The organism is uncultured Algibacter sp. (genome assembly GCF_947495925.1).
GTDB lineage: Bacteria > Bacteroidota > Bacteroidia > Flavobacteriales > Flavobacteriaceae > Algibacter_E.
Map to the genome: position 1 here is coordinate 173014 of NZ_CANMAU010000003.1, position 57671 is coordinate 230684.

A 57671-nucleotide genomic window follows, 5' to 3' on the forward strand; every position below is an offset into this window, starting at 1 on the left:
AACTGGTTCTCCATTTTGATCATATTTTCCAATACGAGAACCTAGAACAATCGCCGCTGCTAGTGCAGCAAATCCTCCCATGGCGTGTACAGCTGCAGAACCAGCGAAATCATTAAAACCTCTCAAAGCAAGCCAGCCATTAGGGTTCCAGACCCAATTTGCGGCTAGAGGATACATTAATGCACAAAAAATAAACACGTAAATTGCGTAAGCCCAAACTTTCATTCTTTCAGCAACAGCGCCTGATACTATGGAAATAGCCGCAATCGCAAAGCCAAGTTGTATAAACCAAAAAAGCTTATTCGATATGGTTAAACCTAAGCCTAAGTCTCCGTTTTCGATACCCAAATCAAATGCAAACCATCCATTAGATGCGCCATAGGCAATTCCAAAGCCAACTGCGAAAAATGCAAGTCCGCCAAAAGTAATATCAATAATTACTTTTGCAATGATACTCATGGCGTTTTTTGAACGTACAAAGCCTGCTTCCAGAAGGGCGAAACCACCCTCCATTAAAAATATTATTGCGGCACAAATTGAAACCCAAACAGTATCAATTGCAGAAATAAGTTCTGCCTGCTCAGTAACTACTATTGCTACTTCTTCCATAAAATAAATTGCTTTAATGTTGGTTAGATTAGTTGTTGTTTTTCTAAAAAATGTGCAATATAAATAATTTGGACAGTGTTAAAATGCGAATATGTTAAAAATTGATATTAAATTTTGAATTATATGAATATTTTAAGAATTAGTTTATTTGGTTAAAAATTATTCAATAAAAAACCAGAACAGCTTTAATAAGTTGTTCTGGTTTTTTAAGTTTATACGAAATTTTACCTTAAGAGATTAAGTGCGCTTCAATTGTTTCTGAATCTTTTTAATAGCAGATTCTATTGATTTTTCTGGCTCAATAATATTATAGGCACCCCAAAATCTAGGATCAGAAAATCCAGAAGCCTTTTCACTTAAAATCGTTGTAGGTCTAATAAGTTGCGGGCTTCTTACTTTTGCTAATTTCTTATAATCTTGTACTTCCCAGTCTGTAATAGCCATCTCACTATTAAGTGTATAGGTGCTGTTAAAGAGTTTGCCTTTCCAATTAACTTTAAATGTAAGTCCTATATTGCTATAGGCATAGTGCCATTTCCCGTCTTTTGTTCTGTAATTAACTCTATAACTGGCTTCAGTAGGATATACATCAACTTTTCTTGGTTTTTTACGTACATACATTTGACTTGATAAGGCTTTGTTTGAAACGTCTAAGCTATAAACAGCGCTAGTTAATGCTTTTGTTTCCGCATCTATGTATAGTTTGCCATAGTATAAAGGAGTACCATAGTTTTGATTTTGTTTAAACGAAATAACATAAATAACTCTATCATTTATTCGAGTAGAACTATCAAAACTAAATTTATATTTTGGTAAATCATCTTCAGTAAAAATATATTCAGGGTACTTGATCATATCTGTATACAAGTTGCTGAACGGCCCTCCTTGCAATTTTAAGGCTACAGTATCAAGCTTTTTATAATCAGTATTTTTTCGGGCTTTTATAAGTTCAATATTATCATTTCTGTAGTTGTAGTATGGCTGCTTGTGAATTTTCACTACAGCTTCTGAAAGAGAGGCGTTTTTTCTTTTCTTCTTTATGGTTTCTCGGTAAAAGGCAGTCATTAAGGTGCCTTTATCTGTGTATATATCACTTTTCTTTGCTAAAGTTTCAAGCACTAATGCTTTTGCATCTATATTGTTTGAAGTAATACTTACTTCATCTAATTTAGTAATAGCAGATGACAGCGCTATTTTTTCATGATTCTTAAAGTTCGAGATTTTGATTTCTTTCTTCTCAAAACCCAAATGCGAAATGGTAATTGTTCCTTCTAAAAAAGTTTCTGGTATTTTTAAAATAAACTCACCTTCACTGTTTGTTACGGTACTTATATTTGAATCATTCACAGCAATATCAGCAAATATGAGCGGAGTCTTTGAGCTTACATCAATTATTTTACCTTGAATCTCTTTAAAAAGTTCATTTGATTGGGCATGGATAATGGTAGAACTTGATAATATGAGTGCGAACACACATAAAAAACTAAATAAGGTTTTTTTCTTCATGACAAAAAAATTTAATAGGAATCTTGAAATTACAAAAAAAAGGATTAATAAACTAATTTTCAGGTAGTTTGAAAAGTTAAAAAAAACTTAATATTTAGAATCTGTTAATGTTCTCATAAAAGCTATAATGGCATCGGTTTCTTTTTTTTCTAAGTTTAATGGATCTGATGGTAGAGTTTGATATGGGACATCAAGCCCCAAACCTTGACCTCCTCCTGAATTGTAAAATTCTAGTACTTCTTCTAAGGTTTCGAAGGCACCATTATGCATATACGGTGATGTTAATTCAATATTTCTAATTGTTGCGGTTTTAAAAAAATGGCGTCGTTCTTCTACCTCAAATGGATAATATAAGCCAGGGTCTTCGTCTAAAACTGGATAGTCAAAATCCACGGTTTTAGTAATGCCTATGTTTTCAAATTCGGTTTCGTCAAATTTTGGAGGAACGGTACCGTAAAAGGTTGGAGGGAAATGGCAAGTTGCGCATGCGGCCTTTCCCATAAATAGATTAAACCCCAATATCTCTTGATTAGATAGGGTTTTCTCTAGGTTTTGCATATTTCGATCAAACTTAGAGTTAAATGGGGTTAAACTACGAATATAGGTGGCAATGGCGTTTCGAACATTTAAATTATTAACCTTTCCGCTGTATAAAGAATCAAATAGACCTTGGTATTTTGGATTTTCTTTAATCCTTTTTTCGATAGTATTTAAATCAATATGAAATTCATTTTCATTCTTAGCAACATTAACGATTTGATCCTCCAGTCCACTTGCTCTACCATCGTAAAAAAAGGTTTTTTGATACATGGCATATGCTAGTGTTGGGGAATTACGTCGCAGCGGTGTTCCGTCTAATCCTATGGCTAACTTTTGGCCATCTGTAAAAGCTTTTTCCTTAATATGACAGGTTGCACAACTTATAGTTCCTGAAACTGATAAAGACTTATCGTTAAATAAAGTTTTGCCAAGATTTATGCGTTCTTCAGTTATTTTTGGAGTATGAGGCATTGAAAACATTTTTTTATTAAAAAATGTTTCTGAAAAAATATTTGTGCTTGTTGGGTTTAGAGGTCTTGATTGACTTAATTGGATGTTCCAATCTGTGGCAGTGTTATTAATTAATTCAAGTTGCTTGTTTGTATGGTTTTTTATAAATGTATAACGATCAAATTCATCAAAATCACTAGATTTTAGAACACTAATTGTATTGTTAATTTCTGATATCCAATGGGTAAATAGGCTATGGTTTTTAAAAGTGTTTTTGTAGATGTATATGATTTTTTTGATGGTTTCATAATTGTACATAGCGTCAGTTAATGAGTTCGCAAGTATTGGAGAGTCAAAACCAGTTATGCCTTTCGTCGCAATATTAACTATGCCATCTCTTATCATTTTTAAATGATGCCTATCTCGTTGTTTTATTATGATATGATTCTTGCGTACAAAAGGTATTCTAACCTGCAGATAATAATAAACTCTATATAACTCCCTATTTGAAATTGTTCCATCTCCAAACAAATATTCTTCAAGGACTTGATAACTTTTAGGCTTTATTTTTTTTATTTCAGTTACGTCCTCCATTTCAACTTTTAAGAGGTTCGGTGCATTCATAGATAAATAATTCTCATAATCGTAGGCAATTAGGAGAGGTTCAGCATACTTATACCATTTTCTGCTTTCTAAAAAGTTACTCCTATTTTCTTCAATAGATTTTAGGGTGTCTATTCTTTTCATGTAAAGGGCAGCACTATCCAAAGTTTGAAAATAGTATTGCCTTATTTCATCATTAAACATAGAATCGTTATTTGCAGAAACGATTTTATTGGACTGTTTTATTTCTTTTTTACATGATGAAAAGAGTATTAAAATAAAAGAAATTTTGAATAGAACTTTGATGATTTTCATTTTCGTGGCAATATTTTAAAGAGTTGGTTTTTAGCAAAAAAAGTTCCCGAGGAACGGGAACTTTTAATAATTGTAATTTGTTTTTTATCTTGGAAGACCAGTGATTTTGAATAGAACTGAGCCTTCGTAGGCACCACCTGTACCATTTTGAGAATAGTCTATTGCAGTAGGATCGCTAAATAAGTGTCCATCAGCTCTTTTTGCAGTTTCAGGGTTGTTTTCAGGTCTCCAGCCATGTACTTGTGCACCTCCTATAAAAGTGGACTCTGTGGCTCCAATAATATCTGTAACATCAATTAAACCTGTTATTTCCCACATGCTATCAGTATTACCAATATCCATGTTAGAAGCCGCTACTTGTGCACACTCCATTACTTCTGTAAATGATTTGTTTGCTATATTGTATTGCCAAAGTTTAGCATAGCCCTGAATGTTTGGGTTTTGGTCGGCATATCCATTAGGGTCTTCTTGAATGTATGCATAGTTTTCGGTTACTAAGATATTGTCAGGAGAGTGCATTCCATCACCAATGCCTCCTTCTTTATCTCCATCAACTACACAAGTAATTGTTGCTTTTAAATAGTTGGCAGATTCACTATCTAACATATCTTCAGGTAATTCTACCTTGTAAACTCTACCAAAAGTGGTTCCTCTATTCGCTAAATCGGGATTGTCGGATCTGTATCTTCCAGTCGCATTAAAGAAAACGGTTCTATTGTTTTCTTCAGAACCTTTTTGCCAGTCGATGTCTTCAATTCTTTGGAAACCAATGGCCAATAGGTCAATAGCTTCTTGGTTTAATTCAGAAATAGTACGTTCATTAACTTTTACCCATTCTGCTTCATATGCGATGCCCTCTGCCATACCCATTTCAAACAATTGACCACCAGCACCTGGAGCCGTCTCAATAGGATTCATACCTTTTAAAACATAAAGATCACCACTGTTTAGATCTCCTAAACCTCCAGCATACATTGCAAAATGAGCTTCAGGGTAGGCGTTATTGCTATCATCATCACCCATGAAAACAACGGTTTTGCCAGGGAACGCATTTTTACCTATTACTACGGCATTTTCCGTTGACCATTCTCCTAAGGCAGGAAGTCTATCAACTTCAACTCTGTCATATGTCGAGCGGAAAGGATTTACTTTGTAAACACCTTTAGCATTTCCGCCCCATTCACCTCCAGAAAGATATAAAGGACCAAAACCATGCTCTTCTACTGTAATTGAAGAACCGGAACATTGTGCAGTAAAAGCTGTAGCAGTCGAGTTTACAATATAACTCCCTTCTAATGGTTGTAATTCAGAGTTTAAACGAATTCTAGCTATGGAATAATCTCTTTCTAAATTGTTTATAAATGCATATGTGCCACTACCATCGTTGTAAGGGTAGAGTGCTGCACCATCCATATAAGATCCATATACGAAGGTTGAATCTGTAGGTAAAATATCTGCAGAAGACATCATCATAGTTAAGTCTGCAGAACCCGTAAAGGCACCTTTCAGTTCAAACAAAGTGTTAGGAGTTATAGAACTTGTTAGCGGTTTCATTTCTTTAACTGTTAAGTCTTCACCATCAACTCCGTCCTCGCCATCAGCGCCATCCTCGCCATCAGCTCCATCTTTGCCATTAGTTCCATCAATCCCGTTAATGCCATCTTTTCCGTCTTCACAACTTACAAGAGTTGTTCCACTTGTTATTACTGTTATCAGTAATAAGATTTTAAGTAAATTTTTCATAATCTAAATAGAATATTGTTTTGGTTATTATTCGCCCAAAATTATAACTAGAAACTATGAATTTTGTTAAGCCATCAATGTGGTTCTATTAATTTAGGGTTAGATAAAAGTTAATAAGGTTACGCTAGAATTAAGTGAGGTATGCGAGATAATCCTCTATATTATCTTAGCATTACTTTACTGTTATTTGAGTCATGAAAGTCTTAACTTATTTTTTGGATTTCCAAAAATAGAATAGCTGTATATTTACATGATTTTAATAAGAAATATGCACATAAACGACATTCCATTTAATAAGACAGGCTTTTTTTCTTCATTGATTTGTGATTATTTAGATCAAAAATCAGAATTGAGTTCTCTGTATAATCGTTTTCCCGAAATAGAAAATTTTAAAGCTCAGATTGATGAAAAAAAAGAATCTTTCAAAGTATCGTCGCGAACTACATTAGTTTCAATTTTGAATAGGCAATACGAAAAGATTGAAACATCAAGTTTAACATTAAAGAATATTGATAGTTTAAAATCTGAAAATACCTTTACTATAACAACAGGACATCAACTTAATTTATTTACTGGGCCGCTTTATTTTTTATATAAGATAATTTCGGCAATAAACTTATCAAAAGAATTAAAAATTAAGTATCCAGAAAACAATTTTGTTCCTATATACTGGATGGCAACTGAAGATCATGATTTTGAAGAAATAAACTTTTTTAACTTTAGAGGTAAGAAGGTAAAGTGGAATAAAGCATCTAGTGGAGCGGTTGGAGAATTGTTGACAGATGGTTTAAAAGATGTCTTTGATGTATTTTCTGAAGAGTTAGGAGCAAGTAAAAATGCTAATTTGTTAAAGGATTTATTTCAGAATGCATATTTAAATCATCGTAATTTGGCTGATGCTGCACGTTTTTTAGCCAATGCTTTATTTAAAGAGTACGGACTCGTTATTGTAGATGCTAATAATCACGATTTAAAAAAGGAATTTATTCCTTATATGGAAAGTGAATTGTTTAGTAATACGTCTCATAATGAGGTTTCTAAATCGAATAATAGCATTTCAAAATTATCAGAATATTATAAAATTCAGGTTAATCCTCGAGAAATTAATTTGTTCTATTTGGTGAAGAATATACGAGAACGTATTGTTTTCGAAGATGGTGTTTATAAAGTTTTGAATACTGATATTTTATGGACAACAAGTGAGATAAAAAGAGAACTTTTGGAGTATCCCGAACGATTTTCTCCTAATGTGATTATGCGTCCGCTATATCAAGAGGTAATTCTGCCTAATTTATGCTACATAGGAGGAGGTGGTGAATTGGCTTATTGGTTTCAGTTAAAGTCTTTTTTTGACAAGGTAAATGTGCCTTTTCCAATATTATTATTGCGTAATTCGGTTTTAATCAAGTCTGAAAGTCAGGATAAAAAACTCAAAAAATTAAATATCAATGATGAGGATATTTTTTTAAATCGACATTCTCTTATTAATAAGAAAGTGAGAGAAATATCTAATATAGAGATTGATTTTTCAGAACAAAAAGAACAATTACAAAAGCAGTTTCAAGGACTTTACAAACTATCTGAACAAACAGATAGGTCTTTCATCGGTGCTGTTAAAGCTCAAGAGGTAAAACAAATGAAGGGGCTTGATGCTCTTGAAAAACGTTTATTGCAAGCTCAGAAAAAGAAATTATCAGATCAGGTAATGAGAATGACGGAACTTCAAAATCAATTATTTCCTGCTCAAAGTTTGCAAGAAAGAAAAGCCAATTTTTCTGAGTTTTACTTAGAATATGGAAAAGATTTAATTCCTAAACTTATAGAAAACCTTGAGCCTTTAAAAAGCGGTTTTTTAGTGTTAACAATTTAAATAAAAAAGTAGTAATGGTAATTCGTCAATAAAAAATCAATTCCTATTTTTGCGCATGCAACATGACAAGGTATTAATTTTAGACTTCGGATCGCAATACACACAACTTATTGCCCGTAGAGTTAGGGAACTCAACATTTATTCCGAAATACATCCATTTAACAAAATTCCAACAAGCTTAGAAAGTTACAAAGCTGTAATTCTTTCAGGAAGTCCAAATTCAGTAAGGGGAGAAGATGCTTTGCACCCAGATTTGTCTGAAATTAGAGGCATCAAACCTATACTAGCAGTATGTTATGGGGCTCAATATTTGGCACATTTTTCTGGAGGTGAAGTAGCACCTTCCAATACGCGAGAGTATGGACGTGCTAATTTATCGTTTATAAAAGGAAATGAACCATTTTTTGCTCATATACATACAGGAAGCCAGGTTTGGATGAGCCATAGTGATACTATTAAAAAATTACCTAATGGAGGTGTTTTAATTGCAAGTACTCACGATGTGGAAAATGCAGCATATAGAATAGATGGAGAAGAAACTTATGCTATTCAATTTCATCCAGAAGTATATCATTCGACTGATGGAAAGCAATTACTAGAAAATTTTTTAGTGAATATTGCGGGAATCCATCAAGATTGGACACCAGATTCGTTTGTTGAAGAAACTGTTGAGGCGATTCAAGAAAAGGTGGGTAATGGTAAGGTGGTGCTTGGTCTTTCTGGAGGTGTAGATTCAACCGTGGCAGCTGTTTTATTAAATAAGGCTATTGGTAAGAACTTATATTGCATTTTTGTTAATAATGGTTTGCTTAGAAAGAATGAATTTGAAAGTGTGCTTAATCAGTACAAGGGTATGGGGCTTAACGTTAAAGGTGTTGACGCTTCAGGAAGATTTTTAAATGCTTTAAAGGGTATTGAAGACCCTGAGAAAAAAAGAAAAGCGATAGGTAATGCTTTTATTGAAGTATTTGATGATGAGGCTAATAAGTTGGAAGATGTAAAATGGTTGGCGCAAGGTACTATTTATCCAGATGTTATTGAAAGTGTTTCTGCTACTGGAGGGCCTTCAGCTACTATTAAAAGCCATCATAACGTAGGAGGATTACCAGATTTCATGAAACTTAAAATCGTGGAACCCCTTCGTGCAATTTTTAAAGATGAAGTTAGACGAGTAGGAGCTACTTTAGGTATAGACCCAGAACTTTTAGGTCGTCATCCTTTTCCAGGTCCGGGACTAGGAATTCGTATTTTGGGGGATATTACAGCTGAAAAAGTGAGAATCTTGCAGGATGTTGATGCCATTTTTATTAACGGTCTTAAAGAATGGGGATTATATGATAAGGTATGGCAGGCAGGGGCAATGTTACTTCCTGTAAATAGTGTGGGCGTTATGGGAGATGAACGTACTTACGAGAAATGTGTGGCGTTAAGAGCTGTTGAAAGTACAGATGGTATGACCGCAGATTGGGTTAATTTACCTTATGAATTCCTTCAAAAAACATCTAATGATATAATAAATAAGGTAAAAGGCGTTAATAGAGTGGTTTATGATATTAGTTCAAAACCGCCAGCAACTATAGAGTGGGAATAATACGGTTTTGTAGTTAAATTACAATTCAATAAACTTAGAATTATTGCGTTTTGGCATACTATATGATATCTATGATACGACTCAAGTTGTCCTGAAAAGAAAAAAGACACGTATATAAATTTAGTTAATTGCGTTTTATTATTTTTATATCTAGTAGATAATAACATTATATGAATAGATTTTTATTAGTATTAGCCTTAATTCTTGTATTTAGTTTTAATACTATACAAGCACAGAATTTTAGTTCGCACCAAGTAAAACAAGGAGAAACTATTGAAGGTATTTCTAAGCTTTATTATTTAACACCTTTGGATATTTATGAATACAATCCGGATACAAAAAACGGATTGAAGCCTAATACGGTGTTGATTATTCCAATTTTGAAGGCAAATAAACCTAAAGTTACAGTAACTAAAGAGTTAAAGGGGTTTAAACCGCATAAAACAAAAAAGAGGCAAACCCTTTATAGTTTATCAAAACTCTATAATGTTTCTGAAGAAGATATAAAAAAGTACAATAAATTTCTATATTCTAATCCTTTGCGAAAAGGCGATAAGCTTCAAATTCCAATATTTGAAATAATTGAGGTCGTTGAGGAAGTTAAATCTACCACCGAATATACGGTACAACCAAAAGAGGGAAAATGGCGAATTGCATATAAATATGGTATAACTGTTCAAGAACTTGAGTTTTTAAATCCTGAAATGGCCGATGTTCTTAAAGAAGGTGAGGTGATTAATGTTCCAAATCTTGAAGCTGAAAATCAAAACAAGTTTGATGAAAAATACAGTTATTATAAAGTTTTACCTAAGGAAGGGTTTTATAGATTAAAACTAAAACTAGGATTAGAACAATCAGAATTAGAAACCCTAAATCCAGATTTAAAGGAAACCGGATTAAAATCTGGAATGATTTTGAAAATCCCTTTTTCTGAAGAGATTGCTGGATTATCGGAAGAAAATTTGAAATCTGTAAATTTAATCGATAGTATTTCTTTGGACAATAGTAAGCATATTGCAGTAATGTTACCTTTCAGATTAAACCGTGTGGATTTTGATTCTATTTCTGATGCAAAACGAAGTATTAAAAATGACCCTTATTTAAATGCATCTTTAGATTTTTATTCAGGTGTATTGGTGGCAATTGATTCTTTAAAAAAGTTAGGTATTTCTTTGAAAGTTGATGTATATGATACCAGATATCAAGTGAGTGAAGTTTCGGATATTTTGAATACTAATAGTTTTGAGGAAGTTGATGCTGTAATAGGTCCGTTAACAACATCATGTTTTGATAAAGTGGCTTCAGAATTGCGTATGAAAAATGTACCTGTAGTTTCCCCAATAGGTACGAAGTTAGAGCTTCACGAAAATGTATTTCAATCAAGACCGTCAAATGATTTGTTAAAAGAAAAAATTGTAAATTTTGTAAAAGCTGATTCTATTAGCAATATTCTTATTGTTTCTGATACTGAAAATGTGAAAGTTTCCGATGAGATTAAAAAAGAGTTTAATCTGGCTAGTCAAGTTAAATCTCGTAAAAATAAAGATGGGGAGGATGAGTTTTTTGTAACAAAAGACGATATAGAAAAGGTTTTGAAACCAGGTAAAAACGTAGTGTTTCTTGAAACTCAAGATGCAGGTTTTGTTTCAAATGTAACTAGTATTTTGGCTTCTTTAATACGGGAAGAAGACAAAGAATTAAAACAAGAAGCTATTGAAATTACATTGGTCACTACACAAATAAACGGGGCATTTCAAGGAGATCAAATAAATAATACGCATTTATCAATACTTAATTTTCACTTTCCAGCTGTATCAAAAGAATATAGTGAGCTTGATAATAATAGTTTTGTTAAAAAATACACCAAACTTTATAATATTACACCTAACAAAAGAGCCGTTAAAGGGTTCGATTTGACAATGGATACTGTTTTGCGCTTGGTGTCTTCAAATGGCATTTATATGTCGGTTAATAATGCCCCACTTACAGAGTACGTGGAGAATAAGTTTGCATATAAAAAAAACTTAGCTGGCGGATATTATAATAATACCGTTTACTTATTAAAGTATGAAGATTTATCTATTGTTGAGGTAAAACAATAAGCTTAATAGTAGATCGTTTTTATATTATTAATGAATTTTTGTGATAAGATTTTTAATTATTGTTTGCTGTTTTTTTAGTCTTCAACAAGATGAACCTACCTTGTCTTGGAATGAATCCAATAAGTTATCATGGAAGGATTTTTTAGCTAAGCCAAACCTTCATGAAAGTGCTGTGGCTATAACGGCATCTGGAATAACGTTTGAATTTTCAATTAGTCAGACAGAAGATAAACAAGTTGTGAGTTATACTTCAAATGTTCAAGCCCTTTTTTACCCCGATAAATCTTGGTATAAACCAAATTTGGCTGATGCTCATGTTTTAAGTCATGAACAATTGCATTTTGATATTACCGAATTGTTTGCACGAAAATTTAGAAAGCGCATTAGTAAGTTAAGCATATCAAACCATATTGGCAAGGATCTAAAAAAAATACACTTGAATATACTGAAAGAGTTAAAGGCTTTTCAAAAAGCCTATGATAATGAAACCAATTTCTCGATAAATAGTGAGTCTCAAGTAAAATGGAAAATATCGGTAGAGGAGGAACTTAACAACCTTTCAGAATTTAAATCTGTTAATTAACATATGGTTCAGCCTGATAAGAAGTTTTTAATTGATTTGGCGCATACTAAAATGCCTTTTGGAAAATATAAAGATCGATACCTTATAGACTTGCCCGAGTATTATGTGGTTTGGTATCATAGCAAAGGATTTCCTAAAGGAAAACTAGGTGATATGCTAGAGCAGGTTTATGAGTTGAAAATTAATGGTTTAGAGGAGTTGATTAGAAACATTAAAACGCAATACCCTAAAAAACATTAAGGTTTTTTGAAAACTAGTCTTCTAAAACATCACAAGTAAAACCAAAAGCTTTTACTTGTTTTATAATAACAATCTCGCTTAAACTCTTTGTGGTTTCTATTTTTAATACATTATCCACATCTTCAATGTCTATGTTCCATTTAATAATATCTACATGATTGTCTAAAAATGGTTTCAATACATTTACTTTGTCCGCATCACAAATATTTGTTTTTAAAATAAACAATTTCGAACGGAGTTTGTAATGAGAATAAAAAGGGCTAATCATTATTACTGTTTTGGTTATTTAGTTGTTCAATATATTCTTCGTATGCTTTATTGCCTTGTTCTTTCCAGAATTGATCATAGTGTTTCCATTTCGAAAAATCTCCTTTACCACTACTTTTGCAGTCACTTCTTTTAGATGAATTTTTGCTGCCGCTAAAGCCTCCACAACCACCTACTAAAATTTTAAGTAAAATAAACAGACCAACGGCTTGCCAATAATTAAGAGAGGTTAAACCAAATATTTCTGGCATTAACCAGTTCCAAAGCCACATAATAACGAAGCCAAAAAGAATGACTAGACCAGTAATAAAAATACCCCCAAATATGACCATACCAATTATTTCTCCAATTGATTTTCCTCGCATTTTATGTTTAAAGTAATTTGACATGTTTTTTTGTATTAATTAATAATTTCTTTTTTTGTTTTCAATTTTTTAAAGAGCTGCGAAATAGCTCTATGTCTTCTAGACATTAATGTGCCTACAGGTATACCAGTTTCAAAAGCTATTTCTTTGTACGTGTAACCTTCAAAATCTATAGCTATAATAATGTCTTTATAGTCAGGTTTAAGGTTTATAATAGCTTTTTTTAATTCCATCTTCATTTGTTCGGTATAATCATCATCTGAGTTGCTATGAACCAATTGAGCAAATTCTGTCAGTTTTATTTCATTTTGATTTTCATGAGAAATGGGCTGTTTTTTACTCACCCTCATAACATCAATAATTTTATTTTTTAAAGCATGATAAACAAATCCCGCAACATTATTTATTGGTGAATATCTATCAGCCCCAGTAAAAAGTTTTAAAGCTACATCTTGAATAATATCTTCAGCGTCACGGTTAATGCTTTCTTTCAATTTTGAGCCAACATATCCTTTCAGCGAATAATATTCCTTATCAAAAAAATCTTTTAATTTTTTATTATTATCTGATTTCGAATTCATTTAAAAAGCTTATTTGACTAGCCCTTCATTTATAAAGACGGACATTTTCAAATCCATTGCATTTTTTTTCAATTATTTTATATTAATCAGACGAATGGGAATGGAATTCGTATCAAACCAACTCAAAAAATTTAATAGAACTAGTGTTTTAGAGGTGGTTTAAAGTAGAAATTTTAACTTAATTATTGGCGCCTGGAAAAAAGAGAAGAAACTTAAATACTAAATAACCATGTTAATGCAAACTTAGTTATTGAATTGGTGGGCCAATATATAATTAGAGAAACTATAATAAATTAAGGGGCGTAGACCTGTCCTCTATGCGGCTTTAAAGCGTCTCTAACCGGTTTCATGTCTTTTTCATCAATTACCAAAAAAGCGATAGAATGCATGTCGCTTAAATCGTGATACCCCGTAAGGGTGATATCTAAATTCTCTAGTTGAATATATTCTTTCAAATGAATTTCATGGTGTTCTGCAATCTTGCTGGAGTTCGGCCCATGGAAATCCCAAATAAGTTTTAATTTGCACATACGTTTAGGGTAATATTCTAATAGAAACTATGTTATTTATATATATTCAAATATAATTGAAAAGAGGTAATATTTAGTTTTTTTAATCGTTTGTAAAACGGCTTGCAATATAGGTTTATATTTCTATTTTTGTAACTATTCAAAAATTTAAGACTCCATGAAATTGAAATACTTATTTACTTTATTTTTTGCTTTGTTTGTGTTTATTTTAAATGCGCAATCTACTGAAGAGGAAGTCCTTTTTACTGTCGCAGATGAACCTGTCTATGCTTCCGAATTTATTAGAGTTTATAATAAGAATCTCGATTTGGTGCAAGATGATTCTCAAAAGAATGTGGACGAGTATTTAAAGCTATTTACGAGTTATAAACTAAAGCTGAAAGAAGCAAGAAGTCTTGGTTTAAATGAAAAAGCGTCTTATTTAAAAGAATTGGAAGATTACAAAAAGCAATTGGCAAAGAATTATATGTCCGACTCGCAAGTTACCGATGCTTTAGTAGAGGAAGCTTATGAAAGAATTTCTTATGAGGTAAGAGCCAATCATATTTTAGTAAAAATTTCTGAAACAGCTACTCCAGAAGATACACTTGTTGCATATAATGATATCATTAAGTTAAGAGAGAGAGCCCTGAAAGAAGGGTTTGATAAAGTTAGAGAAGAGGTACATAATGGAACCACTATTTTTGGTGAAAAGCTAGGCTATTTTAATGGGTTTAAAATGGTATATCGCTTTGAAACTGTAGCTTATAATACTGAGGTTGGTGAAATTTCAATGCCATTTAGAACACGTTTTGGGTATCATATTTTAAAAGTTTTAGATAGAAGAAAATCTGAAGGACAGGTTGATGTAGCCCATATTATGGCAATGAAGAAAGAAAAGGATACACTTTCTGAAAAACCAGAAATAAGAATTCAAGATATTTATAAGAAACTAAATCAAGGAGAAAATTTTGAAGCTTTAGCAAAACAATTTTCTGATGATAAAAACTCAGCACCAAAAGGAGGTAAGCTACCTTTACTTAGTAGAGGACAATTAAGGGTTAAAGAATTTGAAGATGTTGCTTTTGGTTTAGATAGTCTAGGTCAGGTTTCAGAACCATTTAAGACTGATTTTGGATGGCACATTGTTAAATTATATGCTAAGGTACCAGTGCCAGATTTCGATGCGATGAAGGCTGAATTGATTGGTAAGGTAAAACGCGATAGCAGGTCGAAACTAATTGATCAAGCGCTTATAGATAAGCTAAAGAAAAAGTATAATATTTCTGATGAACAACCAGCATTAGTCTACTTTGAGTCCATTTTAAATGATGACTATTTTAAAAACTCATGGAGTTTACCAAATGAATTTATGGGAAACACATCATTATTAAATATGGAGGGTACCGAGGTACTTTATCAAGATTTTGGAGACTATATGATTAAAACCATGCGTAGTTCAAGGCAAAAAATGCCTTATAAGGCTTTGGTGGCTCAAAAGTATGCCGATTTTTTAGGGCAACGCTTAATAGAATATCAAGAAGCTAATTTGGAAAACGAGAACGAGGAATTTGCCAATATTGTTAGCGAATATAGAGATGGGTTATTGTTATTCGAACTTATGGAGAATACCATTTGGAATGCTTCGGAGTCTGACTCTTTAGGTATTCAAGAATATTACGATTCGCATAAAGAAGATTATGTTTTACCAGAAAGAATTGATGCTGTAGTTGCTACATCAGTAAAGCAAAAAACGTTGAAAAAGGTTGCTAAGTTACTTAACGAGGGCATGGCAGTAGACCAAATTAAATCTCTTGTGAATAGTAATGATAAAATTGAGGTTATCTTTACAACAGATATTATGGAGGCTAATCATCAAGTACTACCAAAAAGCTTTGAATTTAAAGAGGGGATTTCTAAAATATACAAGCATAATGAAGCTTTTGTTTTAGTCCAGGTTAAAGAAGTTTTACCTAGTCTTCAGAAAACATTGGAAGAAGCCAGAGGAGGGGTTATAAGTGATTATCAAACTTATAAAGAAGAAAAGTGGATTGATGAATTAAAATTAAAATATAAAATTGAAATTAACGATACAGTTTATAATAAAGTAAAAGATCAACTTAAATAAATATTTTGCAAATCAGGATTGTCTTATTGTTGTTTGTTTTATTGGTTTTTTCATGTGATTATTTAAATAAATCTCATGATGAAAATCCAGTGGCAAGAGTCAACGAAACCTATTTATTTGAAGATGATATTAAAAACTTAGTGCCTAATGAAGCCTCTAAGGCAGATAGCACTTTAATTGTTCAAAATTTCATTAACAAATGGGCTACACAACAACTATTAATTGATGGTGCACTACTTAATTTAAGTGATAAGAAGCAAGAAACCTTCAACAGGTTAGTGAATCAATATAAGAAGGACTTATATACTAAGGCATATATGGAGGCTCTTGTAAAGCGCAGTATAGACACTGTAGTAACGGCTCAAGAGGCTGAAATTTATTATGAGAATAACAAAGAAGTCTTTAAACTAAATGAAGAGCTCATAAAGTTTAGATATATTCATGTTGAAGAAAATATTATAGATTATAAAAACGTTAAAAAGCGTTTCGAACGCTATGATAATGAAGATAAAAGAATATTAGATTCCATATCTATTCAGTTCAAATCCTACTCACTTAATGATTCGATTTGGATTAAATTAAGCCACGTTATTAAGAAAATTCCATCGGTAACTCCTGAAAACAAAAAACAACTGTTAAAAAAATCTAATTTTGTACAACTCAAAGATTCATTAGGAGTATATTTGATGCAAATAAATGATGTTCTATTACGAAACGATACTGCGCCATTAGAGTATGTTAAACCTACTATTAATCAAATAGTCATTAACAAACGAAAACTAGAGCTAATAAAAAAATTAGAAAAAGATATCACTAAAGATGCTATTAAAAATAAACAATTTGAGATATATAATTAATTTTAAATGTACACTGGGTTTGTGTATGACTTTACTTTTTGTAAATCTAGGATACACTCAAGAAATAATTGAAGATGAGGTTGAGGTTGTTGAAGAAGTTTATAAAAAAGTTGATACCGTAAAAACCAAAAATGCCATAAAAGTAGATGGAGTTGCAGCGGTTATAGGAGATTACATAGTTTTAGATTCTGATATAGATAAAACATATCTTCAACTTAAAGCGCAAGGTGTTGATACGGATAAAATTGAAACTTGTGAGTTGTTTGGAAAACTTCTAGAAGATAAATTATACGCGCACCATGCGATTCAAGATAGTATTATCGTTTCAGATGCTGAGATTAGGAATAATGTAGACTATCAAATTCAACAATTCTTGCAACAAACGAATGGTTCCATGGAAAAGCTTTTGGCTGTTTATGACAAAGAAGATGAACAAAGCTTTAGAGAAGAAATGTTTGAAATCAATAAGGCAAATATGTTAGCGCAAAGAATGCAAGCTGCCATTGTTGAAGAAATTGAAATTACTCCAGAAGAAGTTAGAACATTTTTTAATAGAATACCAGAAGATGAAAGACCAACTTTTGGAACAGAACTAAAGGTGGCACAAATAGTAGCTGAACCTAAAATTTCAGAAGAAGAAAAACAACAGGTAATAGATCGTTTAAAGCAATTTAAGGCTGATATTATTGAAAATGGTGCAAGTTTTAGATCTAAGGCTGTTTTGTATTCTGAAGATCCAGGATCTGCAAGTAGAGGTGGAAAGTATACTCTTAATAGAAAGAAACCCCAAATGGTAAAGGAGTTTAGAGAAGTTGCTTTTGCATTACAGGAAGGAGAAATATCTGAACCATTTAAGACAGATTTTGGTTATCACATAATAACTCTGGAAAAAATAAGAGGACAAGAATATGATGTAGCCCATATATTATTAACACCTAAAGTATCTAGCGAAGCATTAGCAGAAGCTAAAGAAAGGTTGGAAGATGTAAGAAAGAAAATTGTAGATAGTATTATTTCATTTCCAGATGCAGCTCGTGAAGCAAGTGATGAAAAAGAAACTAGAAATGATGGAGGGCAGCTTATTAACCCAACAACGCAAGATTATAATTTTGAATTAACAAGGATGGATCCGGAATTGTATGCGCAAATTCAAAATTTAAAAGATGGTGAAGTGAGCTTGGTTTTAAGAGAGGAAGACCGGTCAAGAAATGTTAAATTCAAAATATTAAAAGTTTCTGATAGAGTTGATGAGCATAAAGCAGATTATGCACGCGATTACTTAAAAATAAAACAATTGGCTCTAGAAGAAAAGAAAATTAAGGCTATTGAAGAGTGGCAAGAAACACATATTGTTGACACTTACGTAAAAATTAGTGGAGAATTTAGAAACTGTAAGTTTTCTGGTAATTGGTTAAAAAAGTAGAAAGTATGTCTGATGTCACTGCTATTGAAAAATTTGTCAAGCAATTTAATGACCTAAAGACTGAGATAGCTAAGGTTATTATTGGTCAAGATGAGGTCGTTACTCAAATTTTAATTTCTATTTTCTCAGGAGGACATTCGTTATTAATAGGTGTGCCAGGATTAGCCAAAACCTTGATGGTAAATACAATTGCTCAAGCTTTAGGGCTTGATTTTAAGCGTATCCAGTTTACTCCAGATTTAATGCCTAGCGATATATTAGGTAGCGAAATACTAGATGAAGATCGCCACTTTAAATTTATAAAAGGACCGGTTTTTTCAAATATAATCTTAGCCGATGAGATTAATAGAACACCTCCAAAAACACAAGCAGCTTTACTTGAAGCCATGCAGGAGCGGGCTGTAACAGTTGCGGGGCATCATTATAAATTGGATTTGCCATATTTTGTTTTAGCAACTCAAAACCCAATAGAGCAAGAAGGGACATACCCACTGCCAGAGGCCCAATTGGACAGGTTTATGTTTGCTATAAATTTGGATTATCCAACATTTAATGAAGAAGTTGAGGTTGTTAAGGCGACTACAAATGATGTTCCGGCAACCGTAAATGCCTTATTTTCGGCTCAAGAGATAGTCGATATTCAGCACTTAATTCGTCGTATTCCAGTAGCAGATAATGTTATCGAGTATGCGGTTTCTATAGTAGGAAAAACAAGAACAAATTCGAATTCGGCAGCTGATTTGGTTAAAACCTATGTAGATTGGGGAGCAGGTCCAAGAGCATCACAAAACTTAATTTTGGCAGCCAAAACGCATGCAGCGATTCATGGGAAGTTTTCTCCTGATATTGAAGATGTACAAGCTGTAGCTGAAGGTATTTTAAGGCATAGAATAATAAAAAATTACAAAGCCGAAGCTGAAGGTATTACAGAGACTCAAATAATTAATAGTCTGTTTTAAATTTTAAGAAGTCTAATTTATTTTCATCTTAATTATTATTAAAACTAGTTTAGAATTGTAAAGAGTAAAAAAAATTAACACTGTTTCTTATTAAATCTTCATTTTTACTAGAATTTTACTGCTGAAATTCTAATCATATTTAATTATTATGCTACTATAATAATTTCGCATAGCCCGAATCTCTATTACCGTTTTTATTTTTAGAACTTTGTATTAATTTCGTAATTTGCGTCGCTTTGAAAAAGCAATGGTCACATTACTTTTCAAGGCATTTAACATTGAAAATATTCTTTATATGAACTATAACGATTACCTAAAAGAAATCGAAGAAAGAAAGGCTCTAGGCTTACACCCAAAGCCAATTGATGGTGCTGATTTATTAAGTGCTATCATCGAACAAATTAAAGATTTAGATAATGAGCATAGAGAAGCATCTCTTAACTTTTTTATCTATAATGTTTTACCCGGAACCACGAGTGCTGCTGGTGTTAAAGCTAAGTTTTTAAAAGAGATTATTTTAGGAGAATCAATAGTTAAAGAAATAACACCTGCTTTTGCTTTCGAACAACTATCGCATATGAAGGGAGGTCCTTCAGTTGAGGTGTTATTAGATTTAGCTCTAGGAACAGATGTAGAAATAGCTAAAGAGGCTGCCAAAGTTTTAAAAACGCAAGTATTCTTATACGAAGCAGATACAGAACGTTTAGAAGAGGCTTTTAAAGCAGGAAGTGCTATTGCAAAAGATATTATAGAGAGTTACGCGCAAGCAGAATTCTTTACAAAATTACCAGAGATAGACGAAGAAATTGAGGTAGTAACATACATTGCTGGTGTTGGTGATATCTCTACAGATTTATTATCTCCAGGTGGTGATGCACACTCGAGATCAGATCGTGAACTTCATGGTCAGTGTATTTTTGAGCATAACAAAGACATGCAAAAAGAAGTATTAGCGTTAAAGGAGCAACATCCAGATAAGCGTGTGATGTTAATTGCAGAAAAAGGAACCATGGGAGTTGGGTCTTCAAGAATGTCAGGTGTAAATAACGTGGCATTATGGACAGGTATTTCTTCAAGTCCTTATGTACCATTTATCAATATTGCACCAGTAATTGCAGGTACAAACGGTATAGCACCAATTTTCTTAACAACAGTTGGAGTAACAGGTGGTATTGGTTTAGATCTTAAAAATTGGGTTATTCAAAAAGATGCCGACGGAAAAACAATCCGAGATGAAGATGGAGAACCAGTATTAAAAGAAGAATATTCTGTAGCCACTGGAACAGTGCTTACAATTAATACAAAAGAGAAAAAATTATATAACGGAGATACAGAATTAAAAGATATTTCTGCAGCATTTACACCACAAAAAATGGAGTTTATGAAAGCAGGAGGTTCTTACGCTGTTGTTTTCGGTAAAAAACTACAAACATTTGCTGCTAAAGTATTAGGTATAGAAGTACCTCAAGTATATGCTGCTTCAAAAGAAGTATCTATAGAAGGACAAGGTTTAACAGCAGTAGAAAAAATATTCAATAAAAATGCAGTAGGAACTTCAGGAGCAACGTTACATGCTGGTTCTTACGTTCGTGCAGAGGTAAACATTGTAGGATCTCAAGATACTACGGGGTTAATGACGTCTCAAGAATTAGAGATGATGGCTGCAACTGTTATTTCTCCAATTGTAGATGGTGCATACCAATCGGGTTGTCATACCGCTTCTGTTTGGGATGATAAATCTAAAGCTAACATTCCAAGGTTAATGCAGTTTATGAACGATTTTGGTTTAATTACCGGTCGTGATCCAAAAGGGAAATATTTCCCAATGACAGATGTTATCCATAAAGTACTTAATGATATTACTGTTGGAGATTGGGACATCATTATTGGTGGAGATTCACATACACGTATGTCTAAAGGTGTTGCTTTTGGAGCAGATTCAGGAACAGTAGCCTTAGCACTAGCAACAGGTGAAGCCTCAATGCCAATCCCAGAATCGGTAAAAGTAACCTTTAAAGGTGAAATGAAGCCCTACATGGATTTCCGTGATGTAGTGCATGCCACACAACAGCAAATGTTAAAGCAATTTGGAGGAGAAAACGTATTCCAAGGTCGTGTAATCGAGGTACATATTGGTACGTTAACAGCAGATCAAGCCTTCACATTTACAGACTGGACAGCAGAAATGAAAGCGAAAGCCTCAATCTGTATTTCAGAAGATGAAACTTTAATTGAATCTTTAGAGATTGCAAAAGGACGTATCCAGATCATGATTGATAAGGGTATGGATAACGAGAAGCAAGTACTTAAAGGTTTAGTAGAAAAAGCAGAAACTAGAATAACAGAACTTAAAACAGGTATTAAACCATCGTTAAGACCAGATGCAGACGCTAAATATCATGCAGAAGTCATTATTGATTTAGATGAAATTGCTGAACCAATGATTGCAGATCCAGATGTAAATAACGACGATGTTTCTAAACGTTACACGCATGATACGATCCGTCCATTATCTTACTACGGAGGCACTAAAAAAGTAGATTTAGGTTTCGTAGGATCATGTATGGTGCATAAAGGCGATATGAAGATATTAGCGCAAATGTTAAAGAACATTGAAGCGCAACAAGGTAAGGTAGAATTTAAAGCACCTTTAGTTGTTGCACCTCCAACTTATAATATTGTAGATGAGTTAAAAGAAGAAGGCGATTGGGAAGTGTTACAAAAGTACTCAGGTTTCGAGTTTGACGATAGCGCACCAAAAGGGTTGGCACGTACTAAATATGAGAACATGTTGTACCTAGAGCGCCCAGGGTGTAACCTATGTATGGGTAACCAAGAAAAAGCGGAACCAGGGGATACGGTAATGGCAACATCTACACGTTTATTCCAAGGAAGAGTTGTAAAAGATTCTGGAGAGAAAAAAGGAGAATCTTTATTATCATCAACACCAGTAGTTGTGTTATCTACAATTTTAGGAAGAACACCAACTATGGCAGAATACGAAGCTGCGGTAGAAGGTATTGTTTTAACTAAATTTAAGCCTTCTACTAAGCAATTAGTAAGATAAATACATTCCCATGAAAATGGGAATCTCATAAAAGTAAAGTCCGAGTGTATAGCTCGGACTTTTTTTGTTTAGTGTCATTGCGAAGGAGGCACGACTGTGGCAATCTCTCGAAAATACAAATAGCTTTGTCATAATCGTATCAAGAAGTTGGGCGTTACCTTCCTTTTGTCAGGTCGGGCTTTCACGAGTCGCTCTCTGCGAGGAGCTCCAATAATCGCTCAATCCCTAACGCGGGTGTGTCCGTAAAAGACAATACCTAAGCAAGAAGTCATGTCCTTTAAGTTAATTCGCAGAATTGAAAGTCAAGGCGCAGTATAGATGCAGAAAAGCTCCGAGAGCAGGAGAACAACGTTCGACGCGGCCTTTATCAAATCGGTTTACAGTTTTCTTAAAAACTGTAAAATACCTCGACTTGAACTTGATTTTTTGGTTCGTTTTGCATCAAGGCAAAATGAATGAGTATAGTAATTTGGAATTAATTCTCTAATTTTAATCCCTAACGCGAATACTTGCTGTTTGTAGTTTGTAACCTGAAAAGCTTTGTCTTTTTTGTGGGTTCGTTTAACGTTTCGGCTATGAGTAGTTGCGTGGGTTACTAGTACTTAATGTTATAAATATTCTCCATATTGAAAATTTGCTAAAATTTTATAAGCATGCGAGAATAAGCAATTGCTTATAGCCTGTGTTACAAACTTTTACTTTCTTCATATTTGTATGTAATTGAGTATCTATCTATCTCCTGATCATCCTTTAATTTTACAATTCTTTTTTGGATTGGATGATTTTCAGAATCATATTCAATTGATATTGTACTAAAAATAGTAAAATTTGATTCTGCAGAAGAAATCAATGATTCGGTAACATTATTTTTAGAAAACCTTTCATCATAATTTTCAAACTGTCCAATGAATTGATTAATAATAATTCGATTGTTGTATGAAAAGTAATCAAAAGGTGTAGGAGATTGATCATATGTATAGCTATTGACTCCTCCGTCAAACAAATTAACAAAACTATTTATGACATTCCTGTTATCATCATAGGTAATATCAACTAAAATGGGGGCAATTCTGACATCAGTTTGAACCGACCTAGTGCTCAATACTTCGTTTTCGATATAATTATATTTGGTCCCATAAAATCTAGGATTCCCATATTCATCGGGTGGAGACAGTGGATATATGGTAGCTGTTTCTATTAGTTGATAGTTTATGTAATCGTAATTACTACTTGAAGATTCATTTCCGTTTTTATTACAAGAACTAGATATAATAATGTTATTCTCATAAGTTAAAATACACATTTCTTCCGAGAGAAATTCTCCATTGTCTGTTGAAATGGTTTTCAATTCTATAATATTATCGTTGGAATCATAGATAAAAGAAGTTTCAGAAGTAAAAGAACCATTATTATAGATTAATTTGATTAGTTTTTTTGGCAACTGTTGATTTACTATATCTTTATCATTTGACGTACAAGAAATAAGCATAAAACTAGTTAATCCAAGAAGTAATATAATTATCTTTTTAATCATTTTATAGTTTGATTTTAATTGTTTGTAATGCAAAAATAAAGTTCCGTTTCAATGAACTTTATTGGTTGTTAAACGAAGGTCGATAATTTTTCTGACAAAGTCAAGTAATTGATTTCTTAATAAAACCATTAAATTTCCATTTTTCAATAGCTTACTTATTTCGTATCTTAGAGAGCATTTAAAAAAGAAAAACAATAAAATCATAAAAGTATATGGCATTTGATATAGAAATGATAAGAGGTGTATACTCCAAAATGGCAGAAAATCTCAAAAAAGCACGTGAAGTAGTTGGAAAACCCTTAACCCTTTCAGAAAAAATATTATACAATCATTTATGGAACGGTATCCCAAATAAGGCATTTACAAGAGGAAAAGATTATGTAGATTTTGCACCAGATAGAATTGCTTTGCAAGATGCCACAGCACAAATGGCATTATTGCAGTTTATGCAAGCTGGAAAACACAAAGTAGCGGTACCAACAACAACACATTGCGATCATTTGATACAAGCCAAAGAAGGTGCATCAAAAGATTTGAAGCACGCCAATAATGTAAGCAGCGAAGTTTTTAATTTCTTAGAATCTGTTTCCAATAAATACGGTATCGGATTTTGGAAACCAGGAGCAGGTATTATTCACCAAGTAGTTTTAGAAAATTATGCATTCCCAGGAGGTATGATGATTGGTACAGACTCCCACACTGTAAATGCTGGTGGATTAGGAATGGTTGCTATTGGAGTAGGAGGTGCGGATGCGGTTGATGTTATGGCTGGTATGGCTTGGGAATTGAAATTCCCAAAATTAATAGGTGTTAGACTAACAGGGGAATTATCTGGTTGGACAGCACCAAAAGATGTGATTTTAAAAGTCGCAGAAATTCTAACCGTAAAAGGAGGAACTGGAGCCATTGTTGAGTATTTTGGACCTGGAGCAATAGCTATGTCCTGTACCGGAAAAGGTACCATTTGTAATATGGGAGCAGAAATAGGTGCAACTACGTCTACATTTGGTTACGACGAATCTATGGAACGCTATTTAAAAGCTACCGATAGAGCAGATGTCGCAGAAGCAGCTAATGCAGTTAAAGCACATTTAACCGCAGACCCAGAAGTTTATGCAAACCCAGAGCAATATTTCGATCAAGTTATAGATATTAATTTATCCGAATTAGGTCCCTTATTAAATGGTCCATTTACTCCAGATTTATCTACAGAAGTTGGATCAGATATGACTGAAAAAGCGAAAGCTAACGATTGGCCAATAAAAGTAGAATGGGGGTTAATTGGGTCTTGTACCAACTCATCCTACGAAGATTTATCCAGAGCATCATCTATAGCCCAACAAGCTTTAGATAAAGGTTTAAAAACTAGAGCAGAATTTGGTATCAACCCAGGTTCTGAACAAGTGCGATATACAGCAGAGCGGGATGGTATTCTAGAAGTATTTGAAAAATTGGATGCCAAAATATTTACAAATGCTTGTGGGCCCTGTATTGGGCAATGGGCAAGATATTCAGACCCTAAAAATGCACCAAAAAACAGTATTGTACATTCTTTTAACAGAAACTTTGCAAAGCGTGCTGATGGCAACCCAAATACGCATGCCTTTGTAGCATCACCAGAGTTAACTGCTGCCATTGCCATTGCAGGTCGTTTAGATTTTAATCCGTTAAAAGATAAGTTAATTAACGAAAACGGAGAGGAAGTCATGCTTGACGAGCCTACAGGATGGGAATTACCTCCAAAAGGTTTTGATGTAAAAGATAACGGTTATTTAGAACCAGAAGCAGATGGAAGTCATATACAAGTTACTGTAAAAGAAGATTCTGAGCGTTTACAATTACTCACTCCATTTACACCACTAGGAGATAATATTACTGGTGCTAAATTATTAATCAAGGCTTTTGGAAAATGTACCACTGACCATATTTCTATGGCTGGACCATGGTTACGTTATAGAGGGCATTTAGATAATATTGCCAATAATACCTTAATAGGGGCAGTAAATGCATTCAACCAGAAAACAAACTTTGTTAAAAATCAGTTAACAGGAGATTATGGAGGTGTGCCAGATGTGCAACGTGCCTATAAACAGGCGGGTATAAAAACCATAGTTGTGGGCGACCATAATTATGGCGAAGGCTCATCTAGAGAGCATGCTGCAATGCAACCTCGACATTTAGGCGTTGCTGCGGTTATCGTAAAATCGTTTGCACGTATTCACGAAACAAATCTAAAGAAGCAAGGTATGCTAGGCTTAACATTTGCAAACGAAGCAGATTACGATTTAATTCAAGAAGACGATACCTTTAACTTTATCGATTTAAAGGAGTTTGCTCCAGGAAAGCAACTCACATTAGAGATTGTACATGCAGATGGTAGTAAAGATGTTATTAGCTTAAACCATACCTACAACCAATCCCAAATAGATTGGTATAAGGAAGGTTCTGCACTTAATTTAATTAAAAAGGAAAACGCTTAGTTTAAAATATCAATCCCTATATGCAGATATAGTTTGCAAAGGGGGTTGAGTTAAATGGAATTTTTATCGAATTCAGACGTAATTTCTTAGGTTCCATATTCTTCTCTAAATAAGTTCAATAAATTCCTCCCATTTTTTCTCTTGTTGTTTCTAACAGGACGCTTTATTTTCAACTTTTTCAATTCATTTATTTGTTCAATTTTCAGTTTACCATACCTAAATGTTTTTTTGGCTACGAAATCAATTAGCTAATTTTTCTTAAAGAATTAAGTGATCTTGGAAGGGACTAGTTTATATATTTAATTCAACAAATACATAAATACCCATAAGATGGAGTATTAGTATTATTAGCAAAAATTCAAGTGTATTTGAAATAAAAAATTAAGTATCTTGTTGCTTTCAAAGTAATTTCTATGACCTATTTATCTGTTAGATTTAATTATATTTTATTGATTCTTTTATTTGTGTCTTATGGTATAAGCGCGCAAGAACCTATTACTGTAATTGATAGCACGACGGTTTCGGAAAAATCTATTGCGCTAGGAGACATTTCAGAAGAGTCTGAAGCACTGGGCCAGGAATTATTAAAGCTTAAAGGTGCTCTAGATAAGAATAAACACGTGCTCGAAATTGACTCTATCATCACGCTTAAAGCTCCAGAAATACTAAAACTAGTTGACACTCTGTTTTTAAAACGAGAAGATGTTACACTTCGAGACCTTAAGGTTAGAAAAGTAGAATGGACTAATTATAAAATGGTTTTAAGTGAGCATCAAAGCACTATTAATGAACGATCTGAAGAAATTAGTAATATAATCAATGATGTGTTTTCAGATTTAAACAAATGGGAACTTACAAAAAAAGAACTTGCTGGTAGAAGTGAATCTAAAGACTTGGAAGAGAGTTTTAACCGTGCTATTTCCTCTTTGGAAGATATCTTGAAAGCTGCTCATTTACGTTTAGATGATGTATTTGCGACACAGAAAAAAATAACAGAATTGGTATTGATAATTGATTCTGAAATCTCCAATATTGAGTTTGCAGAGAATCAAAGGCGTAAGGATTATTTTGTTTTTGATAAGCGACCCATCTGGGAAAAAGGCGAAAAACTTATGCTGGGAGATAGCATTGCAGCGGAAACACTGTCTTCTTATCAATTATTTGTTAAAGGTGTAAAACAAAACGAAAGTCAGTTTTTTGAGTTTTTTCATTTAAATAAAAAAACAGCAATTCTTCAAATGATCTTTCTTATTCTATTACTGGCTTTTCTCATTACGGCTAATATGAAATGGAATAAAGAAGAGATATTGTCTTTAAATAATCCTATTGAAATTCAAGCTAAAACCATTCTTGTTAACCCTATTTTGACCACTTTTTCGGTAGGTATGTTGGTTTCGGCTTTCTTTTATGATTCCATGGTTCCAGCTTATGCCGAATTTCATGTACTTGTTATTTTGTTTACAACGGTTTTATTACTGCCAAAACTTACGGGCAAAAGAATAAGAATCTTTTTATGGTTATTATTTTTAATTTATATTATCAGCGTATTTGAAGCTTTTATTGGAATAAAAGCTAATCTGGTAAGAAACCTATCAATCTTTACAAGTTTATTACTTCTCGTAGCCTTGTACCTTGGACGAAAAGCGGTTAGTGAAAACCCTGAGAAGTTTTCACAAATTATAAAGCCTTTTAGGTTGATTTCTATTTTGTATATGGCATTGCTTGTAATTTCAATTATCGCTAATATAATAGGCATGTTCTCCTTGTCTACTTATTTAGCAAAAGCAGTTACAGTTTCCTTAATTTTTGCGTTTGTTGTGTATCTGTCTACCAAAGTATTCATAAGTATTTTTATACTAATCTTTAAGTTTAGAACGACTTCAAATATTCAAACTTTAAGCACACTGATAAGCGCTACCCACCAAAGAATCAGACCATTGTTTAATTTTATGGGGTTTGTTGTTTGGTTGGTGTTTACTTTAAAGGGGTTCGAATTATACGATTATATTTTAAACGGTTATAACGAAATTTTAGACTTAGAGTGGCAGATTGGAGAAATGACTATTTCTCTTGGAGGGATGCTAGCTTTTGCGGGTATTTTTGTTATTGCTTTAATCTTATCTAAAATAGCTGCCGCGATATTTCAAGATGAATGGATGGTGAATGTTTTACCAAGAGGATTAGCTCCTGCTATTTCATTGGTTTTAAGAATAGTAATGATTGCTATTGGGCTTTATGCAGGATTTACTGCTGCAGGGGTAGATTTAAGTAAGCTCGGGTTTATAATTGGAGCTTTGGGTGTTGGTATTGGTTTTGGATTGCAAAATGTAGTACTCAACTTTGTTTCTGGTTTGATTCTAGCCTTTGAGCGTCCAATTAATATAGGTGATACTATTGAGGTAGATATGGAAATGGGTGTGGTAACCAATATTGGGGTGCGATCTAGTAATATTAGGGCATATTCGGGAGCAGAAGTGATTATTCCTAACGGCGATTTAATTTCCAAAAAAGTTGTGAATTGGACTCTGTCTAATAGAAACAGAAGAAGTAATGTAGCTATGAAAACATCTCCTGATGCCGATCCGGAAAAAGTGATAGAATTGTTTAATAAAATAGCTTTGGATCAGCCGGCTACTAGCGCCAATCCGGAACCAAAAACATATTTTCATGGTTATGGTTCCGATGGGAATCTTAAATTCTCTCTCATGTATTGGACAACATTTTCAGATACGTTGAATACTGATAACGATATTGCCCTAAAAATATTTAAAAAATTAAAAGAGGAAGGTATTGATGCACCAGTTCCTGTAAGACGTGTTATTACAGAAGAACGAAAAAAGGGTGATTAATATATTGTAAAAGCACCCTTATCCACTTCCTATTTATATTCTTAAAATTTTAGAATATAATAATCCTTTTCATGAGGCATGGAGGTTGTGCAGTAGATCTTTAATTAGAGTTCAAATTTATTTAATGTTTCACAATAAGTTTTTTAATACCAATTAAGGTATGGTCTTTCATTATTTTGATAATGTAAATGCCAGAAGCCAAGTTTCTCGTATTAATTACACTTTTGTTCCCAATATTAGAGAACTTATTCACTACTTTTCCATAGATATCCAAAACACTTACTTCATTATTTGCATCATTTAAACCTGATAAGGTTACAAACTCATTTGATGGGTTTGGATATATATTGATTATTTGTTTAGCTAAGCGCTCCTCGTTAGTTGATAATGACCCTGTATGTCCTAGTTCAATAATTCCCCAGAAAGCGTCAAAAGTTCCAATAGTTAAGGTAGTCATACCAGAATTATCTGTTTCTAAAGGTAAATTTATAGAAGGTTTATTTGGTCTGTGTAGTGTTGCTTCTGTAATGGTATTAGGAAATGTTGCCGAAGATATTTTTACAGAAATGTTATTATGAGTTTGAGCCTCATCTTCGCTAGAGTTATATTTACGGTTGAGTAAATGAAGCACATATGGAGCCTCGGGTTTAGAGGATATTCTTGGTAAGGCAGATATTAAATTATTACTTACTACATCATTCCTTAAGACATCTATTTTCCATGAAAGAAGTTGTTTTATTTCACTACTATTATCAATTGAAACAACATTAGTAGCACTTCCCGCGGTGGTTAAAATTGCGTTTTGTTCAGCTGTGAAATACTGTTTGTCACTATCATGAACAATCACATCATATAATGCTAAATCTTCAACAGTTGGTGCAAGAGGGCGGTCAGGATCACCAAAAATTTTCAAATCAAATGAAATATTATCTTCTACAAGATTCCGTAATGTTTGTCGTGCGGTATTACTGCCATCCATACCCGATTCAAGTAGTGATGCGTAGACAGAATATGCAAGACCTACATTGGATAAAGCTTGGTAATCGTCGAGCAATGCGCTATTATCGTGAATAAAAGTATACAAATCTCCATAGACTTGCCAACCCGGACTCCATGTTGGATATCCACTACCAAGCCATATATTTTCAGGAATGGTAAATACAGAACCCATAGCATAAGCCTGTGCTATCCAACCGCGAGCCTGACGTGGCGCGCTTCTATCATATAATGCCCTAAATGCACCCGGATAAGGAAAATAGATTAAGGTTTTATCCAGCGCTTCTGCCGCTTTGTAATGCAACATGGGTTTAAATGGAGGCGATGTAGATACGTTATGATCATGAAAAAACTCACCAGCTAAATAGGTTTGTCGATTTGAAAAAACAAAACCACGAGGTTCAATAAGATTTGTAGTAGCACCTATGGCAATTCCTGGCTTTTTTGTGTCAATGTATTCGAACAATTCATCCATGACCTCATTTAAGGCTTGACGGTGAAAGTATACAAAATCGGCGTATAAAGGAATATTTCCATCAATGCTAAGAGCTTGTTGCTTGTAACTATTTAGCGTATAACCTTCATCAAGTAAGAAATTACGATAATTAAAACTATCAATATCATTTATTCCAAGAGCACTCAACTCAGATGTAGAGTATTTTTCTTTTAGATAAGCTCTGAAGTTATTCATGGAATGTACAGAGAAATCTCCTCCCAACCAATGTAAAGTTCTGGAGGCAGAAGTTTGGGAATCAATCATAAGGTGCGTAATCGGAGCAAAATCTATACGATCTACTTGATACTTAAGCCATTCCAAAAACTCTGGCCCATGATGACTTTGCCAACTATGTGCTTGCCCATTATGAATATTTCCTGACCAAAGAATGTCATTCCCATTTAAGTCTTTCGCCCAATATGATCCAGGGTCATTCATGAAGTCTATCATCCATTTCCACCCCCAGTCAAACTCCAAACGCCCAAAAAAATATTCCCCATTCGATACACGGTTTTCTACATCTGCAGCCCAACTATTCATAGCTGTGTCCGAGCTAATACCATTGTATAACATATGGCCCCAAAAAACACCGTCTGCTTTATATTTACCATAATTAAAGGCGGTTGCACTTGATTTTTGCGTAAACAGTATTATTGATTTTTTAATAGGTGCAACAGCAGTATTTGAAAGAGAAGAACTACTCTGAGAAGCTAATGATTGCTCTTGGGCATATATATTTATAGAAAAGAAAGCTAGAAAAAGGAATAAGATTCTGTATGCCTGAAATAAATTTTTCATAGGAATTAACAATTTTTAGAGCAATGTATTGAAAATTATAAGAAAACAACTGAATTTAACCTCGATAGAAACTAGACTTGCTAAAATTTTATGCTTCATCGTTAAATTAAGATTTTATTATTTTTTAATTCAGCCAAATTTTAAAATTATAGTTTCTTAACTAGAATATCAAAACCGTATTTTTACAAAAATTTCAAAAATGAATTCTAGACAGGACCAGCTTAAAGCATTTGATAGATTATTAACTATTATGGATGAGCTTCGTGAACAGTGTCCATGGGATAAAAAGCAGACTATGGAAACCTTACGACATTTAACTATTGAAGAAACTTATGAGTTGGGTGATGCTATACTGGATAATGATTTAGAGGAGGTTAAAAAAGAACTAGGTGATGTTTTATTACATATTGTATTTTATTCTAAAATAGGAAGTGAAACCCAAGATTTTGATATTGCTGATGTTTGCAATGGTATTTGTGAAAAATTGATAAATAGACACCCACATATTTATGGTGATGTGAAAGTTGAAAATGAAGAAGATGTTAAACGCAATTGGGAAAACCTAAAACTTAAAGAAGGAAAGAGTAGTGTTTTGGAAGGTGTGCCTAGAAGTTTACCTGCTTTGGTTAAGGCCAATAGAATTCAAGAAAAAGTTGCAGGTGTTGGTTTTGACTGGGAGGAAACAAATCAAGTTTGGGAAAAGGTAGAAGAGGAGATTAATGAGTTTAAAGTAGAGGTAAAGTCTGGAAATCAAGATCAAATGGAAAGTGAATTTGGAGATGTGATGTTCTCTATGGTTAATTACGCAAGGTTTTTAGGTATCAATCCAGAAAATGCTTTGGAGCGCACTAATAAGAAGTTCTCTAAACGTTTCCAATATTTAGAAGCTAAAGCAAAGAGTATGAATAAACCTCTTAAAGATATGACCCTTGCTGAAATGGATGTGTTTTGGGAGGAAGCAAAACAGCTGCCGAAATAGGCATTGGAATACTCGTTTTTAAATATCTTAAAATCAGATAGGTTAATTTTAGAATAAAAAAAAGCATTAGTAAATTTATTATTGACTAATGCTTTTTTTACAAGAGATAAAAACGCTCTAATATAGATTTTTTATTTTTTGAAGTTTTGCTTTCCAAACCTCTAAGGCTCCTTTATGTTCAGCAATATTTTTATGAACTTCTTTTACCAAAGGATTATCTTCATCAACATTAGTGAAAAACTGTAAGTTATTCTCTAACTGATTAATTTGCCCCTTGGCCTCGTCAATCTTTTTGCGAATAAAGTTACGTTCGTTATCTAGATTTCTAGTATCGTTGGAATCATGAAGACCATCAAGCTTGTTTTCATACTTAATCATTTCGGCCTCAGTCTTATCAATTTTTAATTTAGTAAGCAAGCCATCAATTGATTTTTGAAATTTACCATCAATATAACGTTTGTCATTTGGAACTCTTCCAAAAGCTTGCCACTCCTTAATTTTGGCTTTAACCAGATCTACACCTTCTGCTTTATCTTCAGGCAACTTTAAATCTTTCAACCCACCAAGGAATTCGTTCTTTTTAGTGTAAGCTTCAACCTGTTCTTTACTTGCAGCATTTCTTTTAGCATGAATTCTATCGAAGTAATAATTGCAGGCGCCTTTAAACTGTTTCCATATTTTGTCGCTGTCTCTTCTAGGTACATGACCAATTTTCTTCCAATCACTCTGGATTTTCTTCATTAAAGGCGTAACCGTTTCAAAATCTTCACTTTCCTTGTTATCTTCAGCTATTTTGATAAGTTCTAGTTTTTGTTGAAGATTCTTATACTGATCTTTTTTTAAGCCTTTATAAAATGCATTCTTTTGTCTGTTAAAATTTCTAACAGCATCTTTAAACTTAGCCCAAGTAGCTTCGTTTACCTTTATAGGCACTTTACCCGCATTGAAAAAAGAATCTCTTAGTGTTTCTATCTGTTTAATTTTCTTTTGCCAAGAACCATGAGAGCCACTTTCTTGGGCCCCTATAGCTTCGATACCAGCAATAATTTCAAGTTTAGTCTCTAAGTTTTTTTCATATACCTTATCAATTTCTTGATAATATAAATGACGTTTATCATTAATGATTTTTGTAGCAGCCTTGAAACGTTCCCAAATTTCTTCGCGATGCGCTTTACCAACAGGGCCAAGTTCTTCTTTCCACATTTTATGTAGCTCTTGAAGTTCTCTAAATGATCGCAAAACGTTGTCATCTTGAGCAAGCTCTTCAGCACGTTCAATGATTAATAACTTCTTTTCTAGATTGTGTTTGAAATCAAGATCACGTAAATCTCTGTTTAAATGGAGAAAATCATAAAACAGTTCCACATGATGGTGATAACTATTCCAAGCATTATTGTATTTATCTCTTGGTATAGGTCCAGTAGTTCTCCAACGTTCTTGTAGCTCCTTGAAATGCTTATAAGTGGTGTTAATATTTTCTTCAACATTAATTAAACCTTTAAGCTCTTCTATAATCTCAAGCTTATCTGTTAAATTTTGTTTCAGATTTTTTTCTAAGCTTTGGTAATGTTCATTTAACTTAGTTCTATAAGATTTATAGGCCTCTTTAAATCTTTTTTGAACTGGAGAAGAATAATAAAAATCTATTTCATTTCCACCAGTACTAACAAACTCTTCTTTTTTTTCGTCAATCAGCGCTTGAAATTTTAACTTAAATTCTGTGTTTATGCTATTGACATGAGAGCGTATAGCCTGTATTTTTTCACTTTTAAGCAGTCTTTCTAATTCAATTGCTAGAGCTTCTAAAGACATGGTGTCATAATCTTTAACCTCTATTTTATGTCTATCCTTATTGCCTTCATCTTCCGCATCTTCTGCATTAGACTCTTCAATTTCATTTATAACCTCGTCTTCTTGTTCCTTAACTTCTGATTCCTCCGCAACCTCTTTTATAACCTCTTGGGACGTTGCGGCATCCGGTTGACCGGGATTAACCTCATCATGAGAAGCATTTTCTATTGGTTGAGTTTCGTTTAATGCTGTAGCGTTCTCTTTCGAATTAGTTTCATCAGCTCCTTCTAATTCCTGTGTATTATTAATGTCAGACATTTTAAAAAATGTTAAGGTTCGTCAATTTTGTTTTGACATTAAAGATACTAACAACTAAAGTATAAACAAAGAGCTATTAATGGAATTAACTTTTAAAAAAGAAGTTTTATTCTAATCCCCAAATAGACCATGCTTTTTCGGCCTGTAGTTTTAACATTTTCAGACCGTTAATGGTCACAGCACCTTTTTCACGTCCCCGTTTTAAGAATTTAGTTTCTTCAGGATTGTATATTAAATCGAATAAGATATGACTTTTGTTTATAGACTGATAAGGAATAATAGGAGAGTTGTCTATATTTGGAAAAGTGCCAAGAGGTGTACAGTTAACAATGATTTGATGGTTTTTTACATCGTTTTCAGTTAAGGTATCATAAGAAAACTGAATGCCATCTGAAAGCTTTCTAGAGACATAGGCATATGAAATCCCCATTTCTTTTAAGGTATAGGCAATAGCTTTACTAGCTCCACCCGTTCCTAAAATTAGAGCTTTTTCATGCTCTTTTTTGACGTATGGTTCAATAGATTTTTTAAAACCATAACAATCGGTATTGTAGCCAACAAGTTTACCTTTTTTTGTAATTTTAATAGTGTTTACCGCCCCAATGACTTTCGCCTTTTTATTTATTTTATCTAAGAAAGGTATCACCTCTTGTTTATAAGGAATGGTGACATTTAAACCTTTTAAGTTTTTGGTGTCTTTTATTATTGAAGGAAATAGCTCGATGCTGTTAATATCAAAGTTTTCATAAGATGTGTTTTCAATTTTTTCATTTTGAAACTTCTCCTTGAAATATGATCTTGAAAATGAATATGATATGTTTTTACCTAATAGACCTAATTTGTTCATTTAATTTTTCTTGTTTTTTGTCCGTACCATATAAGAGCAAGTACAATGGCTATTCCAAAAAAAACATAACCAATAGCGATATAGGTTTCATTCGTTAATTCAGGAATATAGCGTTGATAGTTTTCAATTATTTTCTCACCTCTAGAATCCAAAAGCAGGCTGCCGTTTTCATTTAGTTTATATATGGTATTTTTCCAAGGCCACACAACACCTAAAGATCCTACAATAAATCCAATAATAGCAGAAAGCGTGATGCTCTTGTAAAACTTTAAAATATAACTTAAAAGATGGGAGAGGCTAACTAAACCTGCTAAAGAACCAAGGGTAAAAACGGCTAAAATTTTTAAAGTGTCTATTCTTTCTGTATTATGCACGAAGCTAAAATCTAGCATAAAAATATCCTTAAATGTGTCATACAGTGCATTTACCGAATCGACCAGAAGTAGGACATAATTCCCTAATAGAATAAGAATGAAAGATCCCGAAAACCCCGGTAGTGTCATTCCAGAAACACTTATCATTCCACAGAAAAAAACAAACCATAAGTTGTCATTTTCTTTTGCTGGGTTTAGAAAGCTTATGCTAACTCCTAATAAAATACCTATGGCTAGAGAGAGGTAAGTTTTGTAATTCCAGTCGTCAAATTCTCGATATATATAATATATCGAACCAATGATCATTCCGAAGAACACACTCCAAACAAAAAGTTCGTATTGTTTAATTAGAAAATCAAGTACTTTTGAAACGCTAAAATAGCTGATTACCGTACCCGAGAACAACAGCACTAAAAACCGACCATTTATATAGTAATAAAAGCTTTTAAAGCGACCATTTATTAATAAGGCAAAAGCTTTTTTATTTACCTTTTTTAGGGAGTAAATAAACTCTTCATAAAACCCAGCTACAAAAGCCACGACACCACCAGATACCCCAGGAACTTTATTAGCAGCTCCCATGGCAAGTCCTTTAAGGACCAGAAAAAATTTATCTTGAAACGTTCGTGTACCTTGCATTCTTATTTTTTCGAGCCTAACCTTTCTAGAATAAAAATAGTCAAAAAACCTAAGACCATTAAAACTAAAGCAAGTACCAGCTGATTATCCCCTTCAAAAGAAAACGGAGAAATACTTTTTTCTAAAAACGGCACTTTTTCATCATGAGAATTAACGCGCCATGTTAAGGTTTGTTTCCAAGGCCAAATCTTGTTTAAAGACCCTACCATGAATCCTGTTAAAATGGCTAAGGTTAGATTCTTTTTATTTTGGAACATCCAATTTAGTAATTTGGAAAACACTTTTAAACCCACCATGGCTCCAATTGCTAGTAATAGAAAGTTGATAAAGGCATTTTTAAATACATCAAAGTCACCTTTTAACAGCCCTTCAACCAGATTGTTAATGGTGTCTATAGCGACTTGATACGCTCCCAAAATAAGTAATATAAATGCTCCCGAAACACCAGGTAAAATCATTGCTATAATAGCAATAAAACCACAGAAAAGAAGGTATAAGGAGCTGTCTGGTGATGAAAAAGGTTCTGCCAAAGTTATCCAGTACGATAATAAAGTGGTTAAAATAATAGCAATAAACGTAACCGCATTCCAACTTTTAATTTGTTTTGCAATAAAAATAATACTGGACAGTACCAGACCAAAGAAGAAAGACCATAGCAAAACAGGTTCATTAGTAAGTAGCCATTTAATCAATTTTGCTAAGGATAGAATGCTTATTGCAATACCTGAAAACAAGGCTAAAAGAAAATTTCCATTTATGGAGCCCCATGCTGTTTTAAACCCCAATTTTTTCCAAGTTTGAATAACCCTAAAATTAAGGTTATCTATGCTTTGTATCAGTTCTTCATAAATACCAGAAATAAAAGCAATTGTCCCCCCTGAAACCCCAGGAATTACATCTGCAGCCCCCATGGCTAAACCCTTAAAAGTAATAACTAAATAGTCTTTTAAACTTCTTTGCATAGTTGATTTTTTGACGAAAATCAAAGGTATGCATTTTAATTAAACGGAAAGTTAAAGATTTGCCTTTAGTAGATTTTTAACTAGTACTTTATTAGATACTTTTGGAAATAGTTCTTCAATAATAAAGGCGTATTCTAGATTGTGTTTTATACCGTTTTTTAAGTAAAATGTGCCTTTATCTGTTTCGCTTAAATGGAAGTATAATCCGGCCAGACGATATTCTATTTCTGCATTTTCAGGATAAAATTCAATAGCCTGTTCAAAGTTATACACAGCTGCTTCTGGTTCTCCTAGTTTAATTAATAAATCACCTCTAGATAGCCAAGTGTTTAACTCGTAATTGCCTAATTCTAAAGTTTTTTTGTAACCTCTTTCGGCTTCTTCAAAGTGTTTTAATCTTTGATTTATTTGGGAATAAAGTTTCCAATAAATCACATTTTCGGAATCAATATTTATCGCTTTATTGATATAATATAGTGCTTTTTTATAATCCCCTTTTTTATTGTGAAATCTTGTTATGGCAATCCAGCCTTTATCCAAAAGTGGATCTTCATGAACCGTTCTATCATAATATTGAAGCGCTAAATCGTCATTGTTTAATTTTTCATAACAACTGCCAATTCTTAAAAGCGCGTATGATGTAGGATCATCTAGTTTTAAAGTAATGGTGTAATTTTCAATAGCATCTTCATAACGTTTAAGTTCTTCCAATGTTTTTCCACGCTCAAGATATGCACCTACAAAAGTATCATCTGAAATGATTGCAAAATCATAAGAGGTCAATGCTTTTTTGTAATCTTTTAAAATAAAATACTGTTTTCCTAATTGGTGCCATGCGACTTCACAATAAGGGTTCTTGTCTAGGAAAATATTTAGATACGATATGGCATCTTCATTTTGACTTAAAAACTCGAAGCAATATATAACGTTATATAGTGCAGAATAGTCATCCAAATCCGTTTCAAGGCATTTCATGAAATAAATTTTCGCTTCTTCAAAATTGTCTAGAAAAAGATATTCCATTCCTATTAAAGAATACAAATCAACCACATCATTAGTAAGTTGAACCGCCTGTTTTAGAACCTCAATGGCCTGTTGATGGTTGTCTTTTTTCGAAAAAATATTTGCTTTTTGGATGAAGATTTCCTCATTCATAGGGTCTAAACTATGCAATTCATTAAGGAGATTATCTGCTTTATCAAGTTTATCTTCAAAAATTAAAATTTCTATTTGAAAGAGTTTTAAATTAATAGAAGTTGGGTGTTGACTTAAACCTAATTTAATAGCTTTTTTTGCTAATGCTATTTTTCCTTGGTTAAGATAATGGTGAATGATGTTTTCAAATTCTTCAGAATCAAAGAACAAAACATGATTTGTTTTTAACATTGATTCAAACTTGGTAAGCGGCAAATTTTTGTTGTCATCATGACTAAACTCCATAAGCACATTTGTAAGGTTCTACTTGAATAAATTTAAGATTCTATTTGATTGAGTGGGGTGGTTTGATTAAATGTTTTTAACAAAGTAATCAACAAGTGTGCCTTTGTTTAAGTTTGGTGTCTGAATATCAGTTTGTTAAAACAGATATGCTATTCGTCGATGTTATTTAAAACATCTATAATAATGTTGCAACCTGCTTTAATTTCATTCTCAGAGATGTTCAAAGGCGGAGTTATTCTTACAGCGGAAGGTTCAAAGAGTAGCCAAAATAAAATAAGTCCATGATCTTGAGCATTTAGTATTAAAGATGTTGCAATAGCATCTGTTGGTGTTATTAAAGCAAGCATTAGGCCTTTGCCTCGAATTTCATTAATTAGCGGATGAACTAGTAAGGATCGTATTAGTTTTTCCTTTTCTAAAGCTTGTTGCATTAAATTGGACGTGGTTATCTCTTTTAATGTCGCAAGGGCAGAAGCGGCTATTACGGGGTGCCCACCAAAAGTAGTGATGTGACCAAGTTTAGGATTGTCCTGCAATAAACTCATTAAGTTGCTCGAAGCTGTAAAGGCTCCAATGGGCATGCCTCCACCTAAACCTTTCCCTGTTACCACGATATCAGGAACGCAGTTATAATTTTCAAAACCAAATAATTTACCTGTTCTTCCAATACCTGGTTGAATTTCATCTAAAATTAACAATGCTCCAACTTTATCACATTGTGCCTTTACTTTTGTTAGATAATTGTTTTTTGGTTCTATAAAACCGGCACCACCTTGAATGGTTTCTAAAATAACACAAGCTGTTTTATTGGTTATTTTGTTTAAGTCTGGTTCTGAATTAAACGCGATAAATTTAACATCTGGTAAAAGTGGTCTAAAAGCTTGTTTACGTTCTTCATATCCCATAACACTAAGAGAGCCCATAGTGTTTCCATGATATGCCTTATGCGCTGCTATAATTTCACTTCTGCCAGTGGCTCGTTTTGCTAATTTTAAGGCACCTTCAATAGCTTCGGTTCCAGAATTGGTTAAATATGTTTTTTCTAATGGTTCTGGAAGGTTTTTAGCTAATAGTTTAGTAAGTTTTACAGCAGGTTTCTGAATGTATTCACCATAAACCATAACATGCATATATTTATCCAGTTGTGCTTTTATGGCCGATACAACTCCGGGATGATTATGCCCTAATGGACATGCGGAAACACCAGCTACAAAATCTAAAAAAGGTTTATTGTTGGTGTCATATATATAAGACCCTTTAGCATGAGATATTTCCATAGCCAAAGGGTGATGTGTTGTTTGTGCTTGATATTTAAAAAAGTCTGAACTCATTTATGGTTTATTTCCTTTGTGGAGGACTTGCTTTAGTTAGTTTGCTAGGTTGAGTCAATGAGTCCTGTCGTATTTTTACTCTTTCGGGGATATTTCGGGCAGCTTTTGAAACTTCGTCTTTCTGTAATGTTGTTTTTGTTTTAGCTTCTTCAACGCGTTCCATCATGCCTTCATCAAAAAAATCCTCTTGCGGAATATAAGCATCTAAACCTTTTATTACAGGCAATTCAAAGGGCTCATCATCTTTAAATAAATCTTCAACACTTCTTGGTCTTTCACTATCGCGCCAATCGAACCCTTTTAATAATAATTCTTTTTTTGGGTATCTTGATTCTGGATAAAGACTGCCATCAACTTGGTTAAACCGAGAATAAGACTCAATAGCTCCCTCTGCAAATAATATAGAAATGCTTCCGGATTTTGCTTTGTCGATACCAATGAGTTCTTGCTCATCATTACGGGCATAGAATATAGACTGTGCGTTTTTAGTGATATCTACTTGATTCAATTCGCTCTTATCATTGAATAAGCCTACAAGTCGTTTACCATTTATTTGATTATAACCATTCTCACTAATGGAGTCTTTACTTATTATAAAAGCATTTTCGAAAACCACTAACGAATCTATTTTTTCAGTTTCATTATTTGAAAATAAGTGAATGGTATCACCAGTCATTTGATTTTCAATATTCCACATAATAGGTTTACGATTTACACTAAATTTGTCTCCTGTGGTAAATTCAGATATATTGATAAGCTTTGTTAATCCAGTTTTTTGATTAGAAATTATGGAATCTGCTTTTCCACTTAAATCGGATTTATAAATTTTAGCCTTGTAGTAGGCATTGATCATTCTATTTTCAGGTTCGCCTGTTACCATGATTTTATCCGCATGCATGTAAATAGAATCATTCTCTTGAATGGTAATGGCTAAGGCGCGTTTAGTGATAAAAAGGGAATCTTTTTCTTTATATACTTCGGCATAATGCCCTCTAATGATACTCTTATTTATGGTGTCTGTAACCGTAATATTGTTAGTTGCAGAAGCAAAGCTTCTATTGTTATCAAAATATAAACTATCTCCTTCAATCTCCCTATTATCATAATCTATTTTGGCGTTCTTTAAGGCGTACCCTGTTTTATTTTCGGTATCGTAAAAGCCTTTTTCGCAGTAGGTTTTACTAGTCTCTGTGGTTATTGTAGACGGACCAAATAGGTAGGCATGACCTGTATCAGAATAAAAATCAAAATAATCAGAATTGATAGTAGATTCTTTGTTGACCAAAACCACATCATTAACAAATTGATATTTTTTAGCATTCATATAGTATCTACCTATGGTACTTGTAATAGTGCCTGAAGAATCTTTTACAACTGTTCCTCCGCTTTGATAAAAGGCTTGTTGTTTGTTACGATCAAAATATAAGGTATCTGAAGAGATTGTAGAGTTTGGGTCAGTTAAAACTACATCACCGCTAGCAAAGGCTAATTCCGTAATGCCACTATATTCAACATATTTGGCATTCATGTTTATGGTATCCCCTTGTTTGACAATCACATTTCCGTAGGCCTCAATGAAATTTTCTTGAGCATAATGAAATGCTTTATCGCACCACATATTAGCACCTCCATGTTTTATATGAACTTGTTGCTTGTCATCTCTTGTTAATACTTTAGCGTCAGGGAAGTTTTTCTGGTCTATAGTAAGTTTTCCAGCATATTCTATTTCAATTTTCTTTTTAGCTTGCGCCTGAATTGTAAAGATTGAAAGTGTACTTGAAAAAAATATAAGAAGTAAAACTTGAAGTCTATTCACAATATAAAAAGTTTGTCGCAAAAATAACGATAATAATGGTGTTTAATTATCCGTTAGATTTTTTTTATGATTTATCGAGAAACAAAAAAACGCTTCAAAATAATTTGAAGCGTTTTATATATTATAAAACAGTTATTTTCTGAAAATGGTTTGTTTTCTATCCGGTCCAACTGAAACAATGGTAATAGGAATTTCTAATTCTTTTTCTAAAAATGCGATATAGTCATTTAAGGCTTTTGGCATTTGAGAAGCGTCAGACATTTCAGTTAAATCTTCATTCCATCCGCTAAAATCAGTATAAATAGGCTCTATATTTTCAGGCTCTATATTATATGGTAAATGAGAAATAACGTCACCTTTATATTTGTATTCTGTGCAAACTTTTAATGTTTTAAAACCAGAAAGCACATCGCCTTTCATCATCATTAATTGTGTAACACCATTAACTTGACATGCATATTTTAACGCTACTAAATCTAACCAGCCACAACGTCTTGGTCTACCTGTAGTCGCTCCAAACTCATTACCTACTTTAGCCATGGTAGCGCCATCTTCATCAAACAGCTCTGTAGGGAATGGACCAGAACCTACACGCGTTGTGTACGCCTTGAAGATACCAAACACCTCACCAATTTGATTTGGCGCAACGCCTAAACCAGTACATGCACCAGCAGCTGTGGTATTACTAGAAGTTACAAATGGATATGTTCCAAAATCAATATCTAATAATGAACCTTGAGCACCTTCAGCAAGAATGGTTTGTCCAGATTTTTGCGCTTGATAAATATATTCTTCAGAATCGATAAATTTTAAAGATTTTAAAACTTCAACAGCTTTGAAAAATTCGGTTTCCAATTCGGCTAAATCATATTCAATATCTACATTATAATAAGCAATCATAGATTCGTGCTTATCAGCTAACGCTCTGTATCGCTTTTTCCAATCGCTTAACTCTAAGTCTCCTACACGAATACCATTTCTACCAGTTTTATCCATGTAAGTGGGACCAATACCTTTTAAAGTAGATCCTATTTTAGCTTTACCTTTTGAAGCTTCACTTGCAGCATCTAAAAGACGATGCGTAGGTAATATAATATGTGCTTTGCGAGAAATAAGTAATGATTTTCTATAATCAACATCTTGCTCTTCAAGTTTATCAAGTTCTCCTTTAAAAATAACCGGATCTATTACAACACCATTTCCTACTAAATTGGTAGCATCATCATGAAATATTCCTGAAGGAATAGTATGTAATACATGTTTTCTGCCGTTAAATACTAAGGTATGTCCTGCATTTGGTCCGCCTTGAAAACGTGCAATAATATTATAGTTTGATGTTAATACGTCAACAATTTTCCCTTTGCCTTCGTCTCCCCATTGTAATCCTAGTAGTAAATCTACTGCCATTGTAAAAATTAGTTATTTGTTGTTGATTTTCTATTTCCGTAAAAATAGAGCGAGTGGTTATTTATTTCGATATCGAAAATTTCTTCGATGGTCTTTTTAATAGATTGAATTCTAGGGTCACAAAATTCAATAACTTCCCCAGTATCTGTAAGTATTACGTGATCATGTTGTCTGTCAAAATAAGACTTCTCATAATGCGCTTGATTTTGGCCAAATTGATGTTTTCTTACTAAACCACATTCAAGAAGTAATTCTATGGTATTGTATAGTGTTGCGCGAGATACACGATATTTTTTATTCTTCATATTTAGATATAGAGATTCTATATCAAAATGTTCATTACTGTTATAAATTTCTTGAAGTATAGCATAGCGCTCAGGCGTTTTTCGGTGCCCGTTACTTTCTAAAAAGCTAGTAAATACGCTTTTAACGATCTCTTGATTTTTCGAGTCTGATTTTGAATTCATAATTGCGTGGCAAATTTACACTTTTTTTACACTCTAGTAACCTTATCTATACCATTAATTTTTTTAAGTCTATCTAGTAACTTTTTTATTATGGTATTGTTCTTAACCACCACGCTCATTTTTCCAGAAAACAAACCGTCATTACTCTCAAAACTGATGCTTTTCATATTAACATGCATATTTTCAGAAACAATAGTTGTTATTTCATTTACTAAGCCAATATGGTCAATTCCTGTAAGGATTATTTTAACAGAAAATTCACGTTGCGAAGAATCCACCCACTTAGCAGTCATGATTCTGTAGGCGTAGTTCGATTGTAGGCTTAAGGCATTCGGACAGTTTTTTTTGTGAACTTTTATTCCCTCAGAAACCGTTAAAAATCCAAACACACTATCTCCTGGAATCGGATTACAGCAGTTTGCTATTTTGTAATCTAGCTTCTCTTCATCTTTACCAAAAACCAAAGAATCATAGTGTGAAGTAACCTCGTTTTTGTCAAGTTGTTCCTTAGGGACAGTTGGCTTTCTATTAATTTTATTTTTAATAAAACTCATTAAAGCGTTACTTCTTGATGAAGCATACGTTTTAAGCTTGGTATTATCAATAAAGCCTATACCTACTCGATAAAATAAATCTAAACTTGTTTTAAGTTTAAAATGGGTTACTAGCTCATTAACAGTTTCTTCGTTAAGTGGTATTTTGAGCTGCTTAAGCTTTCGACGTAAAATTTCTTTACCTTCTTCACCAATTAATTTCCTGTCTTCCTTTAAAGCAGATTTTATTTTACTTCTAGCTCTAGCTGTAGTTGCATATTCCAACCAGTTTGGGTTTGGTTTTGCGCTTTCAGAGGTTAATATTTCTACTTGATCTCCTGTTTGTAATTCATGACTAAGGGGTACCAGTTTGCCATTAACTTTAGCACCACGTGTTTTCATACCAACTTCAGTATGAATATTAAAAGCAAAATCTAAAGATGTCGCACCTTTTGGTAAAGACTTTAAATCTCCCTTAGGTGTAAATACATAAATTTCTTGCGAATAGAGGTTGAGCTTAAATTGCTCAACGAAGTCTACGGCATTAGATTCTGAACTCTCAAGAGCTTCTTGAAGTTTATTAATCCAGTTTTCTAAACTATCTTCTTTCTCAGCATCTTGTTTGTATTTATAATGAGCGGCATAACCTTTTTCGGCAATTTCGTTCATGCGTTCACTTCGTACTTGTACTTCAACCCATCTCCCTTTTGGACCCATAACCGTAATGTGTAGTGCTTCATAACCTGTAGTTTTGGGAGAAGTTATCCAGTCTCTAAGCCTCAATGGGTTTGGTCTGAAATGATCAGTAACTATGGAATAGATTTTCCATGCTAGAAACTTTTCCTCAGAAACCTCACTTTTATAAATAATTCTAATGGCAAATTTGTCGTACACTTCATCAAAAGAAACCCCCTGATTAAGCATTTTTTTTCTAATAGAGAAAATAGATTTCGGACGTCCTTTAATGGTGTATTCAAAATGTTCTTTATTTAGGGCATTTTTTACAACATCGCTAAACTGTTTAATATATAGGTCCTGTTCTTCTTTGCTTTCCTGTATTTTGTTTAAAATATCTTTATAAACATCAGGTTCAGTATATTTTAAACTTAAATCTTCAAGTTGGGTTTTAATTGTATATAAGCCAATTCGATGAGCTAAAGGTGCGTAAATATAAAGGGTTTCAGAGGCTATTTTATCCTGTTTATCGGGACGCATCGCATCCATAGTTTGCATATTGTGCAATCTATCGGCAATTTTTATAATAATTACTCGTACATCATCATTTAGAGTTAAGAGCATTTTACGGAAGTTCTCAGCTTGTAGCGAGGCATCCATATCTTTCTCTTTACTAAGGGAAGATATTTTAGTTAGGCCATCAACAATGGTAGCAATTGTTTTTCCAAATTCTTTTTCAATATCCTCTATTTTGTAATTGGGACTGTCTTCAACAACATCATGTAATAGTGCTGCGGCTATTGATGTGGCATCCAACCCGATTTCTTGAGCGACAATTTTTGCCACAGCAATGGGGTGGAAGATATAAGCTTCGCCAGATTTTCTTCGCTGATCTTTATGGCCGTCTAATGCTACTTCAAAAGCACGTCTTATGAGTTGCTTATCTTCTTTTGAAAGCGTTGTATAACTTACCTTAAGTAGTTCTTTGTAAGCTTTTGCAATCGTTGCATTTTCTTTTTCTATATCTTCTGCAGTCATAGATTAAAAATAACATAAAGAATATTAACCACCAACTTGAATATTATCTTTTTGTTAGTATAATTTTGACCCTTATGAGTTTAAAAAAGATACTAATTTGGCAACAGCTTTTCCACGATGGCCTATCTTATTTTTAAGTTCTAATTTCATTTGAGCAAAGGTGGTGTTATAGCCATTAGGCATAAAAATAGGGTCGTAGCCAAAACCTTTCTTTCCATATTTTGTATTAGTGATTTTACCTTTGCAGATTCCAGTAAAGGTTTTAAGCTCACCATTTAGATGCAATGCGATAACTGTTTTAAACTGTGCCTCTTTATTGTTTGTGTTTTTTAATTCTGCTAGAACTTTATTCATGTTATCCTCAGAATTTCTCTGTTCGCCGGCGTATCTCGCAGAGTATACTCCAGGAGCATTATTTAAAGCACTAACTTCAAGGCCAGTGTCATCTGCAAAACAATCAAAGTCATATTTTGATTTTATATATTCTGCTTTTTGAATAGCGTTACCTTTTATGGTGTCTTGGGTTTCAGGGATATCTTCAAAACAATGGATGTCTTTTAAACTTAAAAGTTTAATATGATTAGGAATTAAAGCTTGGACTTCCTTGAGTTTATTCAGGTTATTTGTTGCGAAAACGATTTGCATAAAACGTATTAAATTTTGTCAAAAATAATGCATATTAAATGAATTAACAGGATTTGAATGAAATGAAAATTTTATAATCTTTTTATGATTTTTGTTCATTTATGTTGAGTAAAAATCTTGTATCTTTCCATAGAATAATTAATATATAAAGAGAACGAATATGACAGTAAACATTCAGTACGTAGGCGTAGATGTAAGTGCAACCCTTTCATCTTTTACAAAGGAGAAATTGGAAAAATTATTTAATAGATATGAGTTTTTAATAAGTGCAGCGGTACATTTTAAACAAGATGAGAAAGATTATAAAGAAGGGAAAATTTGTAATATAGAATTGAGTTTGCCCGGGCCAAGAATTTTTGCTACGTCTAACGAACGTAATTTTGAAGTTTCGGTAAGAGAAACGATTAGCGATTTAGACCGTCAGCTTAAAAAAAGAAAGCAAGTTTATAAAACGCATTAACGATGATGATAAGGCTCGTTTTTTAATATGGTGAAGCCTCTATAAAGTTGTTCAATAAAAAATAAACGAATCATTTGATGGGAAAATGTCATTTTTGATAATGATATTTTCCCATTTGCTTTTTTATAAATGTCTTCCGAAAATCCATAAGGACCTCCAATTGCAAAAACTAATTGTTTAATACCAGAGTTCATATGCTTCTGCAAGTAAGATGAAAACAAAATAGAGTCCAATTGTTTTCCGTTTTCATCTAACAGTACTAAAATGTCTGTAGGTTTAAGCTTGTTTAAAATAAGTTCGCCTTCTTTTTGTTTTTGTTGAGCCTCACTTAAATTTTTACTGTTTTTAATATCGGGAATAACATCAAACGAAAATTTTATATAGAAGCTAAGTCGCTTAATATAAGTATCTATTAATGCGGTAAGTTGTTTATTGTCAGTTTTGCCAATGGCAATAAGTCGTATAGTCATAAAAGCAAAATTATCATTTAGTATTTATGAATAATGCATTTAAATAATAAAAAAAATAAAAATTTCGTAAATGTAAAATTTAATTTAGTAAATCAATTTCTTATTTTTGCAGCAAACCAGAAAAAAATATGATTACACAAGAGCAGTTTGATTCAGAGGTAAAATCTATAATTGCTAATGCTATCCGAGAAGATGTAGGAGATGGAGATCATAGTTCATTAGCTTGTATTCCTGAAAATGCTAGAGGTAAGGCAAAATTATTAGTAAAAGATAAAGGCATTATTGGTGGTGTTAATTTTGCTAAAAAAGTATTTGCCTACGTGGATAAAAATCTAAAATTAGATGTCCGAATTGAAGATGGTACAGAAGTTACATATGGAGATATTGTTATGTACGTTGAAGGGCCATCACAATCTATACTAAAAGCGGAGCGAACAGTATTGAACGCTATGCAACGTATGAGTGCCATTGCAACGAAAACAAGAACGTTTGTTGACTTAATAGAAGGGACTAAAACAAGAATTTTAGATACTAGAAAAACGACTCCAGGTATTCGTGTTTTGGAAAAGTGGGCTGTAAAAATTGGTGGAGGCGAAAATCATAGATTTGCGCTTTACGATATGATTATGCTTAAAGATAATCATATCGATTTTGCAGGAGGTATTACTAAAGCTATTGAAATGACTAAGCAATATTTACGCGAAACAGGTAAAGATTTGCAAATTATGGTTGAAGCTAGGGACTTGATAGAGGTTGAGGAAATTTTAAATAACGAAGGTGTTTACAGAATTCTATTAGATAATTTTGATTACGAAGATACAAGGAAGGCAGTTAAATTAATAGGAGATAAGTGTTTAACAGAATCTTCAGGAAATATCAACGAAACTACAATAAGACATTATGCAGAATGTGGTGTAAATTACATATCCTGCGGAGCCTTAACACACTCGGTTCATAATATGGATTTGAGTTTAAAAGCTATGAAATAAAATTTCTATCGGATTATTTCTAGAAACAGATATATACTTTTTTAATTTTAATAACTTTGTTTTGGTTCCTCAAAGCATTTATTAATGACCAAACTTGTTGAAGATAAACTTGATAAACTCCCGGTTATTAATATTCTGGTGCGTTTATTAAAGAGATTAAAATTACCTGGTCTTGAGGGTTTGTCTTTTTATGATTTATTGGAACTTTATATTACTGGAATTGTAAAAGGAGCGCTCACTACACGAGCTAGTGCCATTGCGTTTAGTTTTTTTACAGCTATTTTCCCTTTTCTATTATTTGTTCTAATTATTATTCCGTACATACCAATTGATGGTTTTAAGGTAGAATTTTTGGTGTTTTTGGAGTCTTTTTTACCGCCAAGCACATCAGATTTCTTTTTTGCAAATATTTTTGAAAATATTGATAATTCGCAACGTGGTGGATTATTATCATCTGTATTTTTACTGTCTATTCTGCTAATGGCTAATGGAGTAAGTGCTATTTTTTCTGGTTTTGAAAACTCCTATCATGAGCAAATAACTAGAAGTGTCTTTAAACAATATTTATATGCCTTAAGTATTGCTTTAATATTGGCTTTTTTATTAATAATTACTATTGCGGTACTCGGGTATTTTCAAATTTACGTTGTACAAGGTATATTGAAGGCTATAGAGAACACGGGGTATGATATAGAATCCAATGGTTTATTTTGGACAAATGCCGTGAAGTATATCTTTTTTGTAATTATGGTATATCTGGCAACTGCAACACTATACTATTTTGGGACTAAAGAAGGTAGATATTCAAAATTTTTCTCAATAGGTGCGTTGTTTACTACATTATTAATCATTCTTACATCTTATTTATTCGGGGTGTATATCGAGAATTTTAGTCAATATAATAAGTTGTATGGTTCTATTGGCGCACTGTTAATTTTATTATTGTATTTATGGCTTAATTCAAATATTTTGTTACTTGGGTATGAGTTAAACGCCTCTTTAAATAACTTGAAAAAACAAAGAATAAAATGAGAAGAAGTAGCTTTTTTGTAGTACTAATAGCCTTTCCAGTTTTAGTTTTTAGTCAAGATGTTTTTGGAAAATGGAAAACAGTTGATGATGAAACAGGAGAGGAAAAGTCTGTAGTTGAAATTTATGAGGAAAACGGGAAAGTTTTTGGTAGAATAGTTGAAATATTAAACCCGGATCGTAAAAATGCTTTGTGTAATAGGTGTGAGGGTTCCGATAAAAATAAACCTATTTCGGGTATGATTATTTTGAAGAACATGAAGAAAGGTGATGAGTATTACGAAGGGGGAACTATATTCGATCCAAGTAAAGGGAAGAAATATAAGTGTAAGTTATGGCTTAATGAAAGCGATACAAATATCTTGAATGTTAGAGGGTATATTGCTTTTTTGTTTGCTACTCAACATTGGAAGCGCGTAGTAGACTAATTGAATAAACAGCAATTTTTAAACCATTTTTGTTTGAAGCAATTCATTGATGTAATAATACCCATCCCTTTGCAGAAGCTGTTTACTTATGGTATTACTTTGGCTGAGGCTGAGTTTTTAGAGGTGGGCATGCGGGTTTCAGTTCCATTCGGAAAATCAAAAATATATACAGGTATAGTCTACAGAATTCATAGTAATGCGCCTACGGCATATGAAGCAAAAGATATTCAGCAAATTTTAGATGATAAACCTGTAGTTAATGGTATACAGTTAAAACTTTGGAATTGGATTTCTGGTTATTATATGTGCACTATGGGAGATGTGATGCGTGCGGCTTTGCCAAGTGCATTTATTTTAGAAAGCGAAACGGTAATAACAAAGATCGACGGAATTATTGATGAGTCCCTTTTAAAGGATGATGAGTTTTTAATTTATGAAGCATTGCACCATCAATCGTCTTTAAAAATTCATGATGTTTCTAATATATTGGATAAAAAAAATGTGCTTCCAATTATTAAAAGCCTAATTGAAAAAGAAGCTATTAGTGTAGAAGAGGAGGTTTACGAAAAGTACAAACCAAAACTGGTTAGGTATGTCAAGTTAGATACAAACTTTTCATCTGAAAAAGCGCTACATGGTCTATTAGATGAATTGAGTAGAGCTCCAAAACAGCGAGATGTTGTTTTAACCTTATTTTCAATTTCTGCTAAAACTAAAAAACCGGTTAAGGTTTCAGATGTATTACAAGAGAGCGGAGTATCTAATTCCATAATAAAAGCATTAGTTAACAAGGGGGTTCTTCAAGAATATCATATTCAAACAGATCGGGTGCAATATTCGGGGGAAGAAACAGTGTCGAGTAATAACTTAAACCAGTATCAAGAAACAGCTCTAGAAGAAATTAAAAATACTTTTGAAAAGCAAAGAGTCACGTTATTGCATGGTGTAACATCCTCTGGAAAAACAGAAGTATATGTTAAGTTAATTGAAGATATTTTATTAGAAGGGAAACAGGTGTTATATCTGTTGCCCGAAATAGCATTAACTGCTCAGTTAATCACTAGATTACAAAATTATTTTGGTGAACAAGTAGCTATTTTTCATTCTAAGTACTCTTTGCATGAGCGAGTCGAAGTTTGGAATAATGTATTAAATAATTCCGCGAAAGCTCAAATAGTAATAGGCGCACGTTCCTCCATATTTTTACCATTTAGTAATTTGGGTCTAATTATTGTTGATGAGGAGCATGAACAGTCATTCAAGCAATTTGATCCTGCCCCAAGATATCATGCCAGAGATACCGCCGTGGTATTATCTCATTTACAACAAGCCAAAACCTTGTTAGGATCAGCTACGCCTAGTTTGGAAAGTTATTTTAATGCAAGGCAAAACAAATATGGATTTGTTGAGTTAATGCATCGGTATAATAATGTCATGATGCCGGATGTGGAGCTGGTAGACATTAAAGATAAGCTGAAAAAGAAACGCATGAAAGGACATTTTAGCGATAGGCTTATAGAAGAAATGACTGAAACATTAAATGAAGGGCATCAAATAATTTTATTTCAAAACAGGCGTGGGTTTTCTCCAATTGTAGAATGTGTTACCTGCGGACATGCTCCTCAGTGTCCTAATTGCGATGTGAGTTTGACCTATCATCAATATCGAAATCAGTTACGATGTCACTATTGTGGCTATAATACTGCCATGCATAAAACTTGCGAGGCTTGTGGTAGCCCAGAAATAAACAGTAAAGGTTTTGGAACCGAGCAAATAGAGGAGGAGGTTAAATTACTCTTTCCAGATTACAAGGTAGCTAGAATGGATTTAGATACAACGCGGGGTAAATATGGTTATGAAAAAATTATTACGGCATTAGAGCAACAAGAGATTGATATTTTGGTTGGAACGCAAATGCTTACCAAAGGTTTAGATTTTAGAAATGTTAAGTTGGTTGGTATTATGAATGCTGATAATATGTTGAATTTTCCGGATTTTAGGGCTCATGAACGTAGTTTTCAACTTATGTTGCAAGTGTCTGGCAGGGCAGGGCGTACCGAAGAACGAGGCAAAGTATTAATTCAGACATATAACCCACATCATAATATATTACAGCAGGTATCAGCTAACAATTATATTGATATGTATAATGAGCAAATGGATGATAGATATAATTTTAAATATCCTCCAGTTTATAAACAAGTAAAAATCACTTTAAAACATAAAGATTATAATAGGGTTGAAACTGCTTCGATTTGGTATGCTAAGTCTTTAAGGCAGGTATTTGGTGATTTTGTTTTAGGTCCAGAAGCTCCGCCAATTGCTAGAATAAGAAACCAATTTCATAAAAATATTTTGGTAAAAATTCCTAAAAAGCAATCATTAGCAAAAACAAAAGAAGCTATTATTAAAATAAATAATAGCTTCCAGAGTATAAAAGATTTTCGGTCGGTTAAAGTAATTTTAAATGTCGATAACTTTTAATTTAGTTGGTTGGTTAAATATTATTTAAAGCATCAACAAGCTGGGTTTTTTTATTCCTACTTAAAGGAATTTCATAAGCGCCCACTTCAACATTTTTACTGTTAAATCTATCAATCTTATCTAGATTAACAATATAAGATTTATGAATTCTTAAAAACTTACCTTCAGGTAATTCCGCTTCAAAAGATTTCATAGTAGATAAAACTACTAAGCTATTTTCTTCAGTAACTAATTTTACATAATCACCTAAAGCTTCAATCCACTTAATGTCCTTAATATATACTTTACGTTTTTTAAGGTTACTTTTTACAAAAATATGTTCACCATCTTCTTCTTTAAAGTCTTGAGTCAATCTATGTTGCTCTAAAGCTTTATCTACAGAAGTGTTAAAACGCTCTCTTGTAATGGGTTTGTGTAAATAATCGGTAGCATCATAATTAAATGTTTTAAAAGCATATTCAGTTTTACCGGTTACAAAAATAATTTGGGGTTTGTTGTTTAATACGTCTAAAAGTTCAAATCCATTTAGCACTGGCATTTCAATGTCTAAAAAGATTAAATCAACTTGATGCGTATTCAAACCATTTTTAGTCTCTAAAGCACTACTATACTCCGCAATTAAGTTGAGAGAGGGGTGATTCTCTACTAACTTAACTATAGAGAGACGTTGTATTGCTGAATCGTCTACTACTACACAGTTTAAAGTCATAACATTTATATTATTTCGGTTAAGATATCGACAATAGTACAAAAAATTCGGCTAAAAACCAAAAATCATCGGTAAAGTGCTGTTTTTAACATAATTTTAACATTTTTTATTGAATGTAAAAAGCTATGTAAATAAGAAGAAAGAATATTGTGTAATCTATAGAAATTATTTATTTTTGCAGCCAATTTTTAACAATAAAAACGATTTTTATGAATCATTATGAAACTGTTTTCATCTTAAATCCCGTTTTATCTGAAGATCAGATAAAGGAAACAGTAAAGAAATACGAAGATTTTCTTGTTTCTAACGGCGCTAAGATGGTATCAAAAGAAGATTGGGGGCTAAAAAAATTGGCATACCCAATTCAAAACAAGAAAAGTGGATTTTATCACTTATTTGAGTACCAGGTAGCTGGAGAGGTAATAAACCCTTTAGAGGTTGAGTTTAGACGTGACGAGCGTTTTATGCGTTATTTAACGGTAGCTTTAGATAAGCATGCTGTTTCATGGGCAGAGAGAAGAAGAGATAAACTTAAACAAAAAGCTTAATTATGTCATCAATAGAACAACAATCAAAAGGAAAAAAAGACGGCGAAATTAGATATTTAACGCCTCTTAATATTGATACAAACAAGACAAAGAAATATTGTATGTTTCAAAAAACTGGAATCAAGTATGTTGATTACAAAGATCCAGATTTTTTAATGCGATTTATTAACGAACAAGGTAAAATTTTACCACGTCGTTTAACAGGAACATCATTAAAGTATCAAAGAAAAGTGGCTATTGCTGTAAAAAGAGCGCGTCATTTAGCATTGATGCCATATGTAGGCGATTTATTAAAATAAAATACACATAACAATGGAACTTATATTAAAACAAGACGTTGAAAATTTAGGATTTAAAGACGATGTTGTAACAGTTAAGAACGGTTATGGTAGAAATTTTTTAATTCCTCAAGGACAAGCTATTTTAGCTACTGTATCTGCAAAGAAAGTTTTAGCAGAGAACTTAAAGCAAAGAGCTTTTAAAGAAAAGAAAATAGTTGACGATGCTAATAAAATTGCTGAGGCAATTAAAGCATTGGAAGTCAAAATACCAGCTAAAGTTGGTACTGGAGATAAATTGTTTGGATCTGTAAACAATATTGATCTTGCAGCTGCTTTAGAAAAAGAAGGACAAGCAATTGACAAAAAATTCATTACAGTAACAACAGTAAAGCGTTTAGGTAAATATACTGCTGTAGTGCGTTTGCACCGCGAAGTATCTGTAGATCTTGAATTTGAAGTTGTTGCACAAGCAAGCTAGTTAATTAACAAATAGTTAATAAAAGCTTTAAATAAAGTTAAGCCACTCTGTTGAGTGGCTTTTTTTTGTGCTATTTTTGTTAGTATATGTGTTATGCTTGCATAGTATGTATTAGGACTAACTCAAATAATTTATTCAAAATGAAAAAAACAAACCTTGCTATTTTCTTTTTATTTTTTGGATTTATGGCTTTTTCACAAGTCACTACTTCAAACATTAAAGGGTTAATTTTAGATGAGACATCAGCACCTTTACCTGGGGCCAATGTCCTTGCCATTCATACACCAACAGGGACAAAGTATGGAGCTGCTACAAATTTTGACGGTCGTTACAATTTATTAAACCTTAGGGTAGGAGGACCTTACACGATTACGATTAGTTTTGTAGGTTACAAAGAACAAACCCTTAACGACGTTTACTTAAGTTTGGGTAATACCGAAAACATTAATGTGGTTATGGCAGAAGATAGCGAACAACTAGAGACTGTAGTAATACAAGGAACAGGTGGCACAGGGACGTTTAATAGTGATAGAACAGGAGCTGAAACAAGTGTAGGCAGACGCGAACTAACTAGGTTGCCTACTATTTCTAGATCCGCTTCAGATTTCACAAGGCTTGAGCCTACAGCCAACGGAAATTCTTTTGGAGGTAGAAATGATCAGTTCAACAACTTTTCGCTAGATGGCGCCATTTTTAATAACCCTTTTGGCTTAGATGCCGCAACACCAGGCGGACAAACAGACTCACAGCCAGTTTCTTTAGACGCGATTGAGCAAATACAGGTTTCGCTTGCTCCCTATGATGTTACCCAATCTGGATTTACAGGGGCATCAGTTAATGCTGTAACTAAAAGTGGAACAAATGAGTTTCATGGAACGGTTTATGGATTTTATAGAGACGAATCTATGACTGGTAAAAAAATTAAGGGAGAAGAGGTAACTAGGCCAGATTTAAACCAATCACAATACGGTTTTGCCATTGGCGGACCTATTGTTAAGAATAAATTATTTTTCTTCGCAAATTTTGAAAAAGATGAGCGTGATGATTTAGGAACTAATGGCTGGGTACCAGATAGAGGTACCGGCGCAATAAATGAGTCTAGAGTAACAGCAGAAGATTTAATGGCTGTTCAAAGCGCTCTGTCAACTTTAGGTTATAATACTGGTGCTTATGAAGGCTTTACATATGCATCAAATTCTACAAAGGGCATATTTAAATTAGATTGGAATATTAATGATAATAATAGATTAGCTATAATTTATAACTTTCTTGAGGCTTCTAAAGAAAAACCGGCGCACCCTACAGCACTTGGTTTTAGAGGACCAAATGCCGCTACATTACAATTTCAAAACACAGGGTATGAAATCAATAATAATATTCAGTCTATTCAATTAGAATTGAATTCTACAATCTCAGAGGTGTCTTCTAATAAATTGCAAGTAGGGTATACGCACTTTGATGATTTTAGGAGACCATTATCAGTTCCTGCACCGACTATTACCGTTCAAGAGGATGGGTCAAATTATATCATTGCCGGTCATGAGCCTTTTTCTATTCATAACAAATTAGATCAAAAGGTATTTCAATTTACTGATAATTTAAACTTTTATCAAGGAGATCATACTATTACGGTTGGAATGTCTTTCGAGAAGTTCGAATTTGATAATTCTTTTAATTTAGGAGTATATGGGGCTAGAGGTGTCTTTTTTCCTTCATATGGCAGTGTAGCAGATTTATTGGCTGATGCAGGACCGGGAGGTGGGTTGGAAGCTATGCTAAACGATGCAACAGCCGCACACAATTCACTTGAATCTAACGGTGTTGGAAACCCTGGTGGATGGGCACTTGCAGAAACTAATGTTGGGCAATTAGCTTTCTATTTTCAAGATGAATGGAACGTTTCAGAAAGATTTAAATTAACGGCAGGGTTGCGTTTTGATAAACCCCTTTTCTTTGATACTGCTCAAAAAGCACAAGAAGTTATAGATAGAGCATGTTGTTATGTACCAGATATTCCATATGTAAACCCAAATACTGGAGAAACTGTTTTTCTAGACAATACGCAGATGCCAAATAACGATTGGTTGGTATCGCCTAGAGTTGGTTTTAACTATGATGTAAGAGGAGATAAAACCTTTCAACTTCGTGGAGGGACAGGATTATTTACCGGACGATTTCCTTTCGTATGGTTAGGAAACCAGGTAGCAAATCCAGAGGTGTTTTTCTACCAAGCTGTCGATCCAGATTATAAATTTCCGCAAGTTTGGAGAACAAACATAGGTACGGACTATAAGTTTGAAAACGGAATTATATTAACAGGAGATGTTTCATATACTAAAGATATTAATGGAGCACATGTTCAGAATTGGGGTTTACTCCCTCCTTCAGGAACTCTACAAGGTGTGGATAATAGACCAATTTACACTTCTGACGATATTATTAATAATGCCTATGTGTTTACAAATTCAGATAAAGGAAGAATTTGGAATGCATCGGTTAAAGGTCAAAAAACTTTTAGCAATGGCCTGTATACCATGTTGGCTTATAGTTACTTAAATTCTCAGGATGTAAACTCTATTGAAGCCGAAATTACTGGAGATGCTTTTGCATTTAATCCGGCTTTAGGGAATGTAAACAATGATGTTTTGGCATTTTCTAAATACGGAGATACACATCGTTTTATTGGTGTGGTTAGTAAAAAATGGAACTATGGTAATGATAAATGGTCTACCACAGTATCTACGTTTTTTGAATATAGCCAAGGAGGTAGATTTAATTATACTTATGGCGGAGATATAAATGGGGATGGTTCTGGCTTGAATGATCTAATCTATATTCCAACCTCTAGCGATATTGGTCAAATGCAGTTTGCTACACCTAACGATGGGCCAGCTTTAGAGCGTTATATACAGCAGGATGATTATTTAAATGGAAGAAGAGGACAATATGCAGAGCGTTATGCTGCTTTAGCACCATGGAGGAGCAGATGGGATGTTAAAGTTTTACAAGATTTTAGATTGAAGGTTTCAGAGAATAAAACAAATACGATTCAATTTAGTCTAGATATTTTAA

At 33.1% G+C, this 57671-nt stretch carries 45 protein-coding genes (2 of these 45 only partly in view); 22 read left to right on the forward strand and 23 right to left on the reverse strand.

Going from position 1 to position 57671, the window contains the following annotated elements:
• The 4 genes from Q0857_RS07090 to Q0857_RS07105 form a co-directional block, all read right to left on the reverse strand.
• Nucleotides 1-609, reverse strand: partial view of an ammonium transporter gene (locus Q0857_RS07090; protein ID WP_298533360.1) — the start only. Its footprint begins 645 nt before the window's first position; the window shows 609 of its 1254 coding nt (coding positions 1-609); the start codon lies at nucleotides 607-609; its stop codon lies off the left edge, out of view.
• Between the two features lie 237 nt (nucleotides 610-846).
• On the reverse strand, nucleotides 847-2115 hold the full coding sequence (locus Q0857_RS07095) for a carboxypeptidase-like regulatory domain-containing protein (RefSeq protein ID WP_298533361.1): 1269 nt from the start codon (nucleotides 2113-2115) through the stop codon (nucleotides 847-849).
• 87 nt (nucleotides 2116-2202) lie between these two features.
• On the reverse strand, nucleotides 2203-4023 hold the full coding sequence (locus Q0857_RS07100; protein ID WP_298533362.1) for a cytochrome c peroxidase: 1821 nt from the start codon (nucleotides 4021-4023) through the stop codon (nucleotides 2203-2205).
• A gap of 84 nt (nucleotides 4024-4107) precedes the next feature.
• Nucleotides 4108-5766: a phosphatase gene (locus tag Q0857_RS07105; RefSeq protein ID WP_298533363.1), complete on the reverse strand. Its 1659-nt coding sequence runs from the start codon at nucleotides 5764-5766 to the stop codon at nucleotides 4108-4110.
• Nucleotides 5767-6034: 268 nt separating this feature from the next.
• On the opposite strand from Q0857_RS07105, the gene bshC reads away from it, so the two are divergent.
• The 5 genes from bshC to Q0857_RS07130 all read left to right on the forward strand — a co-directional run bounded on the left by bshC (nucleotide 6035) and on the right by Q0857_RS07130 (nucleotide 12152).
• A complete protein-coding gene (gene bshC, locus Q0857_RS07110; RefSeq protein ID WP_298534097.1) occupies nucleotides 6035-7636 on the forward strand; it encodes a bacillithiol biosynthesis cysteine-adding enzyme BshC in 1602 nt (533 codons plus the stop codon).
• Nucleotides 7637-7691: 55 nt separating this feature from the next.
• Nucleotides 7692-9227, forward strand: a complete 1536-nt coding sequence (gene guaA, locus Q0857_RS07115) for a glutamine-hydrolyzing GMP synthase (protein ID WP_298533364.1) — start codon at nucleotides 7692-7694, stop codon at nucleotides 9225-9227.
• A gap of 170 nt (nucleotides 9228-9397) precedes the next feature.
• Nucleotides 9398-11329: a LysM peptidoglycan-binding domain-containing protein gene (locus tag Q0857_RS07120; RefSeq protein ID WP_298533365.1), complete on the forward strand. Its 1932-nt coding sequence runs from the start codon at nucleotides 9398-9400 to the stop codon at nucleotides 11327-11329.
• A 40-nt stretch (nucleotides 11330-11369) separates the two neighbouring features.
• Nucleotides 11370-11912 carry a DUF922 domain-containing protein gene (locus Q0857_RS07125; protein ID WP_298533366.1) on the forward strand — a complete coding sequence of 181 codons (543 nt, stop codon included), beginning with the start codon at nucleotides 11370-11372 and terminating at the stop codon, nucleotides 11910-11912.
• Nucleotides 11913-11915: 3 nt separating this feature from the next.
• Complete coding sequence (locus Q0857_RS07130) at nucleotides 11916-12152, forward strand: DUF3820 family protein (protein WP_298533368.1); 237 nt, start codon at nucleotides 11916-11918, stop codon at nucleotides 12150-12152.
• 13 nt (nucleotides 12153-12165) lie between these two features.
• On the opposite strand, the gene Q0857_RS07135 is transcribed toward Q0857_RS07130, so the two are convergent.
• From Q0857_RS07135 to Q0857_RS07150, 4 genes are all read right to left on the reverse strand, one after another.
• The gene (locus Q0857_RS07135) at nucleotides 12166-12420 is read right to left on the reverse strand and encodes a hypothetical protein (protein ID WP_298533369.1); all 255 of its coding nucleotides are present in this window, start codon (nucleotides 12418-12420) and stop codon (nucleotides 12166-12168) included.
• Nucleotides 12413-12808 (reverse strand): hypothetical protein, encoded by a 396-nt coding sequence (locus tag Q0857_RS07140; RefSeq protein ID WP_298533370.1) that lies wholly within the window; start codon nucleotides 12806-12808, stop codon nucleotides 12413-12415. The genes Q0857_RS07135 and Q0857_RS07140 overlap by 8 nt, the downstream gene beginning before the upstream one ends.
• A gap of 11 nt (nucleotides 12809-12819) precedes the next feature.
• Nucleotides 12820-13365, reverse strand: a complete 546-nt coding sequence (locus Q0857_RS07145; RefSeq protein WP_298533371.1) for an RNA polymerase sigma factor — start codon at nucleotides 13363-13365, stop codon at nucleotides 12820-12822.
• Nucleotides 13366-13658: 293 nt separating this feature from the next.
• Nucleotides 13659-13895 (reverse strand): hypothetical protein, encoded by a 237-nt coding sequence (locus Q0857_RS07150; RefSeq protein WP_298533373.1) that lies wholly within the window; start codon nucleotides 13893-13895, stop codon nucleotides 13659-13661.
• 157 nt (nucleotides 13896-14052) lie between these two features.
• On the opposite strand from Q0857_RS07150, the gene Q0857_RS07155 reads away from it, so the two are divergent.
• From Q0857_RS07155 to Q0857_RS07175, 5 genes are all read left to right on the forward strand, one after another.
• Nucleotides 14053-16002, forward strand: a complete 1950-nt coding sequence (locus tag Q0857_RS07155; protein WP_298533374.1) for a peptidylprolyl isomerase — start codon at nucleotides 14053-14055, stop codon at nucleotides 16000-16002.
• A 5-nt stretch (nucleotides 16003-16007) separates the two neighbouring features.
• Nucleotides 16008-16859, forward strand: coding sequence for a peptidyl-prolyl cis-trans isomerase (locus Q0857_RS07160; protein WP_298533375.1), 852 nt, complete (start codon nucleotides 16008-16010; stop codon nucleotides 16857-16859).
• On the forward strand, nucleotides 16822-18282 hold the full coding sequence (locus Q0857_RS07165) for a peptidylprolyl isomerase (protein ID WP_298533376.1): 1461 nt from the start codon (nucleotides 16822-16824) through the stop codon (nucleotides 18280-18282). Before Q0857_RS07160 ends, Q0857_RS07165 begins: the two co-directional genes overlap by 38 nt.
• Before the next feature lie 5 nt (nucleotides 18283-18287).
• Nucleotides 18288-19241: a MoxR family ATPase gene (locus tag Q0857_RS07170; RefSeq protein ID WP_298533377.1), complete on the forward strand. Its 954-nt coding sequence runs from the start codon at nucleotides 18288-18290 to the stop codon at nucleotides 19239-19241.
• Nucleotides 19242-19536: 295 nt separating this feature from the next.
• Entirely contained in the window at nucleotides 19537-22308 is a 2772-nt protein-coding gene (locus Q0857_RS07175; RefSeq protein WP_298533379.1) for a bifunctional aconitate hydratase 2/2-methylisocitrate dehydratase, read from the forward strand.
• A gap of 685 nt (nucleotides 22309-22993) precedes the next feature.
• Here Q0857_RS07175 and Q0857_RS07180 read toward each other — a convergent pair.
• Complete coding sequence (locus Q0857_RS07180; RefSeq protein ID WP_298533380.1) at nucleotides 22994-23842, reverse strand: hypothetical protein; 849 nt, start codon at nucleotides 23840-23842, stop codon at nucleotides 22994-22996.
• 212 nt (nucleotides 23843-24054) lie between these two features.
• Between Q0857_RS07180 and Q0857_RS07185 the strand changes: the two genes are divergently transcribed.
• Both Q0857_RS07185 and Q0857_RS07190 read left to right on the forward strand, forming a co-directional pair.
• A complete protein-coding gene (locus Q0857_RS07185) occupies nucleotides 24055-26322 on the forward strand; it encodes an aconitate hydratase (RefSeq protein ID WP_298533381.1) in 2268 nt (755 codons plus the stop codon).
• Nucleotides 26323-26735: 413 nt separating this feature from the next.
• Nucleotides 26736-29171: a mechanosensitive ion channel domain-containing protein gene (locus tag Q0857_RS07190; RefSeq protein WP_298533382.1), complete on the forward strand. Its 2436-nt coding sequence runs from the start codon at nucleotides 26736-26738 to the stop codon at nucleotides 29169-29171.
• A 121-nt stretch (nucleotides 29172-29292) separates the two neighbouring features.
• Here the strand turns inward: Q0857_RS07190 and Q0857_RS07195 are convergent, their stop codons facing one another.
• Nucleotides 29293-31461 carry a T9SS type A sorting domain-containing protein gene (locus Q0857_RS07195; RefSeq protein WP_298533383.1) on the reverse strand — a complete coding sequence of 723 codons (2169 nt, stop codon included), beginning with the start codon at nucleotides 31459-31461 and terminating at the stop codon, nucleotides 29293-29295.
• Nucleotides 31462-31660: 199 nt separating this feature from the next.
• Here Q0857_RS07195 and mazG point away from each other — a divergent pair, with 199 nt between their 5' ends.
• Nucleotides 31661-32440, forward strand: a complete 780-nt coding sequence (mazG, locus tag Q0857_RS07200) for a nucleoside triphosphate pyrophosphohydrolase (RefSeq protein WP_298533384.1) — start codon at nucleotides 31661-31663, stop codon at nucleotides 32438-32440.
• Between the two features lie 117 nt (nucleotides 32441-32557).
• On the opposite strand, the gene Q0857_RS07205 is transcribed toward mazG, so the two are convergent.
• From Q0857_RS07205 to Q0857_RS07255, 11 genes are all read right to left on the reverse strand, one after another.
• Nucleotides 32558-34549, reverse strand: coding sequence for a DUF349 domain-containing protein (locus Q0857_RS07205; protein WP_298533385.1), 1992 nt, complete (start codon nucleotides 34547-34549; stop codon nucleotides 32558-32560).
• Between the two features lie 106 nt (nucleotides 34550-34655).
• The gene (locus Q0857_RS07210; protein WP_298533386.1) at nucleotides 34656-35396 is read right to left on the reverse strand and encodes a shikimate dehydrogenase; all 741 of its coding nucleotides are present in this window, start codon (nucleotides 35394-35396) and stop codon (nucleotides 34656-34658) included.
• Nucleotides 35393-36409 carry a DUF368 domain-containing protein gene (locus tag Q0857_RS07215; protein ID WP_298533388.1) on the reverse strand — a complete coding sequence of 339 codons (1017 nt, stop codon included), beginning with the start codon at nucleotides 36407-36409 and terminating at the stop codon, nucleotides 35393-35395. The genes Q0857_RS07210 and Q0857_RS07215 overlap by 4 nt, the downstream gene beginning before the upstream one ends.
• Before the next feature lie 2 nt (nucleotides 36410-36411).
• Complete coding sequence (locus Q0857_RS07220; RefSeq protein ID WP_298533390.1) at nucleotides 36412-37371, reverse strand: DUF368 domain-containing protein; 960 nt, start codon at nucleotides 37369-37371, stop codon at nucleotides 36412-36414.
• A gap of 51 nt (nucleotides 37372-37422) precedes the next feature.
• Nucleotides 37423-38811, reverse strand: coding sequence for a tetratricopeptide repeat protein (locus Q0857_RS07225; protein ID WP_298533392.1), 1389 nt, complete (start codon nucleotides 38809-38811; stop codon nucleotides 37423-37425).
• 149 nt (nucleotides 38812-38960) lie between these two features.
• A complete protein-coding gene (locus tag Q0857_RS07230) occupies nucleotides 38961-40142 on the reverse strand; it encodes an aspartate aminotransferase family protein (RefSeq protein WP_298533394.1) in 1182 nt (393 codons plus the stop codon).
• Nucleotides 40143-40149: 7 nt separating this feature from the next.
• A complete protein-coding gene (locus Q0857_RS07235) occupies nucleotides 40150-41958 on the reverse strand; it encodes an OstA-like protein (protein WP_298533396.1) in 1809 nt (602 codons plus the stop codon).
• 132 nt (nucleotides 41959-42090) lie between these two features.
• Nucleotides 42091-43365, reverse strand: a complete 1275-nt coding sequence (locus Q0857_RS07240) for an adenylosuccinate synthase (RefSeq protein ID WP_298533398.1) — start codon at nucleotides 43363-43365, stop codon at nucleotides 42091-42093.
• Nucleotides 43366-43373: 8 nt separating this feature from the next.
• Nucleotides 43374-43832, reverse strand: coding sequence for a Fur family transcriptional regulator (locus Q0857_RS07245; RefSeq protein ID WP_298533400.1), 459 nt, complete (start codon nucleotides 43830-43832; stop codon nucleotides 43374-43376).
• A 26-nt stretch (nucleotides 43833-43858) separates the two neighbouring features.
• Nucleotides 43859-46078, reverse strand: coding sequence for a RelA/SpoT family protein (locus tag Q0857_RS07250; RefSeq protein ID WP_298533402.1), 2220 nt, complete (start codon nucleotides 46076-46078; stop codon nucleotides 43859-43861).
• A gap of 72 nt (nucleotides 46079-46150) precedes the next feature.
• Nucleotides 46151-46723: a non-canonical purine NTP diphosphatase gene (locus Q0857_RS07255; protein WP_298533404.1), complete on the reverse strand. Its 573-nt coding sequence runs from the start codon at nucleotides 46721-46723 to the stop codon at nucleotides 46151-46153.
• Between the two features lie 160 nt (nucleotides 46724-46883).
• Between Q0857_RS07255 and Q0857_RS07260 the strand changes: the two genes are divergently transcribed.
• On the forward strand, nucleotides 46884-47183 hold the full coding sequence (locus tag Q0857_RS07260) for an HPF/RaiA family ribosome-associated protein (protein WP_298533406.1): 300 nt from the start codon (nucleotides 46884-46886) through the stop codon (nucleotides 47181-47183).
• Here Q0857_RS07260 and rlmH read toward each other — a convergent pair.
• Nucleotides 47180-47653, reverse strand: coding sequence for a 23S rRNA (pseudouridine(1915)-N(3))-methyltransferase RlmH (gene rlmH / locus Q0857_RS07265; RefSeq protein WP_298533408.1), 474 nt, complete (start codon nucleotides 47651-47653; stop codon nucleotides 47180-47182). The genes Q0857_RS07260 and rlmH overlap by 4 nt on opposite strands.
• Nucleotides 47654-47781: 128 nt before the next feature.
• Between rlmH and nadC the strand changes: the two genes are divergently transcribed.
• The 4 genes from nadC to priA all read left to right on the forward strand — a co-directional run bounded on the left by nadC (nucleotide 47782) and on the right by priA (nucleotide 52583).
• The gene (gene nadC, locus Q0857_RS07270) at nucleotides 47782-48642 is read left to right on the forward strand and encodes a carboxylating nicotinate-nucleotide diphosphorylase (RefSeq protein ID WP_298533409.1); all 861 of its coding nucleotides are present in this window, start codon (nucleotides 47782-47784) and stop codon (nucleotides 48640-48642) included.
• A gap of 84 nt (nucleotides 48643-48726) precedes the next feature.
• Entirely contained in the window at nucleotides 48727-49674 is a 948-nt protein-coding gene (locus Q0857_RS07275) for a YihY/virulence factor BrkB family protein (RefSeq protein ID WP_298533410.1), read from the forward strand.
• Nucleotides 49671-50099: a DUF2147 domain-containing protein gene (locus tag Q0857_RS07280; RefSeq protein WP_298533411.1), complete on the forward strand. Its 429-nt coding sequence runs from the start codon at nucleotides 49671-49673 to the stop codon at nucleotides 50097-50099. The genes Q0857_RS07275 and Q0857_RS07280 overlap by 4 nt, the downstream gene beginning before the upstream one ends.
• 33 nt (nucleotides 50100-50132) lie before the next feature.
• Complete coding sequence (gene priA, locus Q0857_RS07285; RefSeq protein ID WP_298533412.1) at nucleotides 50133-52583, forward strand: primosomal protein N'; 2451 nt, start codon at nucleotides 50133-50135, stop codon at nucleotides 52581-52583.
• A gap of 13 nt (nucleotides 52584-52596) precedes the next feature.
• Here priA and Q0857_RS07290 read toward each other — a convergent pair whose 3' ends face one another.
• A complete protein-coding gene (locus Q0857_RS07290) occupies nucleotides 52597-53292 on the reverse strand; it encodes a LytTR family DNA-binding domain-containing protein (RefSeq protein ID WP_298533413.1) in 696 nt (231 codons plus the stop codon).
• A 209-nt stretch (nucleotides 53293-53501) separates the two neighbouring features.
• Between Q0857_RS07290 and rpsF the strand changes: the two genes are divergently transcribed.
• The 4 genes from rpsF to Q0857_RS07310 form a co-directional block, all read left to right on the forward strand.
• Nucleotides 53502-53840 (forward strand): 30S ribosomal protein S6, encoded by a 339-nt coding sequence (gene rpsF, locus Q0857_RS07295; RefSeq protein WP_298533414.1) that lies wholly within the window; start codon nucleotides 53502-53504, stop codon nucleotides 53838-53840.
• Entirely contained in the window at nucleotides 53840-54139 is a 300-nt protein-coding gene (rpsR, locus tag Q0857_RS07300; protein ID WP_298534099.1) for a 30S ribosomal protein S18, read from the forward strand. The genes rpsF and rpsR overlap by 1 nt, the downstream gene beginning before the upstream one ends.
• A 13-nt stretch (nucleotides 54140-54152) precedes the next feature.
• Entirely contained in the window at nucleotides 54153-54599 is a 447-nt protein-coding gene (gene rplI / locus Q0857_RS07305) for a 50S ribosomal protein L9 (protein ID WP_298533415.1), read from the forward strand.
• A gap of 140 nt (nucleotides 54600-54739) precedes the next feature.
• Nucleotides 54740-57671: the 5' portion of a carboxypeptidase regulatory-like domain-containing protein gene (locus Q0857_RS07310; protein WP_298533417.1), read on the forward strand. Its footprint extends 194 nt past the window's final position; 2932 of the gene's 3126 nt are visible here — the first part of the coding sequence; its start codon is at nucleotides 54740-54742; its stop codon lies beyond the right edge, outside the window.

Bases quoted from the DNA above. Each gene is read 5' to 3' on its own strand.
- Q0857_RS07095 (WP_298533361.1), bottom strand. From the start codon at position 2,115: ATGAAGAAAAAAACCTTATTTAGTTTTTTATGTGTGTTCGCACTCATA.
- Q0857_RS07100 (WP_298533362.1), bottom strand. From the start codon at position 4,023: ATGAAAATCATCAAAGTTCTATTCAAAATTTCTTTTATTTTAATACTC.
- Q0857_RS07105 (WP_298533363.1), bottom strand. From the start codon at position 5,766: ATGAAAAATTTACTTAAAATCTTATTACTGATAACAGTAATAACAAGT.
- bshC (WP_298534097.1), top strand. From the start codon at position 6,035: ATGCACATAAACGACATTCCATTTAATAAGACAGGCTTTTTTTCTTCA.
- guaA (WP_298533364.1), top strand. From the start codon at position 7,692: ATGCAACATGACAAGGTATTAATTTTAGACTTCGGATCGCAATACACA.
- Q0857_RS07120 (WP_298533365.1), top strand. From the start codon at position 9,398: ATGAATAGATTTTTATTAGTATTAGCCTTAATTCTTGTATTTAGTTTT.
- Q0857_RS07130 (WP_298533368.1), top strand. From the start codon at position 11,916: ATGGTTCAGCCTGATAAGAAGTTTTTAATTGATTTGGCGCATACTAAA.
- Q0857_RS07135 (WP_298533369.1), bottom strand. From the start codon at position 12,420: ATGATTAGCCCTTTTTATTCTCATTACAAACTCCGTTCGAAATTGTTT.
- Q0857_RS07140 (WP_298533370.1), bottom strand. From the start codon at position 12,808: ATGTCAAATTACTTTAAACATAAAATGCGAGGAAAATCAATTGGAGAA.
- Q0857_RS07145 (WP_298533371.1), bottom strand. From the start codon at position 13,365: ATGAATTCGAAATCAGATAATAATAAAAAATTAAAAGATTTTTTTGAT.
- Q0857_RS07150 (WP_298533373.1), bottom strand. From the start codon at position 13,895: ATGTGCAAATTAAAACTTATTTGGGATTTCCATGGGCCGAACTCCAGC.
- Q0857_RS07155 (WP_298533374.1), top strand. From the start codon at position 14,053: ATGAAATTGAAATACTTATTTACTTTATTTTTTGCTTTGTTTGTGTTT.
- Q0857_RS07165 (WP_298533376.1), top strand. From the start codon at position 16,822: ATGCTATTAAAAATAAACAATTTGAGATATATAATTAATTTTAAATGT.
- Q0857_RS07170 (WP_298533377.1), top strand. From the start codon at position 18,288: ATGTCTGATGTCACTGCTATTGAAAAATTTGTCAAGCAATTTAATGAC.
- Q0857_RS07175 (WP_298533379.1), top strand. From the start codon at position 19,537: ATGAACTATAACGATTACCTAAAAGAAATCGAAGAAAGAAAGGCTCTA.
- Q0857_RS07180 (WP_298533380.1), bottom strand. From the start codon at position 23,842: ATGATTAAAAAGATAATTATATTACTTCTTGGATTAACTAGTTTTATG.
- Q0857_RS07185 (WP_298533381.1), top strand. From the start codon at position 24,055: ATGGCATTTGATATAGAAATGATAAGAGGTGTATACTCCAAAATGGCA.
- Q0857_RS07190 (WP_298533382.1), top strand. From the start codon at position 26,736: ATGACCTATTTATCTGTTAGATTTAATTATATTTTATTGATTCTTTTA.
- Q0857_RS07195 (WP_298533383.1), bottom strand. From the start codon at position 31,461: ATGAAAAATTTATTTCAGGCATACAGAATCTTATTCCTTTTTCTAGCT.
- mazG (WP_298533384.1), top strand. From the start codon at position 31,661: ATGAATTCTAGACAGGACCAGCTTAAAGCATTTGATAGATTATTAACT.
- Q0857_RS07205 (WP_298533385.1), bottom strand. From the start codon at position 34,549: ATGTCTGACATTAATAATACACAGGAATTAGAAGGAGCTGATGAAACT.
- Q0857_RS07210 (WP_298533386.1), bottom strand. From the start codon at position 35,396: ATGAACAAATTAGGTCTATTAGGTAAAAACATATCATATTCATTTTCA.
- Q0857_RS07215 (WP_298533388.1), bottom strand. From the start codon at position 36,409: ATGCAAGGTACACGAACGTTTCAAGATAAATTTTTTCTGGTCCTTAAA.
- Q0857_RS07220 (WP_298533390.1), bottom strand. From the start codon at position 37,371: ATGCAAAGAAGTTTAAAAGACTATTTAGTTATTACTTTTAAGGGTTTA.
- Q0857_RS07225 (WP_298533392.1), bottom strand. From the start codon at position 38,811: ATGGAGTTTAGTCATGATGACAACAAAAATTTGCCGCTTACCAAGTTT.
- Q0857_RS07230 (WP_298533394.1), bottom strand. From the start codon at position 40,142: ATGAGTTCAGACTTTTTTAAATATCAAGCACAAACAACACATCACCCT.
- Q0857_RS07240 (WP_298533398.1), bottom strand. From the start codon at position 43,365: ATGGCAGTAGATTTACTACTAGGATTACAATGGGGAGACGAAGGCAAA.
- Q0857_RS07245 (WP_298533400.1), bottom strand. From the start codon at position 43,832: ATGAATTCAAAATCAGACTCGAAAAATCAAGAGATCGTTAAAAGCGTA.
- Q0857_RS07250 (WP_298533402.1), bottom strand. From the start codon at position 46,078: ATGACTGCAGAAGATATAGAAAAAGAAAATGCAACGATTGCAAAAGCT.
- Q0857_RS07255 (WP_298533404.1), bottom strand. From the start codon at position 46,723: ATGCAAATCGTTTTCGCAACAAATAACCTGAATAAACTCAAGGAAGTC.
- Q0857_RS07260 (WP_298533406.1), top strand. From the start codon at position 46,884: ATGACAGTAAACATTCAGTACGTAGGCGTAGATGTAAGTGCAACCCTT.
- rlmH (WP_298533408.1), bottom strand. From the start codon at position 47,653: ATGACTATACGACTTATTGCCATTGGCAAAACTGACAATAAACAACTT.
- nadC (WP_298533409.1), top strand. From the start codon at position 47,782: ATGATTACACAAGAGCAGTTTGATTCAGAGGTAAAATCTATAATTGCT.
- Q0857_RS07275 (WP_298533410.1), top strand. From the start codon at position 48,727: ATGACCAAACTTGTTGAAGATAAACTTGATAAACTCCCGGTTATTAAT.
- Q0857_RS07280 (WP_298533411.1), top strand. From the start codon at position 49,671: ATGAGAAGAAGTAGCTTTTTTGTAGTACTAATAGCCTTTCCAGTTTTA.
- Q0857_RS07290 (WP_298533413.1), bottom strand. From the start codon at position 53,292: ATGACTTTAAACTGTGTAGTAGTAGACGATTCAGCAATACAACGTCTC.
- rpsF (WP_298533414.1), top strand. From the start codon at position 53,502: ATGAATCATTATGAAACTGTTTTCATCTTAAATCCCGTTTTATCTGAA.
- rplI (WP_298533415.1), top strand. From the start codon at position 54,153: ATGGAACTTATATTAAAACAAGACGTTGAAAATTTAGGATTTAAAGAC.